Source organism: Pseudoclavibacter sp. VKM Ac-2888, from assembly GCF_015351285.1.
Taxonomy (GTDB): Bacteria; Actinomycetota; Actinomycetes; order Actinomycetales; family Microbacteriaceae; genus Pseudoclavibacter.
On the sequence record NZ_JADKSM010000001.1, the window covers coordinates 1,660,031 to 1,717,241 of the forward strand.

A 57,211-nucleotide genomic window follows, 5' to 3' on the forward strand; every position below is an offset into this window, starting at 1 on the left:
CGCGTTTCTTCGGCTTCACGGGCGCGAGGTCGTCACTGTCCGTGGGGGCAGAGAGACGCAGCGGGGCGAAGGTCGCGTCGTCCGTCGAGGACGACGTGGCGACAGCTCCGGCGACGCGCTCGTCGTCGCCCTCGTCGCGCAGGCGCTCAGATGGGCCCGTGGCGTCGCCCTCAGCCTCGGTCGAGGAGATGTCTGCCTCCGTGACTCCGTCACCCTCAGCGAGCCCTCCTGACGTCTCTGCGGCCACCGCGGGCACAACCGGGTCCGTGGCCGAGGTGCCCTCCACGACATCGCCCCGCTCGGTGACGGTGACGGCCTCGACCGTCTCGCCGTCGTCGGCGAGCTGCTCGGTCACCGTCTCCGTGACGACGACCTCCGCCTGCACGGCATCGCCGGCATCCCTCTGAGCCGCTCGTTCACTGTCGGGCGCTGCTGCGGCGACAGGCGCGACGGCGTTCACCGCCGCGACGCGGGCAGCGGTGCGGTCGATCTCCAGGGTCCGGCGCGGGGCGTCGAGCTCGTCCTCGGGGGCGGTCGCCGAGCCGGCGGCGTCCACCGTGATCGCGGCGACGGATTCGGCGCCGATGGCGTCGGCAGCCAGCTCCTGTGCGGGCACGGGCTCCGTGACCGGGAAGTCGGCGGCATCATCCTCCTCGGCGACCACTCGGTCGACGACGGGAACGGAGCCGTACGAGTCGACGAGGCCCTCGCGGCCGTCGGGGCGGACGTCCGCGGAATCAGCGGCCTCGGACGGCTCCGAGATGTCATGGTCGAGATCCTGAGACGGGGCGGCGACGTCGACGTCGTCGGTCTGCTCGGGGACGGCGTGAGACTCCGCAGCAGGTCGCTCAGTGGCATCCCGATCAGGCTGGTGGCCGAGCACGGCTGCGAGCTCCTCGCGGTCCAGGCCCACCGTGGCGTTGGGGTCTGCCGCCTCGGCAGCCGTCGAGCCGTCCGCGGCCAGCGGGTCGGAGAATGCCACCGCGACGTCGTCCTGCGGGGCGAGCGCCGGATCGGTCGGTGCCTCAGCGCGCCCATCGAACGCGAGGTCGTCCGCCGCGAGCACGTCGCCAGAGCGCACGTCGCCGTCCTCGCCGATACCTCGGCTGCGCGCAAGCGCGGCCTCCAGCTGGTCCTGGGCGTCCGGAAGCTCTCGGGGCTCGCCCGTCCCTCCGCCGGCCTCCGGCTGCGGGCCGTCATCGAAGGGCTGGCGAGGCGCGCGCGTGTCGTCACTCATGAGGCCAACGTTAGGGCCGTCCGCACGCATCGGGTCGGTGACAAGCCGCAGACGCACGAACGCCCCCACCCGAGACGGGTGGGGGCGTTCGTGCTGGAGCTGCGTCGAGTCGACGCGAGCGAGTGACTAGCTGAAGTTGGATCCGCCGAAGTCGTCGCTCGAGAAGGCCTCGAAGTCCACGAAGGTGAGGTCGTTCTCGTCGAAGCTGCCCTCGTCGGCACCGAACGGGTACCGCTCGGCGCGAGCCTCGTCGGTCGGCTCGACCGACATCTCGCGGTACTTGGTGAGACCAGTACCGGCCGGGATGAGGCGTCCGATGATGACGTTCTCCTTCAGGCCGACCAGCGGGTCGGTCGTCGCTTCCATGGCGGCCTGCGTGAGCACGCGGGTCGTCTCCTGGAACGAAGCCGCCGAGAGCCACGACTCGGTCGCAAGCGACGCCTTCGTGATTCCCATGACTTCCTGACGGCCGGTCGCGGGCTTGCGGCCAGACATGACGGCTGCGCGGTTGATGGAAGCGAAGCGCTGTCCATCAGCCAGCTCACCCGGCAGCATGTCGGTCTCGCCGTGGTCGATGACCGTGATCTTCCGGAGCATCTGACGAACGATGACCTCGATGTGCTTGTCGTGAATCGGCACACCCTGCGAACGGTAGACGCCCTGCACACCGCTGACGAGGTACTTCTGCACCTCGCGAGCACCCTTGACGCGCAGCACGTCCTTCGGGTCGATGGGACCCTCGTGCAGCTGCTGGCCGTGCTCGACGTGCTGGCCATCCTCGACGAGGAGCTCAGCGCGCTTCAGCACCGGGTAGATGTGCGGCTCGTCGCCGTTGTCCGGGATGAGGACGATCTTGCGCGACTTGTCGGTGTCCTGGATCTCGATGCGACCAGCGGCCTCGGCGAGCGGCGATGCGCCCTTCGGGGTGCGGGCCTCGAAGAGCTCCTGGACACGCGGCAGACCCTGCGTGATGTCACCGGCGCTCGACACACCACCGGAGTGGAAGGTACGCATCGTGAGCTGGGTGCCCGGCTCGCCGATGGACTGTGCCGCGATGATGCCGACCGCCTCGCCGATGTCGACGAGGTTGCCCGTGGCGAGCGAGCGGCCGTAGCACGCCGCGCAGACGCCGACGCTGGACTCGCACGTGAGGACAGAGCGGATCTTGACCTCGGTGATGCCCGCATCCATGAGCTGGTCGATGACGACGTCGCCCATGTCGGTGCCTGCAGCTGCGACGACGTTGCCGTCGGCGTCGACTGCGTCGACCGAGATGCTGCGGGCGTAGACCGCGTTCTCCACGTTGTCGTCGACGACGATCTCGCCGCCATCGGTGATGTGGGCGATCTGGATGTCGAGACCACGTGCGGTGCCGCAGTCGTCCTCACGGATGATGACGTCCTGCGAGACGTCGACGAGTCGACGCGTCAGGTAGCCGGAGTCGGCCGTACGGAGAGCCGTGTCGGCCAGACCCTTGCGGGCACCGTGGGTCGAGATGAAGTACTCGGCAACCGTCAGGCCCTCGCGGTACGAGTGCACGATCGGGCGAGGAATGGTCTCACCCTTCGGGTTGGCGACCAGGCCACGCATACCGGCGATCTGGCGAACCTGCAGCCAGTTTCCGTTTGCACCTGCCGTGACCATGCGGTGGATGGAGTTGGTCGACGGGAAGGCCGCCTGCATCTCGTCGGCGACGAGCGCGGTTGCAGCTTCCCACTTCTTGATGACCTCTTCGCGGTACTCCTGCTCGGAGATCGCACCCATGACCTGCCACTCGTTGCGCAGCTCGGCGACCTCAGCCTCGGTGCGCTCGACGATCTCGCGCTTCGAATCGGGCGTCACGAGGTCGCTCAGCGCGATCGAGATGCCCGAGCGGGTCGCCCAGTAGAAGCCGGAGTCCTTGATGCGGTCGAGGGTCTCTGCGACCTCGTCCTTCGAGTACCGCTCAGCGAGGTAGTTGACGACACCGGACAGACGTCCCTTGGTCATCGTGTCCTCGACGTAGGGGTAGTCGGAAGGAAGCAGCTCGTTGAAGCGAGCGCGGCCGAGCGTCGTCTCGACGAGCGCGGTCTCTCCCTGCACGTAGCCCTCTGGAGCCTTGCCCTCTTCGAACGTGATGCCCGTGAGGCGGAGCCTGATGGGCGCGTTCAGGTCGAGCGAGCCCTGGTCGAACGCCATGATCGCCTCGGCCGTGGACGAGAAGACTCGTCCAGCACCCTCGACATCGTCCTGCAGCGTCGTCAGGTGGTACAGACCCGCGACCATGTCCTGCGAAGGCAGGGTGACGGGGCGGCCATCCGACGGCTTGAGGATGTTGTTCGACGCGAGCATGAGCACGCGGGCCTCGGCCTGAGCCTCGACCGACAGGGGCAGGTGGACTGCCATCTGGTCACCGTCAAAGTCGGCGTTGAACGCCGCGCAGACGAGCGGGTGCAGCTGGATCGCCTTGCCCTCGACGAGGAGCGGCTCGAACGCCTGGATGCCCAGACGGTGCAGCGTCGGTGCGCGGTTGAGCAGCACGGGACGCTCGCGGATGACCTCTTCGAGGACGTCCCACACCTCGGGCTTCGCGCGCTCGACGGCGCGCTTGGCTGCCTTGATGTTGGAAGCGTGCTGCAGGTCGATCAGGCGCTTGATGACGTACGGCTTGAACAGCTCGAGCGCCATCTGCTTCGGGAGACCGCACTGGTGCATGCGCAGCTGCGGGCCCACGATGATGACCGAACGGCCCGAGTAGTCGACGCGCTTTCCGAGGAGGTTCTGGCGGAAGCGGCCCTGCTTGCCCTTCAGCATGTCGCTGAGGGACTTGAGAGCGCGGTTGCCGGTTCCCGTGACGGGGCGGCCACGACGACCGTTGTCGAACAGCGCGTCGACCGACTCCTGGAGCATGCGCTTCTCGTTGTTCACGATGATCTCGGGAGCACCGAGGTCGAGCAGGCGGCGGAGGCGGTTGTTGCGGTTGATCACACGACGGTAGAGGTCGTTGAGGTCGCTCGTTGCGAAGCGGCCACCGTCGAGCTGCACCATGGGGCGGAGCTCCGGCGGGATGACCGGGACGACGTCGAGGACCATCGCGGCGGGGCTGTTGCCCGTCGCGAGGAACGACGAGACGACCTTGAGTCGCTTGATGGCACGGATCTTCTTCTGGCCCTTGCCCTCGGCGATCTGCGTGCGCAGGAGCTCGCCTTCGGCCTTGAGGTCGAAGTTCTGCAGGCGCTTCTGGATCGACTCCGCGCCCATGAAGGCCTCGAAGTAGTCGCCGTAGCGGTCGACGAGCTCGTGGAAGTCGGTGTCCTCGGGCTTGAGCTCACCGACCTTCAGGTTCTTGAACGACTCGAAGACGCGCTCGACGCGGGTGATGTCCTCGTCGAACCCCTTGCGGAGCTGACCCATCTCCTTCTCGCCGGCGTCCTTCGTCTTGCGAAGCTGGTCTGCCTTGGCACCCTCTGCCTCGAGAGCACCGAGCTCCTCCTCGAGCCGCAGCATGCGAGCCGCGATGGCCGCATCCTTCTGGTCGTTGAGGCTCTTGAGCTCAAGACGCATCTCGCTCTCGAGACCGCTGAGGTCGTCGCGACGCCCCTCGGTGTCGACGGAGATGACCATGTACGCGGCGAAGTAGATGACCTTCTCGAGGTCCTTCGGCGCCATGTCGAGGAGGTATCCGAGACGGCTCGGAACGCCCTTGAAGTACCAGATGTGCGTGACGGGCGCTGCGAGCTCGATGTGGCCCATGCGCTCGCGGCGCACAGCCGACTTCGTGACCTCGACGCCGCACCGCTCACAGACGATGCCCTTGAAGCGCACGCGCTTGTACTTGCCGCAGGCGCACTCCCAGTCACGGGAAGGTCCGAAGATCTGTTCGCCGAACAGGCCGTCCTTCTCGGGCTTGAGCGTGCGGTAGTTGATGGTCTCGGGCTTCTTGACCTCGCCGTACGACCACTTGCGAATGTCATCTGCCGTGGCTAGGCCGATGCGCAGTTCATCAAACTTGGTTGCATCCAACAATGCTGTTGTCTCCTTGTGAAGAATGAGTCTTCGTCGTGTCGGGGAGGCTTAGATCTCGTCGACGGACGAGGACTCGAAGCGGCTGGAGATGTTGATGCCGAGTTCTTCGGCGGCCCGGTAGGCCTCGTCGTCGTTGTCGCGGAGGCTCAGTGCTGTTCCGTCTGCCGAGAGGACCTCGACGTTCAGGCACAGCGACTGCATCTCCTTGAGGAGAACCTTGAAGGACTCGGGGATACCCGGCTCCTGGATGTTCTCGCCCTTGACGATGGCCTCGTAGGCCTTGACGCGTCCGACGATGTCGTCGGACTTGATGGTGAGGAGCTCCTGGAGCGTGTACGCGGCACCGTATGCGTACAGCGCCCACACCTCCATCTCACCGAAGCGCTGTCCACCGAACTGCGCCTTACCACCGAGTGGCTGCTGCGTGATCATCGAGTACGGACCCGTCGAACGCGCGTGGATCTTGTCATCCACGAGGTGGTGCAGCTTCAGGATGTACATGTAGCCGACGGAGATCGGGTCCGGGAAGGGCTCTCCGGAGCGGCCGTCGAACAGGACGGTCTTTCCGGTCGAGTTGATGAGGCGGTCGCCGTCGCGCGTCTTGAGCGTCGAGTCGAGGAGGCCCGTGAGCTCTTCCTCGGTCGCGCCGTCGAAGACTGGGGTTGCGAGCTTGACGCCCGGCGTTCCCTCGTAGGCCTCGGGAACGAGGTTCTTCGCCCACTCGGGCTCGCCCTCGATCTTCCAGCCGGTCTTCGCGACCCAGCCGAGGTGCGTCTCGAGCACCTGACCGAAGTTCATGCGCTTCGGGATGCCGAGCGGGTTGAGCACGATGTCGAGCGGAGTTCCATCGGCGAGGAACGGCATGTCCTCTTCCGGCAGGATCTTCGCGATGACGCCCTTGTTGCCGTGGCGGCCAGCGAGCTTGTCGCCCTCGGTGATCTTGCGCTCCTGGGCGATGTACACGACAACGCGCTGGTTGACGCCCGAGCCGAGCTCGTCGTCGCCCTCCTCGGAGTCGAAGACCTTCACCTGGATGATCGTGCCGGCTTCACCGTGAGGAACCTTGAGCGAGGTGTCGCGCACTTCGCGGCTCTTCTCGTTGAAGATCGCGCGGAGGAGTCGCTCTTCTGCGCTGAGCTCGGTCTCGCCCTTCGGCGTGACCTTGCCGACGAGGATGTCGCCAGGCTGGACCTCTGCACCGATGCGGATGATGCCGCGCTCGTCGAGGTCCTTCAGGAGCTCGGGCGAGACGTTGGGCAGGTCGCGGGTGATCTCTTCCTTGCCGAGCTTGGTGTCGCGAGCGTCGACCTCGTACTCCTCGATGTGGATCGAGGAGAGCGTGTCGTTCTTCACCAGGTTCTGGCTGAGGATCATGGCGTCCTCGAAGTTGTGGCCTTCCCACGGCATGAAGCCGACGAGGAGGTTCTTGCCGAGCGCGAGCTCGCCGTTCTCCGTCGCGGGTCCATCCGCGATGACCATTCCCTCTTCGACGCGCTCGCCGGCCGAGACGACAACACGGTGGTTGTAGCAGGTGCCGTGGTTCGAGCGGTCGAACTTGCGGAGGAAGTAGGACTCGGTTCCACCCTCGTCGAGCTGCAGGACGACGTGGTCGGCCGAGACCGACTGCACGACACCTGCGCGGTTCGCCGTGATGACGTCACCGGCGTCGATGGCCGCGAAGCCCTCCATACCGGTTCCGACGACAGGGCTCTCGCTGCGAACGAGCGGGACGGCCTGACGCTGCATGTTGGCGCCCATGAGGGCGCGGTTCGCGTCGTCGTGCTCGAGGAACGGGATCAGGCTCGTCGCGACCGACACCATCTGGCGCGGCGAGACGTCCATGTAGTTGACCTCGCCGGCTGGCACGAGCTCGACCTCGCCGCCCTTGCGTCGGACGAGAACCTCGTCCTCGACGAAGTGGCCGTCTGCCCCGATGGGAGCGTTGGCCTGCGCGACGACGTACTCGTCTTCCTCGGACGCGGTCAGGTAGTCGACCTGCTCCGTGACCTTGGTCTCGACGACACGGCGGTACGGCGTCTCGATGAAGCCGAACGCGTTGATGCGCGCGAACGTCGCCAGCGAGCCGATGAGGCCGATGTTCGGGCCTTCAGGCGTCTCGATGGGGCACATGCGTCCGTAGTGGGACGGGTGGACGTCACGAACCTCGACGCCGGCACGCTCACGCGAGAGACCGCCGGGCCCGAGGGCCGAGAGGCGACGCTTGTGCGTGAGACCCGCGAGCGGGTTGTTCTGGTCCATGAACTGCGAGAGCTGGGACGTTCCGAAGAACTCCTTGATCGCAGCGACGACGGGGCGCACGTTGATCAGGGTCTGCGGCGTGATCGCCTCGATCTCCTGCGTCGTCATGCGCTCGCGGACGACGCGCTCCATGCGGCTGAGGCCCGTGCGGACCTGCGACTGGATGAGCTCGCCGACGGCGCGGATGCGACGGTTGCCGAAGTGGTCGATGTCGTCGACGTCGAGGCGGATGTCTGCCGGCTCGCCGCCGCGCTTGCCATCGAACTTCTCGTCACCGGCGTGCAGCGCGACGAGGTACTTGATCGTCGAGACGATGTCCTCGACGGTCAGGACCGACTCGCTGATCGCGGACTCGATGCCGAGCTTGCGGTTGATCTTGTAGCGACCGACCTTCGCGAGGTCGTAGCGCTTCGAGTTGAAGTAGAAGTTGTCGAGGAGCGCACGCGCGGCTTCCGTCGCGACCTGCTCGCCCGGACGCAGCTTGCGGTAGATGTCCTTGAGGGCATCTTCCTTGGTGCGGATGTCGTCCTTCTCGAGCGTGAGCTCGATGGACTCGTATCCGGCGAACTGCTCGCGGATCTCCTCCGTCGTGAGGCCGAGGGCCTTCATGAAGACGGTGACCGACTGCTTGCGCTTGCGGTCGATGCGAACGGCGACCTGGTCGCGCTTGTCGATCTCGAACTCGAGCCAGGCTCCGCGGCTCGGGATGATGCGGGCCGAGAAGACGTCCTTGTCGCTGGTCTTCTCGGGGGTGCGCTCGAAGTAGACGCCCGGGCTGCGGACGAGCTGCGAGACGACGACACGCTCGGTGCCGTTGATGATGAACGTTCCCTTGCTCGTCATGAGCGGGAAGTCGCCCATGAAGACCGTCTGGGTCTTGATCTCGAGCGTCTGGTGGTTCATGAACTCGGCCTCGACGTACAGAGGCGCGGAGTACGTCTTGCCGCGCTCCTTGCACTCCTCGAGGGAGTACTTCTCGGGCTCGAGGTACGGGTTGGTGAAGCTCAGCTGCATCGTCTCGCCGAGGTCCTCGATGGGAGAGATCTCTTCGAAGATCTCGTCGAGGCCCGAACGGAGAGCGACGTCGGTGCGGCCTTCAGCCTGCGCCTGAGCGAGGCGCTGCTTCCAGGCGTCGTTGCCGACGAGCCAGTCGAAGGATTCGGTTTGCAGGGCGAGAAGATCTGGGACATCGAGTGTGTCGCTGATCTTCGCGAATGAGAGTCGGCGTGCATTCCGACCGGTCGTAGGCGTCGGAGATGCGTTGCGCGCAGCAGCCAAGGAAGTTCCCTCCACGATCCCGCGGATTGCGCGAGATGCCAGTAGTGTCGTCGGTGAGGTTCCGCCACGTTTCACGATGTACAAGGCGTGCCCATCGCCAACGGACGCAGTCGATGAAGACCCGCGAAGAAGTTGGTGAGAGAAGCACTGCCAGGCCGACCGCAATATGAAGGCATGGTGAGACGAAGCGCAAACATCGAGTGTATGCGCCGTTTGGTGGTATGTCTACCCCGACCTTGCCTCAATCTGGATTCTCAGGTATAACGCGCTGTCCGACGACGTTCGTTCGCCTCCGAACTCACCCACCCGAGACAGGCAAGGCTCTGCTCAGCAAGGGGACCCTGGCCTTATCAGAAAGGTGCCGCAGAGTCCAGTGTCGGCTTGAGTACCGGCCTCTCCGGCTCCTACCGTGGGAGCAACCCAACATCGGAGGCACACCATGACACTGCTCGATCTCCCCAACGTCAGCACCTGTTCAGTTGCCGGCTGCTCGTTCAACCACGACGGCTGCCACGCTCCCGCGGTGACCATCGACGGCCACGAGGGCTGCGCCACGTTCATCCCGCTGGACCGCAAGGGCGGCCTCGACAAGGTCATCGCCGGCGTCGGCGCCTGCCAGTCGACCGACTGCCGCTTCAACAAGGACCTCACCTGCACCGCTCCTGCGATCCGGGTGGGCGCGCAGGGCAGCGATGCCGCCGACTGCCTCACCTACGAAGCCGCCTGACCGCGCCGTAGTTCACCTCGAAGCGCCGACCTCCGCACGGAGGCCGGCGCTTCGGCGTTCTCCTGCCGTTCAGGTGCCAGCTACCGCTACGGCACCCGCTCCCGCTTCCATGGGCGAGGCGCTGGCGCTCGCCCCGAGCGCACTTCGCTTCATTCCCGAGCGCAGAGGAGCGCGTGCGTGCAAGCACAACGAATCACCCTGGCGGCCTTCGTCGCCGCCATCATCGGCGGAGGTGCGGCCCTGGCAGTTCCCATGTCGGCGAACGCGGCCACCACCCCCGCACCTCACCCGACCGGCGTCGTCATCAACGAGGTCGAATCCTCCGGTGGCGAGCCGGGCGACTGGGTCGAGCTCTTCAACCCGGGCATCGGCGCCATCGACCTGAGCGGCTACGTCCTCACCGACAACTCCCCAGAGGACGCCACGCACCGCTACACGCTGGCGGACGGCACGACCCTGCAGCCCGGCGACTACCTCGTCATCGAGGAGGCCGACTTCGCCTTCGGCCTGGGCGGTGGCGACAGCGCCATGCTCTTCGCGCCGGACGGGACCACGCTCGTGGACGAGCACACCTGGACCCAGCACGCGGCGACCAGCTACGGCCGCTCCCCGAACGGCACCGGCGCCTTCACGGAGACCTCGGAGCCCACCAAGGGAACCGAGAACCTCTTCGCCGGCGTCGACCCCACCTCCCCCGTGGTCATCAACGAGGTCGAGTCGAACGGCGGCACCCCCGGAGACTGGGTCGAGGTCTACAACCGCAGCGCGGAGACGGTGGACATCTCCGGCTGGACGATCGTGGACGACAACGCGGACCACACGCCTGCGCCCGCTCCCGCATCCACCGTGCTCGCGCCCGGCGAGTTCTACGTCTACGAGGAGAGCAGCCTCGGCTTCGGGCTGGGCAGCGGGGACAGCGCCACGCTCGCCGACTCCGCCGGAACGATCCTCGACTCGACCACCTGGATCGACCACGCCGATGTCAGCTGGGCCCGCTGCGCCGACGGCGACGGCGACTTCCGCGCGACGACGGCATCGACCAAGGGCGCACTAAACACATGCTCCGACGTGCCCGTCGAGACGCCAGCTCCCACGGCTCCCGCGCCCGAGCCCTGGACGGGCTCCCCCGAGGTGGCTCCCATCGCGAGCGACGTCATGCTCGGCGAGGACATGTCCGGCCTCGAGTACCAGTACTCCGCAGAAGGCAGCACGCTCTGGGCTGTCGACAACGGCACGGGCGGACTGTACCGCTTCGACGTCGCGGTCGACGGCGGCGTCACCCCGGCGGCCGGCTGGGAGGCGCCCAAGCGGGTTCGCTTCCAGGCGGATGCGGGCAACCCCGCTGCTGCGGGCCCGGACGCCGAGGGCGTGACGGTCTCGGCCGCGCACCCCGAGTCGGTCTACATCGGCTCGGAGCGCGACAACTCGGACAAGCCGACGAACGAGAACACGATCCTCAAGGTCGACCTCGTCGACGCGAGCGGTCCCGACGTGGTCGCGGCCGCCGAGTGGGACCTCACCTCCAGCCTGCCGCAGGTCGGTGCCAACACGGGCATCGAGGCCATCGAGTGGGTCGCGGACAGCGAGCTGGAGGGGCGCCTGCTCGATGAGCGCACGGGAGCGCCATACGACGCCGCGAACTACCCGGGCGCCGACGGCCTGTTCTTCGTCGCCGTCGAGGAGACCGCCGGGGTGTACGCCTACGCGCTCTTCGATGACGGGACCGCCGCCCGCGTCGCGACGCTCGAGTCGGGCCTGGGCGGCGTCATGGCCCTCGACTACGACGAGTCGACGCAGACCCTGTGGGGCATGTGCGACAACGGGTGCGGCGGAACGAGCGCGCTCTTCCAGTTCGGTGCGGCAGACGGCTCCGCCGGCTACTCCGTGACGCGCGTCGCACGCCCGGCCGGCCTGCCGGACACCAACAACGAGGGCTTCGCGATCGCTGCGAACGAGACCTGCCTCGACGGCACCCGTGCTGCGTACTGGCTCGAGGACGGGGTGCAGTCGGACGCCCTCAAGCAGGGCGCCCTCGCGTGCGCCCCGCTCGCGACGCCCGACCCCACGGAGACTGCTGGCCCCACGGAGACGCCTATCACCACGGAGACGCCCGTCGCCACGGAGGCCCCGAGCACCACGACGACGCCAGGCACGGCCACGGGCTCGGACGGCGCTTCGACCGGCGGAAGCGGCGCGAAGGGCCAGGAAGGTGGCACGACGCTCGCGACGACGGGCACAGAGGATCTCGTCATCGCCACGCTGACCGCCCTCGCGGCACTCGCGCTCGGAGCCCTGGCGCTCGCACGCCGCCGCGACGCGTAGCGGCGGCTCGACGAGCACCGCATTCGTCGCAGTGAGGGCAGTGGGGGCAGTGGCATTCGTGCCGCTGCCCCCACTGCTCTCGCGACGCTCGCTGCCACGCTCATCGCCAGGAACGCGCGTGCGCAGACACGGCCGCGGATGCGGGGAGTACTCCCCCGCATGCACGCCGGATGGTCCTGTTCCGTTAGCGTGTCTTCCAGCAGATCGGCTCCGTCGGGTCGCGAGGAAGCGACCCGCTGGCCCCGGACGCGCCAAGCCCCGCATCGAAGGAGACCCCCGTGAAGAAGCTCATGCGCTCGTCGGCGCTCGCGCTCACCGCCCTCTTCCTCCTCTCGGGATGCGCCCTCGTCAACCAGGCGACGGGCGGCCAGCCCCCTGAGGTCGAGGCGACCTCCACCTCCTCGGCGGAGACACCCTCGGGACCAGGCGAGCCACCGTCGGCCACATCCTCCGGCTCCGCGGCCTTCGCCGTCACCTACTCGTGCAGGATGGCCGACTCACGGAGCTTCACCGAAGCACCCTCCGATCTCGCGGAGATCTGGGCGCTCGGCGATGACGTGACGCGCTGCACAGGCAAGTCCAACGGTGGGACGACCTTCACGGAGACCGAGCAGAAGGCGCTCGATGCCCTCGGGCAGGCCGCCACCGATGACGCCAAGGAGGAGGCGGGCGCCGACGACGTCCGTCTTGCGGACGTCTACGCGCTCTGCGCGACCCCCGGCTTCTACTTCGCGGTCTCGCCAGGCATCTCCAACGATGAGCAGGCATCGCAGATCGCGGCCGCGCTCATCCTGTGCCCAGATCACCCTGATGCAGACCCGACCAAGACCTCGCTCAGCACCTATGAGGCGAACGTGAAGGCAGGCATCGACGGCACGCGATTCAACGATGGCGTCTGGAAGGTCGGCAGCGACATCAAGCCGGGCACGTACAAGCCGGAGATGCCGAGCGACACCTGCCGCTGGTTCCGCTACGACGCCAAGGGCGAGTGGATCGAGTCGTCCTACGACAAGCCCCAGGCAGAGATCGTCGTGACGATCGACGCGAGCGACAGCACCTTCGAGTCCCGCAACTGCGGATACTGGCGAGCATCCTGACCCTCGGCTCCATCACGAAAGGCGTGCCCCCTCGAGAAGCTCTCGAGGGGGCACGCCTGTCTCTGCGGGTCAGTGGCTAGTGGCCGACGCCCACGGGTGCCGGGTCGGTGTCCACGGCGTTCGCCTCGACGGCAGCGCGGATGCGCGCACCCGTCTCGGCGTCGATGTTCGTCCAATACTGGAAGGCGTTCGAGCGGACGGGCTCGACAACCGTCTCGAGGGCTCCCGCCACGGTCTCCACGAGGCGGTCACGCTGCTCCGGCGAGTAGACCTCGCGGATGAGCGTGCCGGCCTGCGAGAAGTCGTCGTCGTCCTGGCGGAGCGTGTACGCGCTGCGCACGAGATCGCCGTCGGTCTCCCACGAGTTCTCGACCGGGCCCGTCTGGTCCGCGTAGGGGCGACCGAACGAGTTCGGCGCGTAGACGGGAGCCGCACCGGAGTGCGACACCGTCATGTTGCCGTCGAACGTGTACGAGTTCGTCGCGTTCTTCGGCCGGTTCACGTCGAGCTGCTGGTAGTTGGTGCCGATGCGCGCCCGCTGCGCATCCGGGTACGCGAAGACGCGGCCGAGGAGCATCTTGTCCGGCGAGATGCCGGTTCCCGGCACCTGGTTCGACGGGGAGAACGCAGCCTGCTCGATCTGCGCGAAGAAGTTCTCCGGGTTGCGGTTCAACTCGAGCGTTCCGACCGGGATGAGCGGGTAGTCGGCGTGCGGCCACACCTTCGTCAGGTCGAAGGGGTTGATGCGGTACGTCTTGGCCTCCTCGAAGGGCATGACCTGCACGCTCAGCTTCCAGCGTGGGAAGTCCTTGCGGCCGATCGCGTCGAAGAGATCGCGGCGGTGGAACTCGGCGTCCGAGCCGGCGAGCTTCTCCGCCTCATCGTTCGAGAGCACCTCGACGCCCTGCTCGGAGATGAAGTGGTACTTCACCCAGAAGCGCTCGCCTGCCGCGTTGATCCACGCGTAGGTGTGCGAGCCGTAGCCGTTCATGTGCCGCCAGGACTGCGGGAGTCCGCGGTCTCCCATGAGGTAGGTCACCTGGTGGGCGGTCTCCGGGTTGAGGGTCCAGAAGTCCCACTGCATGCTGTTGTCGCGGAGTCCGGAGTCAGGGAGGCGCTTCTGCGAGCGGATGAAGTGCGGGAACTTCATCGGGTCGCGGAGGAAGAAGACCGGCGTGTTGTTGCCGACGATGTCGAGGTTGCCCTCACTCGTGTAGAAGCGAAGCGAGAAGCCACGAACGTCGCGCCACGTGTCAGGGGAGCCTTGCTCGCCGGCGACGGTCGAGAAGCGGAGGAGCGTCTCGCTCTCGGCGCCCTGCTGGAAGACGGCGGCACGCGTGTACTGCGACACGTCTTCCGTCACCGTGAACGTGCCGAACGCGCCGGCACCCTTGGCGTGCGGGTTGCGCTCCGGGGTGCGCTCGCGGTTGAAGCTCGCGAGCGTCTCGACGAGGCGCACGTCGTGGAGCATCAGGGGGCCGTCTGCTCCGGCGCTGAGGGAGTTGCGGTCGCTCTCGGTGGGCGAGCCGTTGGTCTCGGTCGATGGGACTGTCGGGTCGATGTACTCAGTCATAAACGCTCCTTGTCGGATTCATCTGGGCTGTGGACTGGGAAGGGGATCTGGGGTCAGGGCGTCGCGCAGTCGGCGCAGACACCCCGATACACGACTTCCGCCGTGTGCACCGCGAAGCCGCTCGGCGAAGCCGGAACGAGGCACGGCGCCTCGCCGACGGCGCAGTCGATGTCCTCGATGCGGCCGCATTCGTCGCAGACGGCGTGATGGTGGTTGTCGCCGATACGGGTCTCGAACCGGGCCGCGGTGCGCGGCGCGTCGAAGCGGCGCACGAGGCCGGTGCGGCCGAGGTCGTCGAGGATTCCGTAGACGGCCTGCAGGGTGAGCGAGCCGAGCTCGGCGCGCTGGGGGGTCGCCGCGGCGAAGATTCGCTCCGCGGACGAGTGCGGGCTGGCGTCGAGCAGCTCGAGCACCGCGACCCGCTGACGGGTGACACGAAGACCGGCCCGGCGCAGCGAGGTCCGCCAGAACGCGGCGTCCCGCCGCTCTCTGCTCGCGTGCTCGATGCTGGTGGTCATGAGACCATCGTGGCCGTTCTTTTGAATGATTCCAAACAAGGTCACCCTTGCTCGAAATCCGCGTGTCTCTGCTTGACTTGCCAGGTGTCGCCAGCCAGCAGCAAGACCCCAAGCAGTGCAATCCCCGCGACGAGCGTGACGCTCGACTCCGGAGCTCAGGCGCGGTTCTCGCGCGACGGAGAGGAGTGGACCCTCATCGTCGACGGCACCCCGCAGTCCGCGGTCAACCCGCTCGACCCCAGGGAGCTCTCCTTCGGCTACATCCGGCACATGGGCTACGTCCTCGACCTCGCGTTCCCCGAGGCAGAGGCGATCACCGCCCTCCACCTCGGCGCCGGAGCACTCACGATCCCGCGCTACGTCGACGCCACGCGGCCGCGCTCGAGGCAGCAGGTCGTCGAGCTCGAGCGGTCCCTGGTCGACTTCGTGCGCGAGGTCGTTCCGCTTCCCGCCGGCGCGAGCATCCGCATCCGCTACGGGGATGCACGAGAGCAGCTCGGCAGACTCCCCCGGGGGCTCCTCGGCTCGGTCGATGCGATCGTCGTGGACATCTTCTCCGGCGCACAGACGCCGGCGCATGTGACGAGCGTCGAGTTCTTCGCCGAACTCGAGCCGTTCCTGCGCCCGGACGGCATCGTGCTCGTCAACATCGCCGACGGCCACGATCTCGCCTTCGCGCGGGCCGAGGTCGCAACCCTGATCGAGGTATTCGGCGAGGTCGCGCTCGTCGGCGACCCTGCAATGCTGAAGGGCCGCCGCTTCGGGAACATCGCCGCGGTCGCCTCCCGCTCGCCGGAAGCGCTCTCGCTGCCCGGCCTCGAGAGGCGCGTCGCATCTGGCTTCCCGCCAGCCGTCGTCGTGCGCGGGAAGGCGGTTCGCGAGTTCGTGCGCGGCACGGAGGCCGCGCGCGATGCCTCCGCGACGGCGTCTCCACTGCCCGGGAAGAGCGTCTTCCGCGAGCGCAGGCAGGGCGGCTGGTAGTCGGGAGCAGAAGGCCGACCGACCGGCTCTCCACAACGCGGCGAGGGATGCGCCTATTCCGTCACGGCTGCGGCTAACCTGCTGGGGTGTCAGACGCTCCCATCATCCTCGGCTACGACCCGGAGACCCTCCGCGAGCGCATCGACATCGACGCCGCGGAGGCTCGCCTGGCGGAGATCGCCGTGCTTCGGTCCCTCTCCGCGCTCAACGAGAAGGTCGCGCTGCTGCGCATGCTCGGCCGGCTCGACGAGGCGTTCGACACCGCACAGACCGCCTACCGGCAGTCCCGGTTCACGGGAGCCCGCGAGGATGCCCTCGCCGCTCGCATCCGCAAGGCTCAGGTCCAGCAGTTCCAGGGCAAGCACGACGTCGCGCTGCAGGACCTGAACAACTGCGTCGACGAGGCCCTCACCCACGAATGGGACGAGCTCGCGGCCTTCGCCCTGCAGCATCGAGGCAAAGTGCGCTTCGAGCAGCGCGAGTACACCGACGCGCTCGTCGACTTCGAGCGCGCGCACGAGCTTCGCCTTGCGAGGGGCGTCGCGGCCGACCAGCTGCAGTCCTCGAAGTTCGCGATCCGCGTCACCCGCGCGATCCTCGAGGGCGACGAGGAGCCCTCCTCGGAGCTGAGCGAGCCGATCACCTCGATCGACTCCTAGGGGCGGGGCCCGTGGCCGACCTGGCCAAGGTGCGAGTCTGGGCGGAAGCGCTCATCCGCATGCACCTCGACGAGAGCTGGAGCTTCGGCTTCGATCACGCGAAGAAGCGCGCTGGCGCCTGCAACTTCCGAGACAGGCGCATCACCGTCTCCCGCTACCTCTCGGCCCGCTACGACGACGACACGGTGCACCAGACGCTGCTGCACGAGGTCGCCCACGCCGTCGCCGGGCACAAGGCGGGGCACGGCCCCGAATGGAAGCGCATCGCCGACGAGCTCGGCTACGTCGGCGGTCGCACGCACGACGGCGAAGTGGCGACCGAGTTCGCGAAGTGGGTCGGGGTCTGCCCCAATGGGCACGAGGTCCTGAGGTTCCGCCGCCCGACGCGCGGCAGGCTCGTCTCCTGCCTCCGGTGCGCACCTTCCTTCGACCGGCGGTACCTCATCCAGTGGCGGGAGCGCTCGGAGGCTGAGCGACGGGGCTGAATCCCGGGGCTGAACCCCGGTGCGGAGATGTGCGCGCTGGCGGGCAGGCCAGGCAGCACGGAGGCTCGCTCACTAGCGTTGCTTCCCCAGCCCTCCACTCCCGCACGGAGGGGCCCTCCACTCCCCGAGGAGGAACGTGCTCGATCCCTGGTGGAACTTCGCCCTCTCGATTGCCGTCGCCGTCGTCGCGGCCGTCACGCTCACCGCGCTCGTCGCGCTCATCATCCGCCTCGTCGCGAAGCGCCTTCGCTGGCCGGAGCCGCTCGTGCGACACACGCGGCGCCCCTTCCGCGTCGTCGTGCTCATCATCGCGCTCTGGGCCGCAGTCGCCGTCGCCTTCCCTTCCGACGGTGACGGGTCCTGGCGCGACCTCATCTACCACGCGCTCACGATCTTCATCATCGCCGCCGGCGCCTGGCTCATGGCGGGACTCGTCGCCTTCTCGACGGACATCACGCTGGGTCGCAACCGCATCGACGTGGCGGACAACCGCGTGGCTCGGCGCATTCGCACGCAGACCCTCATCCTCCGGCGGCTCGCAGTCGCGGTGATCATCGTCATCGCTCTGGGGGCGATCCTCCTCACGTTCCCTGCGGTGCGGACCGTTGGGGCGAGCCTCCTCGCCTCCGCCGGCATCGCCTCCGTGGTCGCGGGCCTCGCAGCCCAGTCGGTCCTCGCGAACATCTTCGCGGGCCTGCAGCTCGTGTTCAGCGAGGCGCTGCGCGTGGACGACGTCGTCGTGGTCGAAGACGAGTGGGGGCGTATCGGCGAGATCACGCTGAGCTACGTCGTCGTCGACCTGTGGGACGACCGCCGCCTCGTGCTGCCGTGCACCTACTTCACGACCCAGCCCTTCCAGAACTGGACGAGGCAGGGCAGCGAGCTGCTCGGATCCGTGGAGCTCGACGTGGACTGGCGCGTCTCCCCGGCGCTCATGCGAGAGCGCCTCGCCGAGGTGCTCACGCAGACCGACCTCTGGGATGGGCGGGCGCAGGTCCTCCAGGTGACCGAGGCGACGGGCGGACTCGTCCGCATCCGCATCCTCGTCACCGCGGTGGATGCGCCCACCCTCTTCGACCTGCGCTGCTTCGTGCGCGAGGCCATGGTGACGTGGATGCAGCGCACCATGCCGTCGGCGCTGCCCGTGCAGCGTGTGCTCATCACCGAGTCGGCAGGTCCGGGCGATGCCGCATCGCGGGCATCGCAGGCGGAGGACACCAGAAACGACGACGACAGCGCCGGCGGGTCCGGGCTCTTCACCGGGAGCGTCCAGGCGCAGGAGCGGGCATCGGTGTTCACGAACGCCATCCCCATCATCGACCCCGAGGACCGCGCGCGATAGCGGTCCCGCTCAGGGCCGGCTCAGTCCTCGCGGGTTCGCCCGCGCGGGCTGAGCCGGACGTTCGGGAGCGTCGGAGCGGCGAGCGTCCTGCCCTCGTGGCTGTCGACGCGGCCGAAACGGGCATCAGTGCCGGCACTCGACCTGCTCCGCTGCCACTCGTCGCGAGCTGCCGCGACGTCGTCGTGGGAGGAACCGACGAAGTTCCAGAACATGACGATCTTCTCCTCGAAGGGCGCTCCACCGAGCAGCAGGGCGCGCCCGCCATCACTCGCGCCCACGATCGCGCGGTCAGTGCCAGTGGGCAGGTAGCCCACGGCTCCGACGGGAAGCTCGACGTCGTCGACCGTGATGCCGGGAGAGCACGCGAGGATGCCGTGCTCGTAGCTGGGCTCGAGGTCGAGCTGCGCCTCCGCGCAACCGGAGAAGGCGAGCTCGACGCCGACAAGCGGCGAGAAGCTGGGCGCAGGCGAGCGGAGGCCCGCGAACTCCCCCATGAAGATGGTCGCCTCGACGGGGGTCCCAGCCGTCGTGGGAGACGGCAGTCGCAGCGATGAACATCGGTCCAGGCCGACGAAGGCCGGCGCGATATCCCGCTGCGCAGCTGGCAGGGCCACCCAGAGCTGCACGCCATGCAGCACGCGGGCCCGATCAGGGCGATCAGCGGACACCTCCGAGTGGGTGATGCCACGCCCGGCGGTCATCACGTTGACGCCACCGGGCTCGACCTCATGGAAACTGCCGATGGAGTCCCGGTGCACGACCTCGCCGGAGAACAGCCAGCTGACGGTCTGCAGCCCCGTGTGCGGGTGCGGGGGCACATCCATGCCAGCACCCGACGGCACGTCCACGGGGCCGTAGTGGTCGATGAAGCACCAGGCGCCGATGAAGTGGCGGAACTTGTTGGGCAGCGAGCGCAGGACAGGCAGCGAGCGCGGGCCACCAAGCGGCACCTCACGCGGCAGGAGCAGCTCGATACCGGCCACCACCTGCCCGGTCTCGTAGGCGGCCTGCAGCTGTGCCTCGATGGGGTTGGCCTCCGCGTTGCTCATAGCTCAGAGCGTAGACGCGAACCCATGAGTTCTCATCGATGTGGCACGTGCGGAAGAATGGATCGGTGATCACGCAGCTGCACGACCCCCACCTCCGCACCTTCACGAGCGACAACGCCGCGGGCGCTCACCCGCAGGTCCTGGATGCGCTCGTCACCGCCAACGGCGGGCATGTCGGCGCCTACGGGGGCGACCCCTACTCGGCGGCATTCCAGGCGCTGTGCAAGGACCTCTTCGGCGCGGAGGCGATCGGCCTGCCGGTCTTCAACGGCTCCGGTGCCAACGTCGTCGCGCTGCAGTCGATGGTGCCGCGCTGGGGCGGCGTCGTATGCCCGGCTTCAGCGCACATCAACACCGACGAGAACGCCGCCCCGGAGCGCGTCGGCGGGGTGAAGCTCCTCACCGTCGAGACGGCGGACGGCAAGCTCGTTCCGGCGGACATCGAGCGGGCCGCAGCCGTGCGCCGCGACGTGCACCGGGCCACGCCCCTCGCCGTGAGCATCAGCCAGGCGACCGAGGTCGGCACCGCCTACTCGCCAGATGAGGTTCGGGCGCTCGCCGACGTCGCCCACGCGAGCGGCATGTGGCTGCACGTCGACGGCGCGCGCCTCTCGAACGCCGCCGCCCACTTCGGCTGCACGCTCGCCGAGGTCTCCAGCGCGGCCGGGGCCGACGTCATCAGCCTGGGCGGCACCAAGAACGGCGCGCTGGCCGCCGAAGCGGTTGTCGTCGTCAACCCGGAAGCCGTCTACGGCACCGAAGAGGCCCGCAAGATCGACCTGCAGCTGTCATCGAAGATGCGCTTCACCTCCGCCCAGCTCCTCGCACTGTTCGGTGACGAGCTGTGGCGCGAGAACGCGGAGCACGCCAACGCCATGGCCGCGCGCCTCGCCGCCGGCATCGAGCGCGTCCACGGCTGCTCAGTGCCACTCCCCCGCCAGGCGAACGGCGTCTTCGCCATTCTCCCCGGCGAGGTCGCCGAGCGCGTCAGCGAGAGCTACGCGTTCCACACCTGGGACGCGTCTCGCGGCCTCGTCCGCTTCCTCTGCTCCTGGGACACGACCGAGCACGACGTGGATGCCCTTATCGCGGCAGTCGCGGGAGCGTAGGCCAGCCGCGCGGCCCCGGGTGGGCAGGTACCCTCGGGGCCGTGACTGACTACACCGCCTGGCAACGCCTCTGCACGCTCATCGACGACGACCCCGAGATCTGGCCGAGCGTCCAGCAGGCTCTCGAGGGCGACTCTCGGGACGAGGACGAGGACCAGTCCGAGGACCAGTCCGACGACGACCGAGACGAGAGCGGCGTCGAGGAGGACGACGGCGCGGATGAGGCCTGGGGCGCGCTCATCGACGCCCTCGACGACTGCGGAGCGCTGGCCTACCTCCACGCCGAGGACACAGGCATGGAGCTCGCAGACGCCCTGGCCGGAGTTCCGCGGATCGTCCGCCTCGGCCTCGACACCGATGAGGTCGGCGACGTGGACGGCGACGTGCCGACAGCAGCCGCCGCAGCTGATGCGCTCCTCGCGCCCGTGGGGCTCGCACTCGTGTTCCTCGAGGAGGACAGCGACGCCCACCCGCTGGTCGTCGTACCGCGCGAGTCCGTCACCGAGATCGTCGACACGGCCGCCGCGCTCGGCTTCGTCGCGAGGCAGCTGCCCTGAGGCAGGCCTGAGGACGCGTCGATGGCAGCGATCTCGCCTCGAATGTTATCCACAATTCCTCGAATCTACATTCGAGTAATGCTACGATGGAACCATGTACCAAGCGGCGGCGAAGTTCGAGGAGCGGTGGCATTTCGATGTCAACGATCCGGCTTCCGTCGCCGCTGAACGCGCCACCATCCTGTCCGAGACCGCCCGCATCGAATCCGCCAAGCGTGCGATCGACGCCGAGCAGATCCTGCTCGAAGCTCGTGCGTACAACTTCGGCTACCTCCTCGACCTCGCCGAAGGGCATCCCGAGATGGGCATGCACGTACGGTCGATCTCGGCAGAGATCTCGATCGAGGTGCAGGCGAAGCACGGCTTCGTCATGAGGCAGCTCGCCGGTTCGTGGAACGCCGTGCGTGAATTTCCGGCCGCAGTGGACGCCGTGGCCGACGGGCGCATCTCCGGTCGCCACCTCGATGCCATCGTCAGCTCAGGGCTCCTCGTCACCCACGAGGTCGAAGCCGAGCAGACCGCCCTGCGTGCCCGCTACGTCGACCTCGCACTCCGCGAGGTAAGCACCCAGATCCTGACGGACGCGGCACTGAAGCGGCTGACCGCCCGCATCGCAGAGGAACTCACGCGGGTCCCACTCGCCGAGCGGCGCAAGGTGACGCGCATGAAGGGCTTCGTGTCCGTGACCGACTCCGGTGACGGACACGGAGTGCTCCACGTCGGCGGCTCACTCCTTCTCCTCACCGCCGTCCGGGACAGAGTCAGAAAGCAAGCGACACTCGTCCTGCGAGCTCGATCACGGGCGCAGAAGGCTCAAGCAACGGGAGAGGTGCCGCACGGCGCCGCCGACGAGCGCACCCGCGGCGAGGTCAGCGCCGACCTCATCTGCGACCAGCTCCTCACGAGCGAACCGAACTCCACACCCCTGGCATCCGGGGTCCAGGCGAAGGTGCACCTGGTCATCCCCACGACCACGCTGCTCGCCGACGAACGCGACCCCGGCCACCCTCCGGCTCTGCTCGACGGCCTCACACCGGTACCGCTCGACGAAGCCAAGCGTCTCGCGGCCCACGCCCCCATGTTCACGAGAATTCTCACCCACCCGATCACGGGCACCGTCCAGGCCGTCGACACCTACAAGCCAACAGCGGCGATGCGGCGATTCCTCGCGGCGCGCGACGTGCACTGCCGGTTCCCCGGCTGCCGACTCCCAGCACGCGGGTGCCACATCGACCACACCCATGAGTGGCAGCACGGCGGTGCAACCTGCACGAACAACTTGGAGCACCTCTGCGTGTTCCACCACGTCATGAGGCACGCAACGCCGTGGTCGGTTCTGCAGCTCGAAGGCGGAGTCCTCCAGTGGACGACACCAAGCGGAAAAGTCCTGACAGACAGACCCGACAGGCAAGGCGTTCGCTTCGCGCCGTCGGCGGATGCCGGAAACACCAGCCCGCCGAAGGCAACGAGTGAGGCGGATGCAAGGTCAAGGTCAAGGTCAAGGTCAGGGCCTGCGCCTGGGACAGAGACAGAGACAGGGACAGAGACAGAGACAGACGCAGGATCAGGCACAGGAACAGGCACAGGACCGGACGTCGAGCGGGGCAGCAGCGCCCGGCGAGAACGCGACGCGGGCACCGACCCTCCGCCGTTCTAAGACCTCGCCGAGCGAGACCTCCTCGCTCCCCGAGCTAGACCTCTTCGATACCGACGCCGCGGAGCAGAAGCCTCTGCTCTCCAACCCCTGCGCGCTCCGAGAGGAAGACCCGCGAGAGCACCTGCTGCAGGCGAACAACGAACAAGGGAGCGCCGGCCGCATGTCCATCAGACGCGCGTGCCTCGGTCGTGCGCCCGCCCGTCGTGCGATTGTCGGTCAACTGGCCGTGCGTCATGCGGAGCGTGATGCTCATGATCTGCCCTTCGTGCGGCACCGGTTGGATAGGTCGTCCCGTCAGCGTAGGAATCCCCGGTCCGGAGGAACAGCAGCCTGCGCAAGACGGGCACACGAGACGACACCCCGCTTCGCGGGGCGAAACACGGCGTCACCTGGGGGCCGAACGAAGAGCGAGACGCCCGGAGGCGGAGCACCATGTGCGCATGACAAACGCGCTCACCGTCCGCCACCTCGACATCACCTCCGCCGAGGTGTCGGAAGTGCTCGACATCCTCGACGCGGAGTACCGAACCAGGTACCGGGAGTTCTACACAGACGACATCACCGCGTACCCCGTCACCGACTTCACGTCCCCCGACGGCGCCTTCATCGGCATCCACGAGGGTGACCTCCTCGTCGCCGCCGGCGCCATCCGCCGATACGACTCCACCACCGCAGAGGTCAAGCGCATGTGGACACGCGACACGCACCGCCGCCGCGGATTCGCCCAGCGGGTCCTGCGAGAACTCGACGCAGCAGCCGGAGACCTCGGCTATACCCGCATCTTCCTCACCACCGGCTCTCGGCAGCCCGAAGCAGTCGCCCTCTACCGAGCGTCGGGCTTCGAAGGCGGCGAGCGACGCATCCCGGAATTCGACCTCCCCGTCTTCGCGTTCGAGAAGCCCGTCGGCCGCACCACCCTCGTCGAGCACCCCTCCCACAGCTGAGCGATATCCTCGGCGGGTGCCAGCAACTCCCCCGAACCAGCAGCCACCGCGACGCAGACGCAGCCGGCTGCGACGCGCGCTGATCTGGACCTTCTCGGTCATCGCCGCGGTCTTCGTCGTCGCCATCGCAGCATTCCTGATCTGGGCGAACGTCGGGGTCATGGCAGCCGAACCGGAACCCCTCGCATCGGTCACGAACAACCCAGCTATCTCGGTCACCGAGGTCGACGGCTCCCTCGTGCTGAGCCCGAGCGAGGAGCCAAGCGACACCGGACTCGTGTTCATCCCCGGAGCCAAGGTCGAGCCGTCGGCCTACGCCGCGAAGCTCTCGAGCCTGGTCACCGACGACAACATGACCGTCGTCATCCCGCAGCCGCTCCTCAACCTCGCGTTCTTCGACACCCGCACGCTCGACGACTACACGACCGCCGCCCCCGAGGTCACCACCTGGTCCGTCGGTGGGCACTCCCTCGGCGGAGTCCGCGCCTGCCAGCTCGCCGAGTCGCCGGACGTCGCCGGCCTGCTGCTGTTCGGCAGCTACTGCGCCAACGACCTCGCCGACGACGAATCGCTCGACGTGCTCAGCATCACAGGAAGCGCCGATGGGCTCAGCACCCCGCAGAAGGCAGCGGACGCACGCGGCCTGCTCCCCGCCGACGCCGAGACCCTGGAGATCGAGGGCGCGAACCACGCGATGTTCGGCGACTACGGCCCGCAGTCCGGCGACGGAACCGCGACGATCCCCGACGAGGACGGGCGCCAACAGATCGCCGCGGCGACCTCAGCCTGGGCGGCAGAGCTCCAACCCTAGGCGGAAGGCACGGCGTCAGGCGAAGCGAGCATCCGCCGCACAGTCGGCTGCACGTCGACGGACGCGTCGGGGAGGTCCTCCTCTAGCAGGGAGAGCCGGTGCAGGACGACCCCGTCGATGAACGCGAACAGCGCAGACGCACGGGCCTCGGCATCGTCGACGCCGAGACCTGCGATGGCACCCGCCGCCCAGCCCCGCAGGCGATCGCGGCCCACCCGGATCGCCTCGGCGACCACCGCGTTGTGGGTTCCCTCGAGGACCAGGGCGTACCTGGCGAGCGTCTGCGTGCGGCCGACGCCCGTCATGTCGTCCACCCCAGCGCAGATCGCCGCGCAGAAGCGCTCCACGCTCGGCTCGCCCCACTCGTAGCTCAGCAGCCACTCGGCGTAGTCGCTGCGCTCCAAGCGACCGATGACGCCCTCGATGAGCGCCTGACGTGTCCTGAAGTGGTTCGACGTCGACCCCCGCGGGAGCCCCGCCTCGGCGTCGACCCGCGCGTGCGTGAGCGCACGCATCCCGCCAGATGCGAGGAGCTCGAGGGCGGCGGTCAGCGAACGATCACGCGTGGAGGGCACCCCCGAACTCTAGACGCAGAGATCTCGACACAGAAACTACGGGCGTAGTGCATCCACTACGAATGTAGTCATCGACCGGTCTGGTCAGAATGCTGTGATTGTCTGACGTGATGACCTCAACCGCCATCAGCACGCAGATCCAGCTCGCCTCCCGCCCGGAGGGGTGGCCCAAGGAAACGGACTTCCGCACGGTCACGGTCGAGTACGCCGAGCTGCAGCCAGGTCAGGTGCGCGTCGAGAACCTCTTCCTCTCGGTCGATCCGTACATGCGCGGCCGCATGACCGACGCGCCGAGCTACGTCGCCCCCTACGCCCTGGGCGAGACGCTCACCGGCGGCGCGGTCGGCGTCGTGGTCGAGTCGGCCAGTGACGAGGTCCCGGTCGGGGCGCACGTGCTCCACGCATTCGGGTGGCGCGACATCGCCCAGGAGGACGCGGCGTCGTTCCGCGTCGTCGACGAGATTCCCGGCGTCCCGCTGTCGCTCTACCTCTCGATGCTCGGCATGACCGGCCTCACCGCCTACGTCGGCCTCACCGCGATCGCGGGCCTCAAGGAGGGCGAGACGGTCTTCGTATCGGGTGCGGCGGGTGCCGTCGGCACCGCGGTCGGACAGATCGCCCGCAAGCTCGGCGCCAGCCGCATCATCGGCTCAGCGGGCTCCGACGAGAAGGTGGCCCTCCTCACGGAGAAGTACGGCTTCGACGCCGCCTTCAACTACAAGGAACGGCCCGTGCGGGAGCAGCTCGCGGAGGCGGCGCCAGACGGTATCGACGTGTACTTCGACAACGTGGGAGGCGACCACCTCGAGGCGGCCCTCGACGTCTTCAACCGGGGCGGCCGAGCGGCGCTGTGCGGTGCCATCTCGAGCTACAACGAGCGCGAGAAGCCAGCGGGTCCGGACAACATGGCCAACCTCATCAAGCAAGCCCTGCGGTTGGAGGGCTTCACTGTCGGAGGCTACGGCCACCTCGCCGGGGAGTTCCAGCCGCGGATGGTCGAGTGGCTGCGGGCGGGCGAGATCGCCTACGACGAGACGGTCGTCGTCGGCCTGGACAGCACCGTGCAGGCGTTCCTCGACATGATGCGCGGCGCCAACACGGGCAAGATGATCGTGGATCTCAGCGGCGAAGCGCGCGCTCGTGCCGTGTATGCATGACGAGCCCCGGCACGAACAGAACGAGAATGACGGGAAGCATCGCGAAGAGCCCGATGACGTGCCACAGCTGACCGGCGGCGACGACGGCCAGGAGGGCCCCGCCCATGCGCAGCCAGCTCGCGAGCTTCGGCGTCCCCGGCGGGTCCTTGAAGATAGGCAGCCTGCGCCCGGCACCCGCCCGTCCGACAAGGAAGTGCGCCCAGGTCGTGAGCGCGAGGCTGAGCCCGAGCAGCACGGCACCGAGGATGAACATCACGCTGCCACTGTAATCCAGCTTCACGTTACGGCCCACGACGGCGACCCCGACACGGCCCACCACGCTCCCGGAGAATCGAGGCACGATGGATGCGGACGGCCCACCCGGGGCTGCCGGCGGCAAGGAGCACACCACGTGAGCGAAGCAGCAGACCCGACCAGCGCACCCCGAGCAACAGGGGCGACCCGCGGAATCCGGGTGGGCGCATCTCCCACGACTCCCAGCAGCACCTACCTCGATCTCGTGGCCGCAGAGACCGCCATCGCCGCGGCCGCCGCGCCGCCCATCACCTCACCGCACGACGGAGCCTCCATCGAGGACACATCGGCCATCCGCGCGGCCGCTGATTCCCTGCAGCCTGAGCTGGTCGAGCTCTCCCACCGCATCTTCGAATACGCCGAGGAGGGCTTCGAGGAGACGCAGAGCGTCGCCGACATCGCCGAACTGCTCGCAGAGCACGGCATCACGGCACAGGTGGGAGCCTTCGGGCTCGACACGGCGCTCGTCGCGGAGCTCGTCGTCGGCGAAGCGAAACCAGATTCGACGGAGGCGCCGACGGTCGCGATCCTCGCCGAGTACGACGCCCTGCCCGGCGTCGGGCACGGCTGCGGGCACAACATCATCGCCGCCTCCGCTGTCGGCGCCTTCCTCTCGCTCGTCGAGGCGAGCCGCCGCCACGAACTCCCCGCGGGCCGGATCGTGCTCTACGGCACGCCCGCGGAAGAGGGCGGCAACGGGAAGGAGATCATGGCGAGGGCCGGCGCATTCGACGACGTCGACGCCGCCATCATGATCCACCCGTTCGGCTACGACGTCACCGACCAGCCATTCATCGGGCGACGCATCCTGCGTGTGCGCTACTACGGCGTCCCGGCACACGCCTCAGCCTCGCCGTTCCAGGGCCGGAACGCGCTCGACGCCGCCAACCTCAACTACCAGGCCACGGGCCTCATCCGGCAGCACCTCTACCCCGGCGACCGCATCCACGGCGTCATCCTCGACGGCGGGCAGCGCCCCAACGTCGTGCCGGAGTTCGCGGAGCTCGAGTACTACGTCCGCTCGAACGCGGCGGAGACCTTGAAGGAGCTGAGCCTGCGCCTCGAGGACATCGCCAACGGCATCGCCCTCGCGACCGGCACGGGCGTCGAGGTCGAGTGGGACCCGCAGCCGTTCACGATGCCGCTGCGCTACAACACGCCCCTCTCCGAGCGGTGGGCGGTGCACCAGGAGGCGCGGGGCCGACGCGTCCTCACGAAGGCGTCCGTGCCATCGCACCTCGCCGCCTCCACCGATTTCGGCAACGTGAGCGTTCGCGTGCCGGGCATCCACCCCGTCATCGCCATCAGCCCACCGGATGTGAGCCTGCACACACGTGAGTTCGCTCAATACGCGACCAGCGACGCCGCGAGCACGGCCATCGCCGATGCGAGCACCGGCCTCGCACTCGTGGCCGCCGATTTCCTCGCCGACTCCAACCTCCGTGCCGCCGCACGGGCCGACTTCGACGCGGCCGGCGGCGCACTCGATGTCGAAGGGTTCTTCTCATGAGCGCATCTCCCTCCTCCCAGCCCGCAGCTGCTGGCCCTGTCGTCTACGCCCTGCACGAGAACCCCGAATGGTGGCCGCCGTTCCAGGCCGCCTTCGACGCGGCCGGTGTCCCGGTCTTCGAGTGGCGGCTCGTCGAGGGCGTGCTCGACATCGACGCGCTCCCGCCAGAGGGCATCTTCTGGTCCCGCATCAGCGCCTCGTCGCACACCCGAGACCACGCACTCTCGAAGGACTACGCACGCTCGGTGCTCAACTGGGTGGAGGCTGCCGGCCGGCGCACCGTCAACGGCCGGCGGGCCATCGAGCTCGAGGTCAGCAAGGTCGACCAGCTGACGCTGCTGCGCCGCGCCGGCATCGACACACCCCGCACGGTCGCCGTCATCGGCAAGCAGGGACTGCGGGACGCGGCGAGGGAGTTCCCGACACCCTTCATCACGAAGCACAACCAGGGCGGCAAGGGCCTCGGCGTGCGCCGCTTCGACGCGTTCGCCGACTTCGAGAGCTACCTCGACTCCCCCGAGTTCGAGGAGCCGCTCGACGGCATCACCCTCCTGCAGGAGTACCTGCGACCGGCAGGCGGGTTCATCACCCGCGTCGAGATCGTCGGCGGCGAACACATCTACTCGATCGCGGCAGACACCATCCACGGCGGGTTCCAGCTCTGCCCGGCGGATGCCTGCGCGATCGACCCAGACACTGGGCGCCCGGTCGTGCCCCCAGGTGCTGAGCTCGCGCCAGAGCCAGGCACCTCGATCTTCTCGCTCCGACAGGGCGGGCACGACGAGATCGTCGAGCGCCTCATCGCGTTCACGAAGGAGATCGGCCTCGAGATCGCCGGCATCGAGTTCATCGAGACCGAGGACGGCCGTCAGGTGGTGTACGACATCAACACGAACACCAACTACAACGCCGACGTCGAGCGCGTCGCCGAAGGATCCGGGCCGGGCGCGATCGCCGCCCTCCTCGGGCGCATCCTCCGCGAGACCTACCCGAACTCGTAGTCGAACGCAGCGTCGAGCACGCAGCCGGACAGCGAAGAGGTGGGCGTTGGAGTTCAACTCCGACGCCCACCTCTTCTCCTCGGGCGGATTCCGGGTCAGTGCGCGAAGGCCGAAGGTGCGCGCGTTCCTCGCTCGGGCACGGGGATGCCGAGGTTCTCCCGCAGCGTCGTCCCCGTGTACTCCTCGCGAAGCGAGCCGCGCTCCTGGAGGATCGGCACGACGTGGTCCACGAACTCGTCGATGCCGCCCGGCGTGAGATGCGAGCCGATGACCAGCCCGTCCGAGCCCTCGTTCTGCACGAAGTCGTCGATCTCCTCGGCGACCTGGGACGCCGTTCCGACGTACCGCACACCGCCGAGCTCGTGGCGCGCGAACTCGCGGATGCTCCAGCCGTTCTCCGCCGCCTTCTCGCGCCACCTGCGCACGGTCGCAAGGCGGTCGCCATAGGTGAAGGCGCGGCCCTCGATGATCGGCGCGCTCTCCCCATCCGGGTCGAAGTCGGGCAGCGGACCATCGAAGTCGATCTCCGAGAAGTCCCGGTTCCAGACCTGCTCGAGGCGCACCTGGATGGTGCGCGGGCTCAGCTGCTGCTCCGTCACCCAGCGCGCCTTCTCCTGCGCCTCCTCGCGGGTGTCGCCGAGCACGAAGCTCGACTGCGGGAGGATCTTGAGGTCGTCCCGGTTGCGGCCGAAGCCCTCGACCCGACCCTTGATGTCGGCGTAGAAGTCTCGTGCCTCCTCGAGGCGCGAGTATGGGGAGAAGATGACGTCGGCGTTGGCGGCCGCGAAGTCGCGACCCTGCGGCGAGATGCCTGCCTGCACGATGATCGGCCTGCCCTGCGGACTGCGGGGAACCGTGAAGCGACCGCTGATATCGAACTGACTCGTCGACACGTCGAAGCGCCCCTCGTCGGCGGAGTCCAGGAACTGGCCAGACTCCTTGTCGGCGACGATCGCATCCGCCGACCAGGAATCCCACAGCTCCCTGACCGTGTTGACCGTCTGCTCTGCCCGCTCGTAGCGTTCGGCGTGCGGAAGGAAGCCGCCGCGTCGGAAGTTGGCACCGGTGAACGCGTCGAACGATGTGACCACGTTCCAGCCGGCACGCCCGCCCGACAGATGATCGAGGCTGGCGAACTGGCGCGCGAGCTCGAACGGCTCGTTGAAGGTGGCGTTGATCGTGCCCACGAGCCCGATGTGCTCGGTGACCGCGGCGATGGCCGCAAGCACGGGAATGGTGTCGGGGCGCCCCGCGATGTCGTGGTCGAAGATCTCGCCGCGCCGCGAGCGCAGCGCGAGCCCCTCGGCGAGGAAGAAGTAGTCGAACTTCCCGGCCTCGGCCTTCTGGGCGGCGTGCTTGAACGTCGAGAACTCGATCTGGCTCCCGGCATCCGGGTGCTCCCAGAGGGTGTGCTCGTTGACTCCGCCGACGTAGGCGGCGAGGATGATCTGCTTCTTGGTCACGATGATCTCCTGATCGAGTCGGGCCTAGACGGCGGCGTAGCGGTTCGGGACGGTGGTCGGCAGGCCGAGGAGGCCCCGCAGGGAACGCGCTTCGTAGCGCTCCCGGAAGAGCCCCTTCTGCTGGAGGAGGGGAACGACGTCGGCGACGATGCGGGGAAGATCGTCCGTCACGACCCCGGGGTGCAGGCGGAAGCCGTCGTAGCCGAGCGCCGAGAGCGTCTCGAAGTGCTCGACGAGCTCGGAGGCCGAACCGGCGAACACCGCGGGCGGCTGCTCCAGCGTGCGGCCCTTCGCGTCGAGGCGAGCGAGACGAGCAGCCCCGGTCTCCTCGGGCCCGTCGAGAAATACCGCCACGTCGACGTAGACGGAGAGCGGCTCGCCGGCACGGCCCACGTTCTGCTCGGCGGCCCGCACCTCCGACAGGATGCTCACGGCCGAGGCGACATCCGACGGGGTGACGAAGAGCAGATCGGAGCTCGCGGCGGCGAACTCGTACGGCACCTGGGCGTGCCCGAGGGAGGCGACCACGGGCTGCCCCTGCGGCGGCCGCGGCGTGATCGACGGACCACGCACGCTGAACCATCTGCCCTCGAACTCGACGCGGTGCACCTTCGCGGCGTCGAGGAAGCGGTCCGTGGAGGCGTCGCGGATCTCCGCGTCGTCCTCCCAGCTGTCCCAGAGCCTGCGCACGACCTCCACGAAGTCGTTGGCCTCGGCGAAGAGGTCGCCGATGTCCGCGGTGGAAGCACGCTCGAGGGTCTCCAGGAACTCCGCCGGGTCGCGGCGCCCGAAGTGCGTGTGGTCCGACCCGATCGAGAGTCGAGCCTGCCAGCCGGCGCGGCCCTCGCTCGTGTAGTCGAGCGTCGCGACAGCCTTGGAGACGTGGAAGGGCTCGGTGTGCGTGGTCGTGACCGTCGGGATGAGACCGATGCTGTGGGTCACGGGGGCTACCCGCGAGGCGATGAGCAGCGCATCCAGTCGTCCCCGGACCTCGTCGGTGCGATCGTCGTCGTGCAGCCGCTCGGACGACTGCAGCGCCAGCGAGTCCTCGATGGTCGCGAAGTCGAGGAGCCCCTGCTCGGCGAGCTGGACGAGCCCCACCCAGTAGTCGGGCGTGAAGAGCTCGTCCGGACGGGCGCTCGGCTCCCGCCAGGCGGCCGGGTGGATGCCGGCGCCATCGAGTGCGACGCCGAGGTGGATTCGGTGTGGGTTCGTCATGATCTGACGCTAGGTGGCGCCACGCGGCGAGGCCACGGCACCTGACGCGCCCCGTTACGCGTCGCAACGTGGCGACATGTTCGTGGAGGCTCCTCGCACCGACGTCGAGCATCATCGGGGCATGGCTATCAAGGGCGTACTTGCGCAGATCACCGTGTCCGACCTGGCTCAGGCTACGGAATATTACGGCAGGCTCTTCGGGCGCGGCCCCGACGAGAATCCGATGCCGGGTCTTCTGGAGTGGCACTTCACAAGCGAGGCCGGCCTGCAGCTCTGGGCCGACTCGAGCCGCTCGGGCAGATCCACGGTGGTGTTCACCGAGGACGACCTCGCCGGTGTCGCCGAACGGCTCGACGCGGCCAGGATCGAGCACGGTGGAATCGAAGACGCCACTCACTTCCAGATCCTCCAGGTGCTCGACCCGGAAGGCAATCACGTGGTCTTCACGAGCGCAGGAAGCTAGGCGCGGACGGCGCCGGGGCTACAGTGTGGCCGTGCACGGGAGCCCGATGAGTCGGGCTGAGAGGGAGTACTCGAACTCCGACCGTTGAACCTGATCTGGGTAATGCCAGCGAAGGGAGTCAACTCACCCGTGCCGTCACGCTCCGACGGAAGGCACGCACATGGAAACCATCACCCAAGACCCGCTCGCATTCGGGGTGGGCGCACGAGTCACCGTCTCGGTCATGTCCGACCGCTACGTCGACGTGATCCTCGCCGCACTCGACGCCGCCGACTCTTCCGGCCTCGTGCTCGAGACGGGCGACGTGAGCACCTACGCGGGCGGCGACGAGCAGTCACTGCTGCGCTGGCTCACCGACCTCTCGCAGCACATCGCGGCGACGGGACTGCACGCCTCCATCCAGGTGCTGCTGTCGCGCGGCTGCCCCGGCGAGGCCGTCTGCGATCTGCCGGGAGGCGCCGGCCCCAGGCGAGTGGACGCGCCCCGCGGACGGAGGTCTGGGAGCTTCGCGAGCGCGGAGTGGGCGCTCTACCCCCTCGAGGATGCGGGCTCGGCAGAGCGGACGCCCGACCACATGCGCGAGATCTACGCGGCCATCGAGACGGCGAAGGCGAGCGGCACGTTCGTGGCCTCCGAGCATTTCGTGACGAAGCTCACCGGCGACCTCGGGCGCGTGCTCGAGACGGTCGCGGTCGCTTGGGCGGGGGTCGGGGCGCACGTGCAGCACGTGACGAGCCACCTCACGATCTCCCTGAACAGCCCCAGTCATGCGCGCGGCCAGGCAGACTCAGCCATCGACACAGCAGCCGAGGCTCGCGCATGAGCCTCAAGCTGCGGGACATCGTGCTCATGGTCGTGCTCGGCACGGTCTTCGGCTTCCTGTACTGGGCGCTCGTGCAGGCGTGGACTGCGCTCTCCATCGCGATGGGGCCGGCTGGCGACCTCGCCCAGCACTTCCTCTTCGGCGGCTGGCTGCTCGTCGCGCCCATCGCGATCGCCATCATCCGCCGGCCGTTCGTCGGCGTCATCGCGGAGGTGCTCGCCTCCGTCATCGAGGTCGTGTTCCTCGGCTCGGCCGTCGGCCCCCTGCTCTTCGTCGCCGCCGCCATCCAGGGCATCGGCAGCGAGCTGCCGTTCGCGCTCGGCCGGTACCGGAAGTACGGGTGGCTGCGGTATGCGATCTCCGGCGCGCTCGGCGCGGGCCTCGTGTTCTTCTACTCGGCGTTCCGCTCGGGCTGGTACGGCCAGGAGATCCTGTTCCTGCGCTTCGGCATCCAGCTCGCCTCTGGCATCATCCTCGGCGGCCTGCTCGCGAAGCTCATCGTCGATTCGCTCGTGCGCACCGGCGTGCTCGACAACTTCGCGATCGTGCAGGACTCGAAGCCGCTCGCCGTTCGCCGTGCGGTCTGACAGCTCGAGCGCCGATATCTCGAGCCTTGACATCGAGGCGGTCGGTTTCGAGGCGATCCACTCCTCTGGAGACGGGCTCGGGCCAGTGGATCTGCGCGTGGCGCCGGGCGAGCACGTGCTCGTCATCGGGCCGTCTGGGGCGGGCAAGTCGACGCTGCTGCAGGCGCTCAGCGGGGTCATCCCCCATACCGTCCCCGCCCAGGTCAGCGGGCGCATCCGCATCTGCGGGGTGGAGACGCAGGAATCGGACGTGCCGCGCCTCTCCAGGCACCTCTCCGTCGTCGCGCAGAACCCGAGCTCCTCGGTGTGCCTCCCCGACGTCGCCGACGAGATCGCGTTCCCGCTCGAGAACCACGCCTGGGCTCCCGAGGCGATGGGGCCAGCGGTGCGCGCGGCCCTCGACCTCGTCGGCGCGGGGGTACTCGCCGGCCGTCGCACGGCGACGCTCTCGGGCGGTGAGACCCAGCGCGTGGCCCTCGCCGCGGCCATCGTCACGGAGCCCCGTGTCCTGGTGCTCGACGAGCCCACCTCGATGCTCGACCCTGCGGGAATCTCGTCGGTGCGCAAGGCGGTCGACGCGGCCTCTGCACGAGCATCCACGATCGTGCTCGTCGAGCACCGGCTGGACGAGTACGCGGGAGCGCGCGGCATCGCGGGACTCCCGGGACGCACGGTCGTGATTGCGCGCGGTGGCGTCATCGCGCACGACGGCCCGACCGCGCGGGTCCTGGTCGAGCACGCGGCGACCCTGCAGGAGGCCGGATGCTGGCTGCCGCTCGACGCGGAGCTCGCCGCACTCACCGGCCTCGAGGGCGGACTCGCGAACGACGAGGTCGCGGACCGGGTCGCCGCGCTCGGGGCGCGCGCCGAGACCCGGACAGCTGCAACGACGCCCTCGGCACCGAGCCGCGAGGCGGAGGCCCTCAGCGTCGACAGCCTCGACGTCGTCGCTGGCGGGGCGCCGAAGCGCACTCGCGCCAAGAACGCCTCGGAGGCGATCCTCCAAGGCGTGAGCTTCCAGCTCAGAGCGGGCGAGGTCGTGGCGCTCCTCGGCCGCAACGGATGCGGGAAGTCGAGCCTGCTGCGAACGCTCGCGGGTCTCGCTCGGCCCCGCTCTGGCCAGGTGCATGGCCCCCGCCCCGGCCTCATCTTCCAGAACCCGGAGCACCAGTTCTCCCAGCCGACCGTGCGGCGCGAGATCGAGCACGGCCTCGGAGCGGATAACGCGGGGCGCATCGCCGAGCTGGTCACCCGCTTCGACCTCTCGGCGCACCTCGACCACAGCCCATTCCGCCTCTCGGGCGGGCAGCAGCGGCGGGTGAGCATCGCCGCCATGCTCGCCCACGACCGGCCGTTCCTCCTCGCCGACGAGCCCAGCTTCGGCCTCGACCGCCGTTCGAGCATCGCTGCGATGCACGCCCTCGATTGCACCGCGCGCAGCGGCTGCGGCGTGCTCTTCTCCAGCCACGAGCTGCGCGCCGTCTGCACGTACGCCGACCGCGTGCTGGTCCTCGCCGAAGGCGGGCTCATCGCCGAGACGACGCCGTTCGAGCTCCTCGAGGACGAGGGCCTCCTCGCCGCAGCGGGCCTCGAGCGAACGCCGCTGCTGAGCTGGCTCCAGGCGCGGCGCTTCCCCGCCGAGCGGGCGCGCGCGATCCTGCGCGAGCTCGACGACGCCGCGACACGGGTCGCGGCATGAGCCCCGCGCTCGAGCGCCGCAACCCCACCGTCAAGCTCGCGGTGCTGTTCGCCTGCTCGCTCGCGACGCTGTTCATCCTGAACCCGCTGACCCTTGGCCTGCTGACCGTGCTCGCGATCATCGCCGTGCTGACGACGACGAGGCTCACCCCAGGAAGACTGCTCGCCGCATCCGTCCCCTTCGTCGCGTTCGGGGTCGGCCTGGTCATGGTCAACGCGCTCAGCCGTCCAGGGGGCGAGATCCTCGAAGGCCTGCCGGTTCGGGTGACCAGCGAGGGCCTCGCCATCGGGTTCGCCCTGGCGCTGCGCACGACGGTCATCGGCATGCTGTCGATCGCGTTCATCGCGAGCACTCCACCCCGTGACCTCATGACGAGCCTCACACAGCACGCCAGGCTCAGCCCCCGCTTCGCGTACGCCCTGCTCGCCGGATTCCGCCTCCTGCAGCTCCTGCCGAGCGAGTGGCAGAGCATCCGCGCCGCGCAGGCCGTCCGGGCGTCGCTCGGACGAGACGGCACGCCGCGCACCGGGATCACCGCGTTCGGCGCTGCCGCGTTCTCTCTGCTCGTCGTCTCGATCCGCTCCGGTGAGCGCATCGCCCAGGCCCTCGAGTCGCGAGGCCTCGGAGCGGGTCCCCGCACCGTCTGGCGCCCGGTCGCGCTCGATGCCCGCGACGCAACACTCGCCATCGTCGTACTCTGCGCGTTCGCACTCGCGGCCACGCTCGGCATCGCCGCGGGAACGGGGCTGTCGCTTGTCTGAGAACAGCACGCGTCGGCTCACGCTCGTCGGGATGGTCAACCCGCCGACCCAGCGCTACGCTGCCGCATGGCGCCACCCGGACTCGAACGGCGACTGGCTGCGCGCCAGCTCGTACATCGACATCGCGCGACTCCTCGAGCGCGGCGGCTTCGACCTCATGTTCCTGCCAGACGCGCTCGCGATCCCGGAAGACGCCCTCGGCGACGTCGCGACGACCCTCGCCAGCGGCGGCAAGGGAGCCGTGACGCTCGACCCCATCACCGTGCTGAGCGCCGTCATCGGGGCGACGCGGAGCATCGGACTCGGGGCGACCGTGTCGACCACGTTCCTGCCGCCGTACGCCATAGCGCGGACGCTCTCGAGCCTCGACCACCTCTCCGCGGGGCGCGTGGCCTGGAACATCGTGACCTCGACGACGGATGCCGAGGCGCGCAACCTCGGCCTCGACCGCATCCCACCGAAGGGGCAGCGCTACGACCGCGCCGACCGCGTCGTGGCGCAGGTGCTCGAGCTCATGGGCACGTGGGATCCGGCTGCGCTGGTGCAGGACGCCCGGAGCGGCGTGTTCGCCGACCCGAGCCTCGTCTCGCGCACTCCGGCGCCGCGAGAACGTGCGGCGGCACCCGGCCCGCTGAGCCTCCCGAGGAGCCCCCAGGGACATCCGGTGCTCATGCAGGCGGGAACCTCGCCGCGCGGCATGCAGTTCGCCGCGAAGTGGGCGGAGCTGGTCTTCGTCGCGGCCGACGGCATCGACGGCAACCGGGCGGTGCGCACCGAGCTTCGCGAGCGGGCCAGACTCGCGGGGCGTGATCCGGACGAGCTCCGCGTGTGCGCTGCGATCCAGCCGATCGCTGGATCGACGCGTATCGATGCAGTCGGCGTCCGCGACTCGCTCCTCGCGCACATCGACGAAGCCTCGGCCGTGCGCTCGCTTGCGCGGCTCATGCACGCTGACGCCGCGACACTGCGACTCGACGGGGACGCCGAAGGCTTCCTCGCCGCGCACCGGGGCGCGACGGGAAGCGATGGCTTCGAGGACATGCTCGCGGCCGTCTCCGCAAGGGAGGGCCTCACCGTCCGCGACCTCGCCCTGCGCCAGTCGCTCGACCAGCTCACGCCGTCCCCGCTCGGCAGCGGCGCCGACATCGCCGACGAGCTGTGCGAGTGGCAGGATGCCGGGGCGGCTGACGGCTTCGTCGTGACCCCGGCCCTCCTGCCCGGCTCGCTCGAGGACTTCGTCGAGCACGTGGTTCCCGAGCTGCGCAGGCGCGGCCGCCTCAGCGAACCTGCCGCAGCACCCTCGGCGCCGACGCTGCGTTCGCGCCTGGCCGCCAAGAACGCCCCGAGAGCTCAGTCACCCCCGAGAGCTCAGCCCTGAGCGCCCCAGGTGGCCGACTGACCCGCGGCGGCCCGCTGCTGCGGCACACCCCACGGGTTCGCGTCCTGCAGCGGCTCCGGGAGCGCCTCCTGCGGCGCACCCTGGTAGGCGACACCGCGCAGGAAGCGGGAGATGGATGCGGTGCCGACCGACGTGGAGGTGTCGTTCGACGTCGCCGGGTACGGCCCGCCGTGCTGCATGGCGGGCGTGACGGCAACGCCGGTCGGCCAGCCGCCGAAGAGCACTCGCCCCGTCTTCCTCGCGAGCCCCGCGACGAGCGCGGAGAGCGCTGGCGACTGCTCACCGGCGGCGGCGTGCACCGTGCCCGTGAGGTTGCCGACGTAGAGCTCGTCGAGACTCGGCGCGAGCGACGTCTCGTCCTCGTACTCGACGATGACCGAGAACGGCCCGAAGACCTCGTCGAGCAGCGTCTCGTCGCCCGCCGCGAGCTTGCTCGCCGGCACGGCCACGATCGTCGGCGTCGCCCACACGTTGCCGTCGTCATCGCTGCGCACAGCACCTTCGGCGACGACCCGCACACCGTCCGCGTCGAGCACGTCCGCCCGACGTTCGAGGTACGCGCGGCCGATGCTCGGGTTGAGGAGCCGGTGCTCGGGGGCCTGCTCGGCCGCCTGCGAGACGCGCAGCTGCAGCTCGGCGGCCGCATCCGTCGCGGGAACCCAGAGGAAGCCGGGCTTCGTGCACAGCTGACCTGCCGAACCGGCGACCGACGCCGCGTAGCCCGCAGCGATCTCCTCTCCGCGCTCCGCGAGCGCGGCCCCCGTCACGAAGACGGGGTTGACGCTGCCGAGCTCGCCGTAGAACTGGATGGGGCGGGGGCGGGCCGCGGCCTTGTCGGCGAGCAGGCGGCCCACGCGGATCGAGCCGGTGAAGGTCCCGACGTCGACGCGGTTGTCCTCGAGCACGGTGACCCCGGCCTGCTGGCCGATCACGAGCGCGAAGACGCCATCGGGGGCGCCGCACTCGCGAAGAGCTCCCTCGACGACGCGGGCCGTGGCCACGGACAGCTCCGGGTGCCCCGAGTGCCCCTTCACGATGAGCGCGCATCCCGCCGCGAGCGCGGCGGCGGAGTCGCCACCGGCCACGGAGAAGGCGAAGGGGAAGTTCGATGCGGAGAAGTTGACGGCGACTCCCACCGGCACGAGCATCCGGCGCACGTCAGGCCGTGGGCCGAGCACGAAGTCCGGGTCGGCCTCGTCGAGGCGGACGTCGAGGTACGAGCCGTCGCGGATGACGTCGGCGAAGAGGCGGAGCTGCACGGTCGTGCGCTTCAGCTCGCCCGTGAGCCGCGCCTGCGCGAGCCCCGTCTCCCGCATGCCGATGGGGATGAGCTCCCCCGCCGCGGCGTCGAGCGCGTCGGCGATCGCGATGAGGGCGGTGGCGCGCTCCGTGGGTGGGGTCGCCGCCCAGAGGGGGGCGGCCACGGCGGCTGCCGCGAGGATCTGCTCGAGCTCGGCGTCGCTGGTATGCGGGGTGGGTGTGCTCATCGATGAGTCCAATCTAGAATTCGAATCCAGCCGGGAAGGGGTCTGTCGGGTCGAGCATGTACTGGCCCATGCCGGTGATCCACGCGCGGCCGGTGATGGTCGGGATCACGGCCGGCCTGTCGCCGACCCGGACTTCGTCGATGAGCTGGCCGGTGAAGCTCGTGCCGATGAACGACTCGTTGACGAAGTCGGTGTGCAGTGGGAGCTCACCTCTGGCATGCAGCTCGGCCATGCGTGCGGAGGTGCCGGTGCCGCAGGGTGACCGGTCGAACCAGCCAGGGTAGATCGCCATCGCGTGGCGCGAGTGGGCGGCGGTGGAGCCGGGTGCGATGAACTCGACGTGGTGCACGTGGTCGACACCCTCGATGGTCGGATGCTTGGGCGCGTCGTGGGTGTTGATGGCGTCCATGATCGCGAGACCGGCGCGCATGATGTCGTCTTTGCGGGCCCGGTCGAAGGGCAGGTCGACGTCGTCGAGGTCGACCATGGCGTAGTAGTTCCCGCCGAACGCCAGCGAGTAGCGAAGCGCGTCGATGCCGAGTTCCGGCACCGGGACGACGGCGTCGAGGCGTTCGCAGAAGCTGGGCACATTCTCGATGGTAACGCTAACAGCGCGTCCTTCGCTCACTTCGACGCGAGCGATCACAAGACCCGCCGGAGTATCGAGACGAATGACGGTCTGCGGCTCGAGGACCTCCACCATGCCCGTCTCGACCAGCACCGTCGCCGTGCCGATCGTCCCGTGTCCGCACATGGGCAGCAGACCGGAGACCTCGATGTACAGGACGCCGAAGTCGGCGTCCGGGCGCGTGGACGGCTGGAGGATGCTGCCGCTCATCGCCGAGTGCCCGCGGGGCTCCCGCATCAGGAACGTCCGCAGGTCGTCGCGATGCTCCTGCACGTACAGCCGCTTGTCGTTCATCGTGGCGCCGGGGATGACCCCGACCCCACCCGTGACGACCCTGGTCGGCATGCCCTCGGTGTGGGAATCGACGGCGGAGATGACTCGTGATGCTCGCATGCGAAAAGACCTCAAGTTCGTGAGTGAGGGGCCGCCCAGGGCGGGGGGACGCCCCGGGCGGCCGGCCCAGCGGGATGAGGGGGGATCGCCCCGCGGGCCAGACGCAACCAGCGCTATTGCCGGATTGCGTCGCATTGGTGCGGGAAGAGCCCCCGCAAGCAGACGGCAGAGAGGCCAGGAAAGCGACCCCCGTGTCTGCTGCGACCCTACTTGAGGGTGGCGAGCGCGTCGAGGGCGCGCTGCGTGTCGGCACGCACGCGCGCCTCCATCTCCGGCGTCAGCGCAGCGCGGGGCGGGCGGCACGGCCCTCCGTTGCGGCCGACCATGTCCATGCCGAGCTTGATGGCCTGAACGAACTCGACACGGGAGTCCCAGCGGAACGCCGCGATGAGGCTCTTGTAGATCTCACGCGCCTCGACGTAGCGGCCCGCTGCCATGTGGTCGTAGATCGCCACGGCCTCGGCGGGGAAGACATTGGGGTAGCCGGCGAACCAGCCGGTGGCACCGTCGATCATGAGCTCGAAGAGCACGTCGTCGCTGCCCGCGATGACGTCGATCGTCGAACCGGCCGCCTCGCAGGCCTCCTGGATCTCGAAGGCGCGTCGGACGTCGCCGGAGAACTCCTTGACGGCGACGATGCCGTCGATCTTCGCGATCTCCGCGACGAGCTCCGGGCGGAGGTCGACCTTCGTGTCGAGCGGGTTGTTGTAGATCATGACGGGCAGCCCCACTTCGGCGACCTTCGCGAAGTGCTCGATGACATCCGCATCCGCCGACCGGTACATGGTGGGCGGGAGGCAGAGCACGCCGTGGGCGCCGTCTTCCTTGGCGAGCTGAGCCCAGTGCTGCGCCTGGTGCCAACCTGGACCGTGCACGCCCGCGACGACGATGCCGCGGTCGCCCACAGCCTCGACGGCGACCTGCACGACCTTGCGGCGCTCCTCATCGGTGAGGGACGAGTACTCGCCGAGCGAGCCGTTGGGGCCGACGCCCCGGCAGCCGTTCTCGATGAGCCAGTTGCAGTGCTCGGCGTACGCCTCGAAGTCGACGGCCAGGCCGGCGGGAGCAGAGGCGTCCTCCTTGTAGGGAAGGGCCGTCGCGACGACGACTCCGCCGAGGTCGAGGTGGGTTGAGGCTGCTTCGGTCATGGGTGTTGCCTTCCTGTCAGGGGATGCTGTTCTTCTGAGGTTCCTGCCAGCTCAGCGAGCCGGATGGGGGTCTGGATGGGGCGACGGTCGACGATGCCCTCGTCGAGACCACGCCCGAGCACCGTCTCGATGAGCTCCTCGGCGCTGCGGCCGCAGATGCGGGCCTGGCAGATGCCGAGACCGGCTCGAGTGGAGAGCTTCTGGGAGCGCAGACTGTGCGAGTGCGTGGCGGCGGCCTTCCGCCGCAGCTGACCGGCGGTCACCTCTTCGCAGCGGCACACGATGGTGTCCTCGCGCAGCCACTCCTGCCAGCCCGGCCGCACGCCGTGCGCCGCCTCGATGCGCGCCGCGAACGACCCGAAGATCGCGCGCTTGCGCTGGGCGCCGCTGATCTGAGGGTCGCTGGACGCACCACCCGCTGCGCAGTGCCCGGCCACGCGCCCCTCGGCGAGGGAGAGGTCGACACCGCCGATGCCCGTCACTTCGCCCGCCGCGTAGACGTCGGAGGTGCTCGTGGCGCAGGACTCGTCGATGATCACGAACCGGCTGTCATCGAGCGCGCAGCCGGCCGCGATCGCCACCTCGAGCCGCGGGGTGAAGCCGTGCGTCACGCAGACGGCGTCGCACGCGACCTCTCGCTCGCTGCCGGCGATGGGCCGCCACTGAGCGTCCACGCTCATGATCGTGACGCGCTCTACACGCCCATCCCCGTGCGCCTCGACGACCGCTTCGCCGACTCGGTACGGGATCCGATGCCGCAGCTGACCGGCGACGTAGCCGAAGAGCTCCTGCACCTTGCCAGGGGCGCCCGCGAGCTGCCACGGCTTGGGCAGCCAGCCCGAAGCGAGACGCGGGATGCGGTTGGCTTCGACGACCTCAACGACCTTGGAGCCGACCTGGGCGAGCGAGGCCGCGACGGGGAGAAGGAACGGACCCGCGCCGGCCACCACGACGGCGTCGCCGACCGCGATGCGCTCGCTCTTCGCGAAGGCCTGAGCAGCACCCCCGGTGTAGACGCCGGGGAGGTCCCAGCCGGGAAACGGGAGGGTGCGGTCGTGAGCACCCGTCGCGACGACAACCGCATCGGGCTCGAGGGTCGATCGAACGCGGTCGGCCGCATCGGACATGCCGGTGAGCAGCTCCAGCGCGGGCAGCCCGACGGCCCACACGCTCGTCTCGCCGAGCACCGTGATCCGGGCGTGCGAGCGGACACGTCGGTCGAGGTCCAGGAACGTCGACCAGCCGTGGTGCATGGCTGCCTGCCCCTCGCCGTCGCGCTCCTCCGGCAGATGACGCCAGTACTGGCCGCCGAGCTCCCGACTCGACTCGATGAGCGTCACGCGCGCCCCGCCCTCCGCTGCGGCCAGCGCGGCCGCGAGGCCTGCGGGGCCACCCCCGACGACGGCGACATGGCGTGGCGTCGACTGCTCGGTCCGCGTCGATCTCATTGGGAGCTCACCTCATCCCCCTCGCACGCGCGCCTCTGGCACGCTCGAACGTCCGGCACGCCGTCCACCGTGACGAGGCAGTCGAAGCACACGCCGATGCCGCAGAACAGGCCGCGCGGTTTTCCCGCGACGGCGGTCTCGCGCCAGGAGACGCGGCCGGAGCCGAGCAGGACGCCCGCGATGCTCTGCCCCTCGAGACCCTCGACCGTCTCACCGTCGACGGTGATGCGCACGGGCTTGTCGGCGCGCTCGCTCATGCGACCGCCTCCAGCTCTCGGGCGAGCGTCGGGCGGGTCGGTGAGAACAGGGCTGCATCGATCTGCGTCGATCTGCCGTCCATGAGATCCCCGATCAGCGACGCCGTGGGCAGCGAGAGGCCGATGCCGGCCCCCTCGTGGCCGGTGGCGTGCCAGAGGCCGGGCAGGCGCGCATCCTGGCCGATGAGCGGCAGGTGGTCCGGCATGAAGGGGCGGAAGCCCGAGTAGCTGCGGATGACGGCCGTCTGGGCGAGGAAGGGGAAGATCGAGATCGCCTTCACCGCGAGCTGGCTGAGCACGTTCGCGCGGAACGCGTCGTCGAAACCGACCTGCTCGCGACTCGAGCCGATGAGCACCGTGCCACCCGGAGTCGACTCGACGACGCTCGAGGTCATGAGAACCGCGTCGCCGGACCCGACGGCACCGACGTAGTCCGCGTCGTACACCTTGTGGAAGACGCGCTGGGGCATCTTCGCCGTGACCAGGACGACTCCGCGGCGCGGACGAACGGGGAGGGGCACGCCGAGGGTCGCGGAGACCTCGCCGGACCACGGGCCGGCGGCGACGACGATCTCGGCGCCGCGGACGTCGCCGGCCGAGGTGCGGACGCCGACGATGCGGCCCGCCTCGCGGATCGCGCCCAGCACGTCGTGGTGCTCGAGGATGCTCGCCCCGCGCGCCCTGGCGAGGGCGACGAGCGCTTCGGTTGCGATGGTGGGCTGCACCTGGCTGTCGCCCGGGTACCAGACGGCTGCGGTCATCCGCTCGGTGATCCACGGCTCGAGCTCTCGAGCCTCGGCGTGCGTGACGGGCTCCGCAGCGACCTGCGCGTGGCGCTGCGTGGACGCGAAGTCCAGGAGGGCGGCCGCTCCCCCGTCGGTCGTCGCGACGACGAGGCCGCCCTTGGCTTCGAACTCGATATCGGGAAAGTCGTGGCCGAGCTCGTCGCGGAAGGTTCCGGCGAGCGTCGACCAGGCTGCGTTGGCGAGCTTCGAGAGCTCGAGCTCGGCGCCTGGCCCCTTGTCGGAGACGAGCAGGTTGCCTTCGCAGTGGGCGCTTGTGCCGCTCGCGACGCGGCCGCGCTCGACGAGCGCGACTCGCCGGCCACGGCCGGCGAGCTCGGCAGCGCAGGCCGCTCCGATGATGCCACCGCCGATGATCACGACGTCGTACCTGACCATCTCGCACCTCCTGTCAGTAATATGTCACACACCATGTGTGGGTGCAAGCCTGGCCCGCCCCTCATCCGGGACGGGCCAGCGGGGGCTACCAGCTCCGCGAGCGCGCTCAGCCCAGGTACGCCTCGATGACCGCCTTGTCCTTCGCCAAGTCGGCAGCGAGGCCCGAGAGCGTCACGCGGCCATGCTCGATGACGTAGGCACGATGCGCCACCTTGAGCGCGGCGCGAGCGTTCTGCTCGACGAGCAGCACAGTGGCACCGCGCTCGTTGATGCGCCCGATGAGCTCCATGACCTGCTTCACGACCAGCGGGGCGAGCCCCATCGACGGCTCGTCGAGCAGCATCAGCTTCGGGCCGCCGACATACGCTCGCGCGATCGCCACCATCTGCTGCTCACCGCCCGACAGGGTGCCGCCCTGCTGAGCGCGTCGCTCGAGGAGCCGCGGCATGAGCTCGTAGCACTCCTCGACACGCTCAGCGACGACCTTCTGGTCCTTCACCTGGTAGCCACCGAGCAGGAGGTTCTCGTGCACCGACATCGTCGAGAAGATGCGCCTGCCCTCAGGCACGTGGATGAGCCCGTCGCGTACGAGGTCCCACGGCTTCGCATTCGAGATGTCCTTGCCGCGCCACATGATCGTCCCGCGCTTCGCTCTGGCCAACCCGGAGAGCATCGTGAGCGTGCTCGTCTTACCCGCGCCGTTGTTGCCGAGCAGCGAGACGACCTCACCCTCGTTGACCTCGATCGACAGCCCACGAAGCGCCTGCACGCGCCCGTAGAAGAGATCCACATCCTTGATCTCGAGCTCGACGCTCATGACCGGTCCCCCTCGTCCACTCGCTGGTTCTCGGGCCCGCCGTCTGGCACGCCCTCGTGCTCGTCCTCAGACTCGTGCTCGTCCTCAGGATCCTCGACGCCGAGGTACGCCTCGATGACCCGAGGGTCGTTCTTGACGTCCGCGGGCAGACCATCGGCGATCTCTCGTCCGAAGTTGAGCACGATCACGCGCTCCGAGATCTCCATCACGAGACCCATGTCGTGCTCGATGAGCACGATTCCGACGCCGAGGTCCCTGATCTTGCGGATCAGTGCGATGAGCTCCTGCTTCTCGTTGTGGTTGAGGCCAGCAGCAGGCTCATCGAGCAGCAGCAGCTTGGGCTGCGTGGCGAGCGCCCGCGCGATCTCCACTCGGCGCTGCTCGCCGTACGGCAGCTGCGACGCCAGCAGCTCGTCGTCGAGCGAGTAGCCGACGAAGTCGAGCCAGCCGCGCGCATCCTCGAGCGCCTGGGCCTCGATTTTCTTGTAGCCGAACGTGTGCAGCATCGTCTGGAACACGTTCTGACGGATGCGCGCGTGCATCGCCGTCTTCACGTTGTCGATGACCGACATGTCCCGGAACATGCGGACGTTCTGGAAGGTGCGGCTCAGCCCGAGGCGCGTGATCGTCGACGGCTGCTTGCGCATGATGCTCTCGCCGTCAAAGGTGATCGAGCCAGACGTCGGCCGATAGAAGCCGGTGATGCAGTTGAACGCACTCGTCTTGCCAGCCCCGTTCGGCCCGATCACCGAGATGATCTCACCCGCGTACGCATCGAACGACGTCCCGTCGACCGCCTTCACGCCGCCGAACTGCAGCCGAAGATCACGGACCGAGAGCAACGGCTCCCCTTGATGCGCCCGCCTGAACTCCTCGGCGACCGCGGTCACCGACTCCGTCTTCGGCACGTCGATGGGCGCCGTGCCGTAGACGTCACCCGTGCCTGAAACCTGGCTCATGCCTGCTCCTTCGAGAGGTCGATGTTGGCGTCGGGCGCCTCGTGCGCCGAGAAGCCGTCCTTCGGAGACGGCGCCTCGCCCTTGGCTCGCGACTTGAGGAACGGCAGGATCGCCGTCGCCGGCCAGATGCCCTGCGGCCGGAAGATCATCATGATCACGAGCAGCACGCCGAACACCAGGAAGCGCCAGTCGGAGAACTCGCGCAGGATCTCGGGCAGCAGCGACACGAGCAGCGCGCCGACGATGACACCCGGGATGGAGCCCATGCCGCCGAGCACGACCGCCATGAGCAGCAGGGCCGAGTTGAGGAACACGAAGGAGGTCGGGCTGATCGCCGTCTGGTGCGCTGCCATCAGCACACCCGCGAGACCGCCGAAGACGGCACCGAGCACGTACGCGCCGAGCTTCGTGGTGTACGTGTTGACGCCCATCGCCTCGGCGGCATCCTCGTCATCCTTGATGGCGCGCCAGGCGCGACCCATCTTGCCCTTGCCCAGCCTCGAAGCGGCGATGATCGCGGCACCACCGGCGATGATGACGCAGAGGAAGTACAGCAGGATCTTGCCGTTGAACTCGATGCCGCCGATCGTGAGGCCGTCCGCGAACGACCAGCCGAAGAACTCGAACGTGTCGATGCCGGAGATGCCGGATGGGCCACCCGTGACCTCGAGATTGTTGGCGGTGAGGCGGATGATCTCACCGAACCCGAGGGTCACGATCGCGAGATAGTCGCTGCGCAGTCGCAGCGTCGGCCCGCCGATGATGAGCCCGGCGAGGATGCACGCGACGATGACGAACGGGACCGTCGCGATGAGGGGCATGTCGAGCAGCGTGTTGAGGACGCCGGCCGTGTACGCACCGACGGCGAAGAAGGCGTAGTAGCCGAGGTCCAGGAGACCGGCGTAGCCGACGACGATGTTGAGGCCCATCGCGAGCATGATGTAGATCATCGCGGAGGTGCCGATGGAGATGACGTACGGCGTCGCGTTGATGAACGGCAGCAGGAACGCGAAGAGGAACAGCACGAGCCCGACGAGGTTCATGAACGTCTTCGGGTTCAGGATGCCCTTGCGCGGCGTGGGCCGCTCGACGGTGGGCGCGGGCGCCTGGAGTCTGATGTCGGTCATGGGATCACATCCGTTCCACGACGCGTGCACCGAGGATGCCGGTCGGTCTGAAGGACAGGAAGAGGATCAGGCACGCGAACGAGAAGACGTCACGCCACTCCCCGCCGAGCCAATGGGTGCCGAACGCCTCGAGCAGACCGAGCACGAGGCCGCCGAGCATGGCGCCGTAGAGGCTGCCGATGCCGCCGATGACGGCCGCCGTGAACGCCTTCAACCCGATGACGAAGCCAGCGAGGAAGTCGATGGTGCCGTAGTAGGCGCCAGCCATGACGCCGGCCGCGCCCGCGAGGGCCGAGCCGATGAAGAAGGTGCGCGAGATGACCTTGTTGACGTTGACGCCCATGAGCTGCGCCGCCGTGGGGTCGAGCGCGATGGCCCGCATCGCGCGGCCGTCTCGGGAACGCATGATGTACGTGTTGAGCGCGAACATGAGCGCCGCCGCGACGAGCATCATGACGATCTGCGGCATCGTGATGCGGCCGCCGAGCAGGTCGAGCGTCTCCCCTTCGAGACGCGTCGGGTAGACCTTGGGGTCCGGGCCGAAGATCTGGCGCACTCCGTACTCGAGGATGAACGACATGCCGACCGCGGTGATGAGCACCGCGAGCCTGGGGCTCGAACGCAGCGGGCGGTAGGCGACCCGCTCGATGGTCACGCCGAGGATGCCCGTGAAGATCATCGCGAGGAGCATGACCAGCAGGATCGACAGGATGCCGCCACCTGCGAGTCCGGAGAACGCCGAGAAGATGGTGAGGCCGGCGAACGCGCCGACCATGTAGACGTCGCCGTGCGCGAAGTTGAGCAGCTTGATGATGCCGTACACCATGCTGTAGCCGAGTGCGACGAGCGCGTAGAAGGATCCGACGAAGAGCCCGTCGATGATGAGTTGAATCACAGTGGTTCCTGACTGCAGAAGCGGGCGGGGAGTTCCCTCCCCGCCCGCCGTGGCTGACTAGCTCTTCAGGTCATCCTCGAGGATGAAGGTGCCGTCGGGTCCGACGGTGACGATGGCGAAGCCGCCCTCGCTGAGCGTTCCCTCATCCGTGAAGGTGAGGGGGCCGGAGAAGATGTCGAAGCCGTCCAGGGCACCGAGCGCCTCGATGACCGCGGGGCCCTCGGTGGTGCCGGCGTCCTCGATCGCCTGGGAGACGACGCGGACGGCGTCGTAGCTCTGCGTCGAGTAGGGTCCTGGCGCTGCGCCGAACTTCTCGGTGTAGGCGTCGATCCACTCGGTTGCACCCTCGAGCATGTCGGGGGTCTGCGTGAACGTGCCGAGCACACCCTCGGAGGCGCTGCCGGCGATCTCAGCGAACTTCGCGTCGACCGAGCCGTCCGCGACCATGATCTTGCCGGTGTAGCCGGCCGATCGCAGCTGCTGGGTGATCAGGCCACCCTCCTGGTAGTAGCCGGTCCAATACATCATGTCGGGGTTCGCCGAGACGACCTTGTTGACGTTGGCCGCGTAGTCGGACTCGCCGGCGTTGACCGACTCCTCGAGCACGACCTCGATGCCGAGTTCCTTCGCCTGCTCGGAGGCCGACTTCGCGAGGTCCGTCGAGTAGTCCGTGTTGTCGTCGACGAGCGCCAGCGTCTTCACGCCCTGCTTCTCGGCGTACTTCAGCATCGCCTGAGCCTGCTGCGTCCCCGTGCCGTTGATGAGGAACACGTTGTCGAGGCCTGCTGCGACGAGCTGGTTCGAGTTGGCGGCCGGGATCACCATGGGGATCTCTGCCGTGTTGAAGATCGGCAGCGTCGGGAGCGTGGCGCCTGAGCAGTAGCCGCCGACCGAGGCGACGACACCGTCGGTGACGAGCTTGTTCGCTGCGGCGGTCGCGCTTGTCGCGTCGCACGCGTCGTCGGCGGTGACCAGCTCCAGCTGCCGGCCGAGGACTCCGCCGGCCTCGTTGAGCTCGTCGATCGCCATCTGGGCGCCGTTCTCCATGTACGGGCCGAAGGCCGATTCCGACCCAGAGAAGGGTGCCGCGAGGCCCAGCTTGATGGGTCCGTCTTCCGACGCGGCGTCTCCGCCTCCGGCGACACCCCCGGAGCATCCGGTGAGGGCGAGTGCGGCCGTGGCGAGCAGAGCTCCTGGGAGGAGCACTCTCTTCCAGATGCCAGCACCCCGAGGGCTGGTGGAACGACGTGCAGTCATGGTGAGTTCCTTCCGAACAGACGTCAGAATCGCCGGACCATCTCCGGTGATGGGATGTCACACATTACTGTTCGGCGGAGGTCGGCAGAAGGCCCTTCCACAGCCTTGAAACAGAGTTGTTACAAAGTGTTTCGCTGTGTGGAGGGTTTGCTAAGCCTCTTCGGGTAGCCCAGCCCACCAGCCGACGACATGGCCGATGTGCCGATGCATGAGCTCCGCAGCCTCATCCGCCTTGCCAGCCTCGAGCAGCACAAGCAGATCCGCGTGCTCACGAGATGAGGCCGTGAGCTCCTGGGAACCGAGCATCTCGGTCAGCCCCGTCAGCCTCGTCTGCCTGCGCAGCGCGGTCACGATCGACACGAGACGCTCATTGCCGGACAACCCGAGGAGCTTCGCGTGGAACTCGATGTCGACCGCCAGGTACAGGGGAAGATCCCCAGCCGCGGACGCCGCGTCGATCTGGGTCGCGAGCTCGCGCAGCTCGGCGCGAGGAGCCTCTGGGAACTCGACGGCCAGCTCGCGCACGATCGGCACCTCGAGCATCTGCCGCACCTCGACGATCTGTCGCAGCTCCTCAACGGAGACGTGCGTCACCCGGAACCCCTTGTTGCGGACGGGCTCCACGAACCCCAGCTTCTCGAGGTTCAGCATCGCCTCCCGCACGGGAGTCGCCGACACCTCGAAGCGAGCCGCGAGCGCTGGAACGGAGACGAGCTCGCCAGCCGCGAGCCCTCCCGAGACGATCGCGGCGGCGACGGAGTCCTCGATGGTGGCGCGCAGGTTCGACTGCTGCGCCGCCGGCTTGAAGTCCAACGCGTCGATCATGGGCACTCCGCTCGTAAGGCTCGCTCTGGTCGGAAAGCGTAAGCACACCTCAGGGGTGTTCATCACTTCCACTCAATAATGTGTCACATGCGTCCGCAAAGCACGGCCTTCGGCGAATCTGTCCGCCGACGCTCAGAAGCGGATTGCGTACGGATCCTCGCCTGGGTCCCGATCTCGCTGCTCCCCGGACGGTTCCGACTGCGCGAGACCGGTCTCACGGATGAGCCCCATCCCGAGCGCACTCGGCTCCGGAGACGGCCGACGGACCGCGTCCTCGAAGATCTCGAAGTCCCGACGAGAGAGCTCGAGCCAGCCCGCGCGCAGCCGCTCACCCCAGTACTTGTCGTTCCGCGTCAGATCCAGCAGATCGCGCAGCGGCCGGATGAGCGCAGGACGCGCCTCACGCATCCACTGCACCTCCCTGCGCCACGGCGACGACCCCCTCCCGCCAGCGCGGTACGGCTCGTCGTCGAGCACGTAGCCCGCCTGCACCACGCTGCGAAGCGGCTCCCCGTCCGGGTTCACCTCGCGCGGACAGTAGAGAGCCACGCCATCGGACACGCGCATCTGCTCGACCCCCTCGAGCGCACCCCACGGTGCCTGCACGAAACCGCCCTCGACCATCGCGAGGGCGCGATCAAAGGGCTGCACGACAAGCCAGTAGCGGATGGCCACGGTCAGATGGTCGAAGGACTGGAGGCTCTGGCGCCCCTAGGGCCAGAGGCCGAGGTGGCCGATCGCGGTGCGAAGCACCTGGCCGCGGCCACCCTCGAGCTCCTCGAGGAGGTCGGGATCGAGTGCCTGCTGCGGAGTCAGCCACGTGATCTCGAGCGCGTCCTGGCGAGGGTTGCATTCCCCGGCGACCGGAACGATGAACTCGAGCGCAACCGCATGCTGACGCGAGTCGAACAGCCCGGAACCGGGCATCGGCGAGAACTCCGCCACCGTGAAGGGGGCGAGCGCCTGCGGCAGAGCCGGGAACGCCATCGTGCCGAGATCCTTCTCCAGGTGCCGAAGGAGGGCGCCCCGAATCGACTCCCCGTACTGCACGCGCCCAGAGACGAACGAGCGCGTCATGACGCCCTCGTTGTCGGCCCGAAGCAGCACGCCGAGGTGCTCGACCTTGCCCGAGGCGTCGACACGCACCGGGATGGCCTCGACATACAGCATCGGCACGCGACGCCGCACGAGCGCGAGCTCGTCGTCGTTCATCCAGCCGGACTCAGGATCAGGAGTGCGCACCGTCATGACCCCATTGTGGACCATGTATGTTTCCCGGGTGAGCACAGCATCCACAGGTATCGATCCCAAGACGCTCCTCTGGCGGGACGGCGACACCGAGACGGCGGCCACGAGCACGCTCCCGCTCGTCGTCGGACTGCACGGCTACGGCGCAGACGGAACGGACATCCTCAGCCTCACCGGGCAGATGCCCAAGGGCTTCAGGTACGTCTCCGTGCCCGCCCCGCACCCGCAGCCGCAGGGCGGCCGCGAGTGGTTCCCGCTGCGCTTCGCCGACCCGATGACGGGCGAGGTCGCGGTCGACGCCGACGCCCAGATCACTCTCGAGCAGGGCGCGAACGACGCTGCGGCAGCCGTCATCTCACTCCTGGACACGCTCGGCGTCCTCGACTCGGGCGCGCCACTCGCGCTGCTCGGCTACTCGCAGGGCGGCATCGTCGCCATGCAGGCGCTCCGTCAGCGACCCGCGGCATTCCGAGGAGCGCTGCTGCTCTCTGGCCTCGTCGCCGTCGGCACCGTTCCGGGGGACGCCGAGCTCGCGGATGCCCGGCCGCCAGTCTTCTGGGGGCGGGGCGACGCCGACACGGTCATCCCCTCGCTCGCGGTCGAGCACACGGCAGCATGGCTCGAGGCCCACGCCGACGCAGAGATCTACGTCGAGGCGGGCCTCGGTCACGCGGTCTCCGAGAAGGAGCTCGTGCGGATGGCGGGGTTCCTCGAGCGTGTGCTCGGGTAGCTCCCCCAGCGCCTTAGTCGTTCGGGATGAGCAACCAGAGCGCCAGGTAGATGATGACCTGCGGGCCCGGGATGAGGACCGACAGGACGGTCAGCAGGCGGACGACAAACGGCGACCAGCCGAATCGCTGCGCGATACCCGCGCAGACTCCGGCGATGACGCGGCCGCTACGGGGGCGAACAAGACGCTTCATGTGAGATCACTCCTTCAGAACGTGGTGCATCCAGCTTCGCGCATGCCGGCTGGATGATCGTCCCCCGGGAGGTTGATCCGGTCCTCCTGGAGGCTGATGTCGGTGGTGTGTGGTTCTGTTGTCGTCATGCCTGAGACGACCGCACTCGACGCGTTCTCCCCCGCGACACGGGAGTGGTTCCGCGGCGCATTCGTGAGCCCGACCGCGGTCCAGGAGGCATCCTGGCGCGAGATCGCCGACGGGCACCACACCCTGGTCGTGGCGCCGACCGGTTCCGGCAAGACACTGAGCGCGTTCCTCTGGGCGATCGACCAGCTCGCGGCCGAGCGCGGCGCCGAGAGCGAGCAGGCGAAGGCCGAGCGGCGCACGCGCGTGGTCTACCTGTCCCCGCTGAAGGCACTCGGCGTCGACGTCGAGCGCAACCTGCACTCGCCGCTCGTCGGCATCACGCAGACCGCCAGGCGGCTCGGCTCGGTGGCACCGGACATCCGCGTCGGGGTGCGCTCAGGAGACACGAGCCCCACCGAGCGCAGACAGCAGCTCCGCAACCCACCCGACATCCTCATCACGACGCCCGAGTCGCTCTATCTCATGCTCACGTCTCAGGCGCGGAAGACGCTCACCGGTGTGACGACGGTCATCATCGACGAGGTGCACGCCGTCGCCTCGAGCAAGCGCGGCGCGCACATGGCCCTCACACTGGAGCGCCTCGACGCGCTCCTCGACAAGCCGGCGCAGCGCATCGGCCTGTCCGCGACGGTTCGGCCCCTCGACGAGATGTCCCGCTTCCTAGCCGGCAACGCACCGGTCAAGGTCGTCGCCCCGCCGAGCACGAAGACGTTCAAGCTCGAGGTGCGAGTTCCCGTCGAAGACCTCAGCGACATCGGCATGACCCGAGCCGGGGCCGCGACTCCGACCTCGGCCGACGCATCCGGAGCCATCGCAGATGCAGACCCGTTCGCGGACTTCGAGGCTGGGGCCGCCGCCGGCTCACTGCGCGACCCCGCAGCCGACGCAGAGGCCTCAGGCTCGGTGTGGCCGCACATCGAGGAGGCCATCGCCGACCTCGTCGAGTCGCACCGCTCCACGATCGTGTTCGTCAACTCGAGGCGCCTCGCCGAACGGCTCACGGCCCGACTCAACGAGATCGCCGACGAGCGCGCGTCGGCCGATGCCCCGGCGGCCGACACGACGGAGGCAGCAGACCCCTACAGCGCCGCAGCCCCCGGCGTGCGCTGGTCCTCCGGCGAGAACAGCGCGAGCCCGAAGGCAGCGCCGCAGCGACCGCCTGCAGTATCCATGGGGCAGGCGGGCCAGTCGTCCGGCGCCCCGCTCTCCTTCGCACGCGCCCACCACGGCTCCGTGTCGAAGGAGTCTCGCGCCGAGGTCGAGAACGCCCTCAAGAGCGGCACCCTCCGCTGCGTCGTCGCCACCTCCAGCCTGGAACTCGGCATCGACATGGGAGACGTCGACCTCGTCGTCCAGGTCGAGTCGCCTCCCTCGGTCGCGAGCGGACTCCAGCGCGTTGGCCGAGCCGGCCACCAGGTCGGCGAGACCTCCGAGGGCACGATCTTCCCCAAGCACCGCGCCGATGTCCTGCACTCCTCCGTGCTCGCATCGCGCATGGTCACCGGACAGATCGAGCGGATGCGGGTGCTCGCCAACCCCCTCGATGTGCTCGCCCAGCAGACGATCGCCGCAGCGGCCATCGAAGACCTCGACGTCGAAGAGTGGTTCGACCTGGTCCGGCGCTCGGCGCCGTTCGCGTCCCTGTCGCGACCCCTCTTCGAGGCGACCCTCGACCTGCTGTCCGGCAAGTACCCATCCGACCAGTTCTCCGAGCTGAGGCCACGCCTCGTCTGGGACCGCGACCAGGGCACCCTCACCGGAAGACCCGGAGCGGCGAGGCTCGCCGTCACCTCTGGAGGGACCATCCCCGACCGGGGCCTCTTCGGGGTGTTCCTCGCCGGTTCCGAAGACGCCGACGCGCAGCGAGGGCCGCGTCGCGTCGGCGAGCTCGACGAGGAGATGGTCTACGAATCGCGCGTCGGCGACATCTTCGCGCTCGGGGCGACCAGCTGGCGCATCGCCGAGATCACCTTCGACCGAGTGCTCGTGACCCCGGCCTACGGCCAGCCGGGACGACTGCCCTTCTGGGTCGGCGACGCGCTCGGGCGACCCTCCGAGCTCGGCCAGGCCATCGGCGCCATCACCAGGGAGATCGCCGCCAAGGGGCAGGTGCCCGATGCACTCGCCGCCCTCATGGACGACAACGCCGTGCAGAACGCCGTCGCCTACGTGCGCGAGCAGCAGGACGCGACCGGCCAGGTCCCGAGCGACCACACGCTCATCGTGGAGCGCACGCGCGACGAGCTCGGCGACTGGCGCATCATCCTGCACTCCCCGTACGGCTCCCCCGTGCACTCGCCGTGGGGGCTCATCGTGGCGGCACGCATCCGTGACCGCTACGGCCTCGACGGCGGAGTCGTCGCAAGCGACGACGGCATCATCGTGCGAATTCCGGAAGGCGACGCCGAACCGCCCGGCGCAGAGCTGTTCGCCCTTGAGGCCGACGAGATCGAGCAGATCGTGGCTCGCGAGGTGGGCGGCTCGGCCCTGTTCGCGTCGCGCTTCCGCGAGGCGGCCGCGCGTGCGCTGCTCCTGCCGCGCCTCAACCCCGGCAAGCGCTCGCCACTCTGGCAGCAGCGACAGAAGGCGGCCCAGCTGCTCGACGTCGCCAAGCAGTATCCGACCTTCCCGATCATCCTGGAGGCCGTGCGCGAAGTCCTGCACGACGTCTACGACCTCGACGCGCTCGTCGACCTCGCGAAGCGCGTCGCCGGCCGCGAGGTGCGCCTCGTCGATGTGACCACCGAGCAGGCGTCGCCCTTCGCGCGGACGCTGCTCTTCGGCTACGTCGGCGCGTTCATGTACGAAGGCGACAGCCCGCTCGCCGAACGACGAGCTGCCGCACTCGCGCTCGACACGAGCCTCCTGGCCGACCTCCTCGGCAGGGTCGAGCTGCGCGAGCTGCTCGATGCGAAGGTCATCTCGAGGCTCGAGGCCGAGCTGCAGCGCACGGCCCCCGACCGCCTCGCGCGCGACGCCGAAGGGGTGGCCGACCTCCTGCGCGTGCTCGGCCCGCTCAGCGTCGACGAGATCGCGGAGCGCCTGCGCGGCGAAGACGTCGGCACCGATGGTGGCGCTGACGGTCACGCTGACGGCGACGGCGACGGCGACGAGCCCACCGACGAGCACGTGCCCACAGCCACCGCCGCCGTCGCCGAAGAGCACGTCTCGGCGCTCGTGACGGCGAAGCGCGCGCTGCGGGTTCGCATCGCGGGGGTCGACCGCATCGCCGCGATCGAGGATGCCAGCCGCCTGCGTGATGCCCTCGGCGTCGCGCTCCCCATCGGCGTCCCCGTCGCGTTCATCGACCCGGTGGATGACCCGGTCGGCGACCTCGTCTCCCGCTACGCCCGCTCGCACGGCCCGTTCTCGGTCGCCGAGGTCGCCGCGCGCTACGGCACGGGCCAGGCGGTCGTGCGCGAGGCGCTCACGAGACTCGAGCTCGCCCGCCGTGTGGTCGAGGGCGAGTTCCGGCCAGACCGCGAAGGCTCGGAGTGGGTCGACGAGACCGTGCTCAAGCGCCTCCGCGCCCGTTCCCTCGCCGCGCTCCGCAGCGAGATAGAGCCCGTCGAGCATTCCGCGTTCGCCCGTTTCCTCCCGGCTTGGCAGCACGTCGGCGGCGAGCTGCGTGGAATCGACGGCCTGATCACCGTCATCGACCAGCTCGCGGGCGTGCCCGTCCCCGCCTCGGCACTCGAGAGCCTCATCCTCCCCGCCAGGGTGCGCGACTACCACCCGAGCATGCTCGATGAGCTCACCACGGCGGGCGAGGTCCTCTGGCGCGGGCATGGCGCGATCGGTTCGAGCGACGGCTGGATCAGCCTGCACCTCGCCGATACGGCGCACCTCACGCTCCCCGACCAGCCGGAGGGCGAACCGGATGCGCGCGGCAGGCACATCCTCGACGCCCTTGCCGGGTCCGGCCCGGGCTTCTTCCCCCAGCTGTCGCGGCACGTGCGGCTCATGCTCGCACCCGAGTCGACCAGCGACCGCGAACTCTCCGACGCCCTCTGGGCGCTCGTCTGGCAGGGACGCGTGACCAACGACACGCTCTCGCCCCTCCGAGCGCTGATCTCCGGCGGTCCCGGCTCCGCGAGCACCTCAGCGCATCGGGCACCGAGCCGAGCCGCACGCGGCAGGCTCTACCGTGGCCGCGTCGCCATGGCGCCGAGCGACTCCGCCGGAAGCCCCACCACCTCCGCCTTCGCCTCCCAGCGGCCAGCGCCCTCGCAGCCCCACACGAGCGGCCGCTGGACCCTCGGCCTGCAGGGCGTGAGCGACGCCACCGAGCGTGGCCTGGCCATCGGCGACCTGCTGCTCGACCGCTACGGCATCGTGACCCGCGGCAGCGTCATGGCGGAGGAGGTCCTCGGCGGGTTCGCGCTCGTCTACCGGGTCCTCGCCCGCTTCGAGGAGTCGGGGAAGGCCAGACGCGGCTACTTCATCGAGAAGCTCGGCGCCGCCCAGTTCTCGACCGTCGGCGCCGTCGACCGCCTCCGCGGCTTCACGCAGGAGCTCGACGCCGAGAAGCAGTTCGAGACGCTCACGCTCGCCGCGACCGACCCCGCCAATCCCTACGGGGCGGCGCTCGCGTGGCCGAGCGACGAGGACTCGCAGACCAAGCACCGACCGGGCAGGAAGGCTGGTGGGCTCGTGACGATGGTCGACGGCGCCCTCGCGCTCTACGTCGAACGCGGCGGCAAGACGCTCCTCACCTTCACCGACTCCGACGACGTCCTGCGGGCGGCAGCGAGGTCCCTCGCCGACACGGTCCGGCGGGCGCGCATCCCGAACCTCGTGATCGAACGGGTCGACGGCACGTTCGTGCTCGAGACCCCCCTCGCGAGCATGCTGCAGGAGGGCGGGTTCTCGCTCACCACCCGCGGCCTGCGCATGCGGCCTGGCCAGTGAGCCACGGCGCGACGCGCA

At 68.9% G+C, this 57,211-nt stretch carries 49 protein-coding genes and 1 riboswitch (1 of these 50 only partly in view); of the genes, 23 read left to right on the forward strand and 26 right to left on the reverse strand.

Annotated elements, in window-relative coordinates; translation table 11 throughout:
• The 3 genes from ITJ61_RS08010 to ITJ61_RS08020 form a co-directional block, all read right to left on the reverse strand.
• Positions 1 to 1,237, reverse strand: partial view of a hypothetical protein gene (locus tag ITJ61_RS08010; protein WP_194685920.1) — the 5' portion only. 554 nt of this gene lie to the left of the window's left edge; only the first 1,237 of its 1,791 coding nucleotides appear in the window; the start codon lies at positions 1,235 to 1,237; its stop codon lies off the left edge, out of view.
• A gap of 126 nt (positions 1,238 to 1,363) precedes the next feature.
• Positions 1,364 to 5,242 (reverse strand): DNA-directed RNA polymerase subunit beta', encoded by a 3,879-nt coding sequence (locus tag ITJ61_RS08015; protein ID WP_104242696.1) that lies wholly within the window; start codon positions 5,240 to 5,242, stop codon positions 1,364 to 1,366.
• 48 nt (positions 5,243 to 5,290) lie between these two features.
• A complete protein-coding gene (locus tag ITJ61_RS08020; RefSeq protein WP_104242698.1) occupies positions 5,291 to 8,779 on the reverse strand; it encodes a DNA-directed RNA polymerase subunit beta in 3,489 nt (1,162 codons plus the stop codon).
• A gap of 439 nt (positions 8,780 to 9,218) precedes the next feature.
• On the opposite strand from ITJ61_RS08020, the gene ITJ61_RS08025 reads away from it, so the two are divergent.
• From ITJ61_RS08025 to ITJ61_RS08035, 3 genes are all read left to right on the forward strand, one after another.
• A complete protein-coding gene (locus tag ITJ61_RS08025) occupies positions 9,219 to 9,506 on the forward strand; it encodes a DUF1540 domain-containing protein (protein ID WP_104242700.1) in 288 nt (95 codons plus the stop codon).
• A gap of 177 nt (positions 9,507 to 9,683) precedes the next feature.
• Positions 9,684 to 11,828 (forward strand): lamin tail domain-containing protein, encoded by a 2,145-nt coding sequence (locus ITJ61_RS08030; protein WP_194685921.1) that lies wholly within the window; start codon positions 9,684 to 9,686, stop codon positions 11,826 to 11,828.
• A gap of 278 nt (positions 11,829 to 12,106) precedes the next feature.
• Positions 12,107 to 12,925, forward strand: coding sequence for a hypothetical protein (locus ITJ61_RS08035; protein ID WP_194685922.1), 819 nt, complete (start codon positions 12,107 to 12,109; stop codon positions 12,923 to 12,925).
• Between the two features lie 76 nt (positions 12,926 to 13,001).
• On the opposite strand, the gene ITJ61_RS08040 is transcribed toward ITJ61_RS08035, so the two are convergent.
• Positions 13,002 to 14,498, reverse strand: coding sequence for a catalase (locus ITJ61_RS08040; RefSeq protein WP_194685923.1), 1,497 nt, complete (start codon positions 14,496 to 14,498; stop codon positions 13,002 to 13,004).
• 53 nt (positions 14,499 to 14,551) lie between these two features.
• Entirely contained in the window at positions 14,552 to 15,016 is a 465-nt protein-coding gene (locus ITJ61_RS08045) for a Fur family transcriptional regulator (protein WP_104242706.1), read from the reverse strand.
• Between the two features lie 84 nt (positions 15,017 to 15,100).
• Between ITJ61_RS08045 and ITJ61_RS08050 the strand changes: the two genes are divergently transcribed.
• The 4 genes from ITJ61_RS08050 to ITJ61_RS08065 all read left to right on the forward strand — a co-directional run bounded on the left by ITJ61_RS08050 (position 15,101) and on the right by ITJ61_RS08065 (position 18,483).
• The gene (locus ITJ61_RS08050) at positions 15,101 to 15,997 is read left to right on the forward strand and encodes a spermidine synthase (RefSeq protein WP_258063889.1); all 897 of its coding nucleotides are present in this window, start codon (positions 15,101 to 15,103) and stop codon (positions 15,995 to 15,997) included.
• Between the two features lie 86 nt (positions 15,998 to 16,083).
• The gene (locus tag ITJ61_RS08055; protein ID WP_104242710.1) at positions 16,084 to 16,656 is read left to right on the forward strand and encodes a hypothetical protein; all 573 of its coding nucleotides are present in this window, start codon (positions 16,084 to 16,086) and stop codon (positions 16,654 to 16,656) included.
• Between the two features lie 11 nt (positions 16,657 to 16,667).
• Positions 16,668 to 17,141 (forward strand): SprT-like domain-containing protein, encoded by a 474-nt coding sequence (locus ITJ61_RS08060; RefSeq protein WP_104299441.1) that lies wholly within the window; start codon positions 16,668 to 16,670, stop codon positions 17,139 to 17,141.
• A gap of 136 nt (positions 17,142 to 17,277) precedes the next feature.
• Positions 17,278 to 18,483: a mechanosensitive ion channel family protein gene (locus tag ITJ61_RS08065; protein ID WP_104299442.1), complete on the forward strand. Its 1,206-nt coding sequence runs from the start codon at positions 17,278 to 17,280 to the stop codon at positions 18,481 to 18,483.
• A gap of 20 nt (positions 18,484 to 18,503) precedes the next feature.
• Here ITJ61_RS08065 and ITJ61_RS08070 read toward each other — a convergent pair whose 3' ends face one another.
• Positions 18,504 to 19,532: a pirin family protein gene (locus ITJ61_RS08070; RefSeq protein ID WP_194685924.1), complete on the reverse strand. Its 1,029-nt coding sequence runs from the start codon at positions 19,530 to 19,532 to the stop codon at positions 18,504 to 18,506.
• Between the two features lie 65 nt (positions 19,533 to 19,597).
• Here ITJ61_RS08070 and ITJ61_RS08075 point away from each other — a divergent pair, with 65 nt between their 5' ends.
• From ITJ61_RS08075 to ITJ61_RS08085, 3 genes are all read left to right on the forward strand, one after another.
• A complete protein-coding gene (locus tag ITJ61_RS08075) occupies positions 19,598 to 20,641 on the forward strand; it encodes a threonine aldolase family protein (protein ID WP_323744315.1) in 1,044 nt (347 codons plus the stop codon).
• A gap of 41 nt (positions 20,642 to 20,682) precedes the next feature.
• Complete coding sequence (locus ITJ61_RS08080; RefSeq protein ID WP_194685926.1) at positions 20,683 to 21,198, forward strand: hypothetical protein; 516 nt, start codon at positions 20,683 to 20,685, stop codon at positions 21,196 to 21,198.
• Positions 21,199 to 21,292: 94 nt separating this feature from the next.
• Positions 21,293 to 22,855, forward strand: a complete 1,563-nt coding sequence (locus ITJ61_RS08085; RefSeq protein ID WP_194685927.1) for an HNH endonuclease signature motif containing protein — start codon at positions 21,293 to 21,295, stop codon at positions 22,853 to 22,855.
• A 34-nt stretch (positions 22,856 to 22,889) separates the two neighbouring features.
• On the opposite strand, the gene ITJ61_RS08090 is transcribed toward ITJ61_RS08085, so the two are convergent.
• Positions 22,890 to 23,108 (reverse strand): hypothetical protein, encoded by a 219-nt coding sequence (locus tag ITJ61_RS08090; RefSeq protein WP_194685928.1) that lies wholly within the window; start codon positions 23,106 to 23,108, stop codon positions 22,890 to 22,892.
• A 187-nt stretch (positions 23,109 to 23,295) separates the two neighbouring features.
• On the opposite strand from ITJ61_RS08090, the gene ITJ61_RS08095 reads away from it, so the two are divergent.
• Together ITJ61_RS08095 and ITJ61_RS08100 are read left to right on the forward strand one after the other, a co-directional pair.
• Complete coding sequence (locus tag ITJ61_RS08095) at positions 23,296 to 23,799, forward strand: GNAT family N-acetyltransferase (protein WP_228496626.1); 504 nt, start codon at positions 23,296 to 23,298, stop codon at positions 23,797 to 23,799.
• 16 nt (positions 23,800 to 23,815) lie between these two features.
• On the forward strand, positions 23,816 to 24,610 hold the full coding sequence (locus ITJ61_RS08100) for an alpha/beta hydrolase (RefSeq protein WP_323744316.1): 795 nt from the start codon (positions 23,816 to 23,818) through the stop codon (positions 24,608 to 24,610).
• Here the strand turns inward: ITJ61_RS08100 and ITJ61_RS08105 are convergent.
• Complete coding sequence (locus ITJ61_RS08105; protein ID WP_104307206.1) at positions 24,607 to 25,185, reverse strand: TetR/AcrR family transcriptional regulator; 579 nt, start codon at positions 25,183 to 25,185, stop codon at positions 24,607 to 24,609. The two genes, ITJ61_RS08100 and ITJ61_RS08105, sit on opposite strands and share 4 nt — an antisense overlap.
• Before the next feature lie 110 nt (positions 25,186 to 25,295).
• Between ITJ61_RS08105 and ITJ61_RS08110 the strand changes: the two genes are divergently transcribed.
• Positions 25,296 to 26,342, forward strand: a complete 1,047-nt coding sequence (locus tag ITJ61_RS08110) for an NADP-dependent oxidoreductase (RefSeq protein ID WP_104307208.1) — start codon at positions 25,296 to 25,298, stop codon at positions 26,340 to 26,342.
• Here ITJ61_RS08110 and ITJ61_RS19780 read toward each other — a convergent pair.
• Positions 26,305 to 26,598: a hypothetical protein gene (locus ITJ61_RS19780; RefSeq protein WP_228496627.1), complete on the reverse strand. Its 294-nt coding sequence runs from the start codon at positions 26,596 to 26,598 to the stop codon at positions 26,305 to 26,307. The genes ITJ61_RS08110 and ITJ61_RS19780 overlap by 38 nt on opposite strands.
• 135 nt (positions 26,599 to 26,733) lie before the next feature.
• Between ITJ61_RS19780 and ITJ61_RS08115 the strand changes: the two genes are divergently transcribed.
• Together ITJ61_RS08115 and ITJ61_RS08120 are read left to right on the forward strand one after the other, a co-directional pair.
• Positions 26,734 to 28,146: a M20 family metallopeptidase gene (locus tag ITJ61_RS08115; RefSeq protein ID WP_323744317.1), complete on the forward strand. Its 1,413-nt coding sequence runs from the start codon at positions 26,734 to 26,736 to the stop codon at positions 28,144 to 28,146.
• Positions 28,143 to 29,147 carry an ATP-grasp domain-containing protein gene (locus ITJ61_RS08120; protein WP_104307212.1) on the forward strand — a complete coding sequence of 335 codons (1,005 nt, stop codon included), beginning with the start codon at positions 28,143 to 28,145 and terminating at the stop codon, positions 29,145 to 29,147. The genes ITJ61_RS08115 and ITJ61_RS08120 overlap by 4 nt, the downstream gene beginning before the upstream one ends.
• 95 nt (positions 29,148 to 29,242) lie before the next feature.
• On the opposite strand, the gene ITJ61_RS08125 is transcribed toward ITJ61_RS08120, so the two are convergent.
• Together ITJ61_RS08125 and ITJ61_RS08130 are read right to left on the reverse strand one after the other, a co-directional pair.
• Positions 29,243 to 30,610, reverse strand: a complete 1,368-nt coding sequence (locus ITJ61_RS08125; protein ID WP_308471365.1) for an NtaA/DmoA family FMN-dependent monooxygenase — start codon at positions 30,608 to 30,610, stop codon at positions 29,243 to 29,245.
• Positions 30,611 to 30,634: 24 nt separating this feature from the next.
• A complete protein-coding gene (locus ITJ61_RS08130; RefSeq protein ID WP_104242736.1) occupies positions 30,635 to 31,828 on the reverse strand; it encodes an LLM class flavin-dependent oxidoreductase in 1,194 nt (397 codons plus the stop codon).
• 121 nt (positions 31,829 to 31,949) lie between these two features.
• Here ITJ61_RS08130 and ITJ61_RS08135 point away from each other — a divergent pair, with 121 nt between their 5' ends.
• The 6 genes from ITJ61_RS08135 (at position 31,950) to ITJ61_RS08160 (ending at position 37,539) form a co-directional block, all read left to right on the forward strand.
• On the forward strand, positions 31,950 to 32,291 hold the full coding sequence (locus ITJ61_RS08135) for a VOC family protein (protein WP_104242817.1): 342 nt from the start codon (positions 31,950 to 31,952) through the stop codon (positions 32,289 to 32,291).
• A gap of 25 nt (positions 32,292 to 32,316) precedes the next feature.
• Positions 32,317 to 32,426: riboswitch (TPP riboswitch) on the forward strand.
• A gap of 25 nt (positions 32,427 to 32,451) precedes the next feature.
• Complete coding sequence (locus tag ITJ61_RS08140; RefSeq protein ID WP_194685931.1) at positions 32,452 to 33,114, forward strand: YkoF family thiamine/hydroxymethylpyrimidine-binding protein; 663 nt, start codon at positions 32,452 to 32,454, stop codon at positions 33,112 to 33,114.
• Entirely contained in the window at positions 33,111 to 33,701 is a 591-nt protein-coding gene (locus tag ITJ61_RS08145; protein ID WP_104307216.1) for an ECF transporter S component, read from the forward strand. The genes ITJ61_RS08140 and ITJ61_RS08145 overlap by 4 nt, the downstream gene beginning before the upstream one ends.
• The gene (locus ITJ61_RS08150) at positions 33,691 to 35,400 is read left to right on the forward strand and encodes an ABC transporter ATP-binding protein (protein WP_194685932.1); all 1,710 of its coding nucleotides are present in this window, start codon (positions 33,691 to 33,693) and stop codon (positions 35,398 to 35,400) included. Before ITJ61_RS08145 ends, ITJ61_RS08150 begins: the two co-directional genes overlap by 11 nt.
• The gene (locus tag ITJ61_RS08155; RefSeq protein ID WP_194685933.1) at positions 35,397 to 36,161 is read left to right on the forward strand and encodes an energy-coupling factor transporter transmembrane component T family protein; all 765 of its coding nucleotides are present in this window, start codon (positions 35,397 to 35,399) and stop codon (positions 36,159 to 36,161) included. The genes ITJ61_RS08150 and ITJ61_RS08155 overlap by 4 nt, the downstream gene beginning before the upstream one ends.
• Positions 36,154 to 37,539 carry an NtaA/DmoA family FMN-dependent monooxygenase gene (locus ITJ61_RS08160; protein ID WP_228496628.1) on the forward strand — a complete coding sequence of 462 codons (1,386 nt, stop codon included), beginning with the start codon at positions 36,154 to 36,156 and terminating at the stop codon, positions 37,537 to 37,539. Before ITJ61_RS08155 ends, ITJ61_RS08160 begins: the two co-directional genes overlap by 8 nt.
• On the opposite strand, the gene ITJ61_RS08165 is transcribed toward ITJ61_RS08160, so the two are convergent.
• The 14 genes from ITJ61_RS08165 to ITJ61_RS08230 all read right to left on the reverse strand — a co-directional run bounded on the left by ITJ61_RS08165 (position 37,530) and on the right by ITJ61_RS08230 (position 51,230).
• Positions 37,530 to 39,047 carry an aldehyde dehydrogenase family protein gene (locus ITJ61_RS08165; protein ID WP_104307311.1) on the reverse strand — a complete coding sequence of 506 codons (1,518 nt, stop codon included), beginning with the start codon at positions 39,045 to 39,047 and terminating at the stop codon, positions 37,530 to 37,532. The two genes, ITJ61_RS08160 and ITJ61_RS08165, sit on opposite strands and share 10 nt — an antisense overlap.
• A gap of 13 nt (positions 39,048 to 39,060) precedes the next feature.
• Positions 39,061 to 40,068, reverse strand: coding sequence for a proline racemase family protein (locus ITJ61_RS08170; RefSeq protein WP_194685934.1), 1,008 nt, complete (start codon positions 40,066 to 40,068; stop codon positions 39,061 to 39,063).
• A gap of 206 nt (positions 40,069 to 40,274) precedes the next feature.
• Positions 40,275 to 41,216: a dihydrodipicolinate synthase family protein gene (locus ITJ61_RS08175; RefSeq protein WP_104242750.1), complete on the reverse strand. Its 942-nt coding sequence runs from the start codon at positions 41,214 to 41,216 to the stop codon at positions 40,275 to 40,277.
• Positions 41,213 to 42,664, reverse strand: a complete 1,452-nt coding sequence (locus ITJ61_RS20260) for an NAD(P)/FAD-dependent oxidoreductase (protein WP_104341457.1) — start codon at positions 42,662 to 42,664, stop codon at positions 41,213 to 41,215. Before ITJ61_RS20260 ends, ITJ61_RS08175 begins: the two co-directional genes overlap by 4 nt.
• On the reverse strand, positions 42,661 to 42,921 hold the full coding sequence (locus tag ITJ61_RS08185; RefSeq protein ID WP_104242754.1) for a (2Fe-2S)-binding protein: 261 nt from the start codon (positions 42,919 to 42,921) through the stop codon (positions 42,661 to 42,663). The genes ITJ61_RS20260 and ITJ61_RS08185 overlap by 4 nt, the downstream gene beginning before the upstream one ends.
• On the reverse strand, positions 42,918 to 44,102 hold the full coding sequence (locus ITJ61_RS08190; RefSeq protein ID WP_104341458.1) for an NAD(P)/FAD-dependent oxidoreductase: 1,185 nt from the start codon (positions 44,100 to 44,102) through the stop codon (positions 42,918 to 42,920). The genes ITJ61_RS08185 and ITJ61_RS08190 overlap by 4 nt, the downstream gene beginning before the upstream one ends.
• A gap of 106 nt (positions 44,103 to 44,208) precedes the next feature.
• A complete protein-coding gene (locus ITJ61_RS08195; protein WP_104242758.1) occupies positions 44,209 to 44,919 on the reverse strand; it encodes an ABC transporter ATP-binding protein in 711 nt (236 codons plus the stop codon).
• The gene (locus tag ITJ61_RS08200) at positions 44,916 to 45,878 is read right to left on the reverse strand and encodes an ABC transporter ATP-binding protein (protein WP_194685935.1); all 963 of its coding nucleotides are present in this window, start codon (positions 45,876 to 45,878) and stop codon (positions 44,916 to 44,918) included. Before ITJ61_RS08200 ends, ITJ61_RS08195 begins: the two co-directional genes overlap by 4 nt.
• Entirely contained in the window at positions 45,875 to 47,005 is a 1,131-nt protein-coding gene (locus ITJ61_RS08205; RefSeq protein ID WP_104242762.1) for a branched-chain amino acid ABC transporter permease, read from the reverse strand. Before ITJ61_RS08205 ends, ITJ61_RS08200 begins: the two co-directional genes overlap by 4 nt.
• A 4-nt stretch (positions 47,006 to 47,009) precedes the next feature.
• Complete coding sequence (locus tag ITJ61_RS08210; protein ID WP_104242764.1) at positions 47,010 to 47,900, reverse strand: branched-chain amino acid ABC transporter permease; 891 nt, start codon at positions 47,898 to 47,900, stop codon at positions 47,010 to 47,012.
• Positions 47,901 to 47,957: 57 nt separating this feature from the next.
• Positions 47,958 to 49,157: a branched-chain amino acid ABC transporter substrate-binding protein gene (locus ITJ61_RS08215; protein WP_104242766.1), complete on the reverse strand. Its 1,200-nt coding sequence runs from the start codon at positions 49,155 to 49,157 to the stop codon at positions 47,958 to 47,960.
• A gap of 150 nt (positions 49,158 to 49,307) precedes the next feature.
• The gene (locus tag ITJ61_RS08220; protein WP_104242768.1) at positions 49,308 to 49,982 is read right to left on the reverse strand and encodes a GntR family transcriptional regulator; all 675 of its coding nucleotides are present in this window, start codon (positions 49,980 to 49,982) and stop codon (positions 49,308 to 49,310) included.
• Positions 49,983 to 50,114: 132 nt separating this feature from the next.
• The gene (locus ITJ61_RS08225; protein WP_104341460.1) at positions 50,115 to 50,657 is read right to left on the reverse strand and encodes an EVE domain-containing protein; all 543 of its coding nucleotides are present in this window, start codon (positions 50,655 to 50,657) and stop codon (positions 50,115 to 50,117) included.
• A gap of 36 nt (positions 50,658 to 50,693) precedes the next feature.
• Entirely contained in the window at positions 50,694 to 51,230 is a 537-nt protein-coding gene (locus ITJ61_RS08230) for a DUF4916 domain-containing protein (RefSeq protein WP_104242772.1), read from the reverse strand.
• A gap of 31 nt (positions 51,231 to 51,261) precedes the next feature.
• Between ITJ61_RS08230 and ITJ61_RS08235 the strand changes: the two genes are divergently transcribed.
• Complete coding sequence (locus ITJ61_RS08235; protein WP_194685936.1) at positions 51,262 to 51,960, forward strand: alpha/beta hydrolase; 699 nt, start codon at positions 51,262 to 51,264, stop codon at positions 51,958 to 51,960.
• A gap of 13 nt (positions 51,961 to 51,973) precedes the next feature.
• Here the strand turns inward: ITJ61_RS08235 and ITJ61_RS08240 are convergent, their stop codons facing one another.
• Positions 51,974 to 52,153 (reverse strand): PspC domain-containing protein, encoded by a 180-nt coding sequence (locus ITJ61_RS08240; protein ID WP_068479399.1) that lies wholly within the window; start codon positions 52,151 to 52,153, stop codon positions 51,974 to 51,976.
• 126 nt (positions 52,154 to 52,279) lie between these two features.
• Between ITJ61_RS08240 and ITJ61_RS08245 the strand changes: the two genes are divergently transcribed.
• On the forward strand, positions 52,280 to 57,193 hold the full coding sequence (locus ITJ61_RS08245) for a DNA glycosylase AlkZ-like family protein (protein ID WP_194685937.1): 4,914 nt from the start codon (positions 52,280 to 52,282) through the stop codon (positions 57,191 to 57,193).
• Positions 57,194 to 57,211: the final 18 nt, after the last annotated feature.

What these genes read in the sequence shown, in the direction of transcription:
- ITJ61_RS08220 (WP_104242768.1), bottom strand. Translation starts at nt 49,982, where the DNA reads ATGATCGACGCGTTGGACTTCAAGCCGGCGGCGCAGCAGTCGAACCTG.
- ITJ61_RS08245 (WP_194685937.1), top strand. Translation starts at nt 52,280, where the DNA reads ATGCCTGAGACGACCGCACTCGACGCGTTCTCCCCCGCGACACGGGAG.
- ITJ61_RS08215 (WP_104242766.1), bottom strand. Translation starts at nt 49,157, where the DNA reads ATGACTGCACGTCGTTCCACCAGCCCTCGGGGTGCTGGCATCTGGAAG.
- ITJ61_RS08145 (WP_104307216.1), top strand. Translation starts at nt 33,111, where the DNA reads ATGAGCCTCAAGCTGCGGGACATCGTGCTCATGGTCGTGCTCGGCACG.
- ITJ61_RS08240 (WP_068479399.1), bottom strand. Translation starts at nt 52,153, where the DNA reads ATGAAGCGTCTTGTTCGCCCCCGTAGCGGCCGCGTCATCGCCGGAGTC.
- ITJ61_RS08170 (WP_194685934.1), bottom strand. Translation starts at nt 40,068, where the DNA reads ATGCGAGCATCACGAGTCATCTCCGCCGTCGATTCCCACACCGAGGGC.
- ITJ61_RS08155 (WP_194685933.1), top strand. Translation starts at nt 35,397, where the DNA reads ATGAGCCCCGCGCTCGAGCGCCGCAACCCCACCGTCAAGCTCGCGGTG.
- ITJ61_RS08175 (WP_104242750.1), bottom strand. Translation starts at nt 41,216, where the DNA reads ATGACCGAAGCAGCCTCAACCCACCTCGACCTCGGCGGAGTCGTCGTC.
- ITJ61_RS08205 (WP_104242762.1), bottom strand. Translation starts at nt 47,005, where the DNA reads ATGACCGACATCAGACTCCAGGCGCCCGCGCCCACCGTCGAGCGGCCC.
- ITJ61_RS08110 (WP_104307208.1), top strand. Translation starts at nt 25,296, where the DNA reads ATGACCTCAACCGCCATCAGCACGCAGATCCAGCTCGCCTCCCGCCCG.
- ITJ61_RS08045 (WP_104242706.1), bottom strand. Translation starts at nt 15,016, where the DNA reads ATGACCACCAGCATCGAGCACGCGAGCAGAGAGCGGCGGGACGCCGCG.
- ITJ61_RS08095 (WP_228496626.1), top strand. Translation starts at nt 23,296, where the DNA reads ATGACAAACGCGCTCACCGTCCGCCACCTCGACATCACCTCCGCCGAG.
- ITJ61_RS08230 (WP_104242772.1), bottom strand. Translation starts at nt 51,230, where the DNA reads ATGACGGTGCGCACTCCTGATCCTGAGTCCGGCTGGATGAACGACGAC.
- ITJ61_RS08200 (WP_194685935.1), bottom strand. Translation starts at nt 45,878, where the DNA reads ATGAGCCAGGTTTCAGGCACGGGTGACGTCTACGGCACGGCGCCCATC.
- ITJ61_RS08120 (WP_104307212.1), top strand. Translation starts at nt 28,143, where the DNA reads ATGAGCGCATCTCCCTCCTCCCAGCCCGCAGCTGCTGGCCCTGTCGTC.
- ITJ61_RS08165 (WP_104307311.1), bottom strand. Translation starts at nt 39,047, where the DNA reads ATGAGCACACCCACCCCGCATACCAGCGACGCCGAGCTCGAGCAGATC.
- ITJ61_RS08195 (WP_104242758.1), bottom strand. Translation starts at nt 44,919, where the DNA reads ATGAGCGTCGAGCTCGAGATCAAGGATGTGGATCTCTTCTACGGGCGC.
- ITJ61_RS08040 (WP_194685923.1), bottom strand. Translation starts at nt 14,498, where the DNA reads ATGACTGAGTACATCGACCCGACAGTCCCATCGACCGAGACCAACGGC.
- ITJ61_RS08090 (WP_194685928.1), bottom strand. Translation starts at nt 23,108, where the DNA reads ATGAGCATCACGCTCCGCATGACGCACGGCCAGTTGACCGACAATCGC.
- ITJ61_RS08135 (WP_104242817.1), top strand. Translation starts at nt 31,950, where the DNA reads ATGGCTATCAAGGGCGTACTTGCGCAGATCACCGTGTCCGACCTGGCT.
- ITJ61_RS08070 (WP_194685924.1), bottom strand. Translation starts at nt 19,532, where the DNA reads ATGAGCAACGCGGAGGCCAACCCCATCGAGGCACAGCTGCAGGCCGCC.
- ITJ61_RS08025 (WP_104242700.1), top strand. Translation starts at nt 9,219, where the DNA reads ATGACACTGCTCGATCTCCCCAACGTCAGCACCTGTTCAGTTGCCGGC.
- ITJ61_RS08140 (WP_194685931.1), top strand. Translation starts at nt 32,452, where the DNA reads ATGGAAACCATCACCCAAGACCCGCTCGCATTCGGGGTGGGCGCACGA.
- ITJ61_RS08085 (WP_194685927.1), top strand. Translation starts at nt 21,293, where the DNA reads ATGTACCAAGCGGCGGCGAAGTTCGAGGAGCGGTGGCATTTCGATGTC.
- ITJ61_RS08190 (WP_104341458.1), bottom strand. Translation starts at nt 44,102, where the DNA reads ATGGTCAGGTACGACGTCGTGATCATCGGCGGTGGCATCATCGGAGCG.
- ITJ61_RS08130 (WP_104242736.1), bottom strand. Translation starts at nt 31,828, where the DNA reads ATGACGAACCCACACCGAATCCACCTCGGCGTCGCACTCGATGGCGCC.
- ITJ61_RS20260 (WP_104341457.1), bottom strand. Translation starts at nt 42,664, where the DNA reads ATGAGATCGACGCGGACCGAGCAGTCGACGCCACGCCATGTCGCCGTC.
- ITJ61_RS08185 (WP_104242754.1), bottom strand. Translation starts at nt 42,921, where the DNA reads ATGAGCGAGCGCGCCGACAAGCCCGTGCGCATCACCGTCGACGGTGAG.